General features: G+C 35.0%; 60 protein-coding genes and 1 pseudogene. 24 read left to right on the forward strand and 37 right to left on the reverse strand.

The window, feature by feature from the left end:
- Positions 1 to 79: 79 nt before the first annotated feature.
- Positions 80 to 1,209, forward strand: a protein-coding gene (locus ABE34_RS01605; protein WP_197139965.1) for an IS3 family transposase whose coding sequence is annotated in 2 segments (ribosomal slippage) — positions 80 to 326 and positions 326 to 1,209 — 1,131 coding nt in all. Because the reading frame shifts where the segments join, the coding sequence is not laid out codon by codon here.
- 315 nt (positions 1,210 to 1,524) lie between these two features.
- Here the strand turns inward: ABE34_RS01605 and ABE34_RS01610 are convergent.
- Positions 1,525 to 1,791, reverse strand: coding sequence for a hypothetical protein (locus tag ABE34_RS01610; RefSeq protein ID WP_197139967.1), 267 nt, complete (start codon positions 1,789 to 1,791; stop codon positions 1,525 to 1,527).
- A gap of 356 nt (positions 1,792 to 2,147) precedes the next feature.
- On the opposite strand from ABE34_RS01610, the gene ABE34_RS01615 reads away from it, so the two are divergent.
- Entirely contained in the window at positions 2,148 to 2,693 is a 546-nt protein-coding gene (locus ABE34_RS01615; RefSeq protein WP_197139969.1) for a BclA C-terminal domain-containing protein, read from the forward strand.
- A gap of 148 nt (positions 2,694 to 2,841) precedes the next feature.
- Here the strand turns inward: ABE34_RS01615 and ABE34_RS01620 are convergent, their stop codons facing one another.
- Both ABE34_RS01620 and ABE34_RS01625 read right to left on the reverse strand, forming a co-directional pair.
- Positions 2,842 to 3,099, reverse strand: coding sequence for a hypothetical protein (locus tag ABE34_RS01620; RefSeq protein WP_197139971.1), 258 nt, complete (start codon positions 3,097 to 3,099; stop codon positions 2,842 to 2,844).
- A gap of 482 nt (positions 3,100 to 3,581) precedes the next feature.
- Positions 3,582 to 3,971, reverse strand: a complete 390-nt coding sequence (locus ABE34_RS01625) for an NUDIX hydrolase (protein WP_197139973.1) — start codon at positions 3,969 to 3,971, stop codon at positions 3,582 to 3,584.
- 279 nt (positions 3,972 to 4,250) lie between these two features.
- On the opposite strand from ABE34_RS01625, the gene ABE34_RS01630 reads away from it, so the two are divergent.
- The 3 genes from ABE34_RS01630 to ABE34_RS01640 all read left to right on the forward strand — a co-directional run bounded on the left by ABE34_RS01630 (position 4,251) and on the right by ABE34_RS01640 (position 6,579).
- Positions 4,251 to 4,661: a DUF4183 domain-containing protein gene (locus ABE34_RS01630; RefSeq protein ID WP_197139975.1), complete on the forward strand. Its 411-nt coding sequence runs from the start codon at positions 4,251 to 4,253 to the stop codon at positions 4,659 to 4,661.
- Positions 4,662 to 4,702: 41 nt separating this feature from the next.
- Positions 4,703 to 5,032 carry a DUF4183 domain-containing protein gene (locus ABE34_RS24885; RefSeq protein ID WP_346655500.1) on the forward strand — a complete coding sequence of 110 codons (330 nt, stop codon included), beginning with the start codon at positions 4,703 to 4,705 and terminating at the stop codon, positions 5,030 to 5,032.
- Positions 5,033 to 6,069: 1,037 nt separating this feature from the next.
- On the forward strand, positions 6,070 to 6,579 hold the full coding sequence (locus ABE34_RS01640) for a DUF3231 family protein (RefSeq protein WP_197139977.1): 510 nt from the start codon (positions 6,070 to 6,072) through the stop codon (positions 6,577 to 6,579).
- Positions 6,580 to 7,014: 435 nt separating this feature from the next.
- Here the strand turns inward: ABE34_RS01640 and ABE34_RS01645 are convergent, their stop codons facing one another.
- The 4 genes from ABE34_RS01645 to ABE34_RS01660 all read right to left on the reverse strand — a co-directional run bounded on the left by ABE34_RS01645 (position 7,015) and on the right by ABE34_RS01660 (position 11,751).
- Positions 7,015 to 7,644, reverse strand: a complete 630-nt coding sequence (locus tag ABE34_RS01645; protein ID WP_197139979.1) for an NPCBM/NEW2 domain-containing protein — start codon at positions 7,642 to 7,644, stop codon at positions 7,015 to 7,017.
- Positions 7,645 to 8,129: 485 nt separating this feature from the next.
- On the reverse strand, positions 8,130 to 9,890 hold the full coding sequence (locus ABE34_RS01650; RefSeq protein ID WP_197139980.1) for a DUF2326 domain-containing protein: 1,761 nt from the start codon (positions 9,888 to 9,890) through the stop codon (positions 8,130 to 8,132).
- A 2-nt stretch (positions 9,891 to 9,892) separates the two neighbouring features.
- A complete protein-coding gene (locus tag ABE34_RS24890) occupies positions 9,893 to 10,300 on the reverse strand; it encodes an ABC-three component system middle component 6 (protein ID WP_241747058.1) in 408 nt (135 codons plus the stop codon).
- Positions 10,297 to 11,751 (reverse strand): metallophosphoesterase family protein, encoded by a 1,455-nt coding sequence (locus tag ABE34_RS01660; protein WP_197139981.1) that lies wholly within the window; start codon positions 11,749 to 11,751, stop codon positions 10,297 to 10,299. The genes ABE34_RS24890 and ABE34_RS01660 overlap by 4 nt, the downstream gene beginning before the upstream one ends.
- 660 nt (positions 11,752 to 12,411) lie before the next feature.
- Between ABE34_RS01660 and ABE34_RS24895 the strand changes: the two genes are divergently transcribed.
- The 3 genes from ABE34_RS24895 to ABE34_RS01670 all read left to right on the forward strand — a co-directional run bounded on the left by ABE34_RS24895 (position 12,412) and on the right by ABE34_RS01670 (position 13,519).
- On the forward strand, positions 12,412 to 12,621 hold the full coding sequence (locus tag ABE34_RS24895; RefSeq protein ID WP_241747059.1) for a hypothetical protein: 210 nt from the start codon (positions 12,412 to 12,414) through the stop codon (positions 12,619 to 12,621).
- 92 nt (positions 12,622 to 12,713) lie between these two features.
- Positions 12,714 to 12,950, forward strand: coding sequence for a chemotaxis protein (locus ABE34_RS24900; protein ID WP_346655507.1), 237 nt, complete (start codon positions 12,714 to 12,716; stop codon positions 12,948 to 12,950).
- A 17-nt stretch (positions 12,951 to 12,967) separates the two neighbouring features.
- Entirely contained in the window at positions 12,968 to 13,519 is a 552-nt protein-coding gene (locus ABE34_RS01670; protein WP_197139982.1) for a GNAT family N-acetyltransferase, read from the forward strand.
- Positions 13,520 to 13,571: 52 nt separating this feature from the next.
- On the opposite strand, the gene ABE34_RS01675 is transcribed toward ABE34_RS01670, so the two are convergent.
- The gene (locus tag ABE34_RS01675) at positions 13,572 to 15,137 is read right to left on the reverse strand and encodes a flotillin family protein (protein ID WP_197139983.1); all 1,566 of its coding nucleotides are present in this window, start codon (positions 15,135 to 15,137) and stop codon (positions 13,572 to 13,574) included.
- Between the two features lie 15 nt (positions 15,138 to 15,152).
- Positions 15,153 to 15,683: a hypothetical protein gene (locus ABE34_RS01680; RefSeq protein WP_197139984.1), complete on the reverse strand. Its 531-nt coding sequence runs from the start codon at positions 15,681 to 15,683 to the stop codon at positions 15,153 to 15,155.
- 362 nt (positions 15,684 to 16,045) lie between these two features.
- On the opposite strand from ABE34_RS01680, the gene ABE34_RS01685 reads away from it, so the two are divergent.
- A complete protein-coding gene (locus tag ABE34_RS01685; RefSeq protein ID WP_346655501.1) occupies positions 16,046 to 17,119 on the forward strand; it encodes a beta-propeller fold lactonase family protein in 1,074 nt (357 codons plus the stop codon).
- Between the two features lie 511 nt (positions 17,120 to 17,630).
- Here ABE34_RS01685 and ABE34_RS01690 read toward each other — a convergent pair.
- The 5 genes from ABE34_RS01690 to ABE34_RS01705 all read right to left on the reverse strand — a co-directional run bounded on the left by ABE34_RS01690 (position 17,631) and on the right by ABE34_RS01705 (position 21,527).
- Positions 17,631 to 18,365, reverse strand: a complete 735-nt coding sequence (locus tag ABE34_RS01690) for a hypothetical protein (RefSeq protein WP_197139987.1) — start codon at positions 18,363 to 18,365, stop codon at positions 17,631 to 17,633.
- A gap of 180 nt (positions 18,366 to 18,545) precedes the next feature.
- On the reverse strand, positions 18,546 to 18,677 hold the full coding sequence (locus ABE34_RS25345) for a hypothetical protein (RefSeq protein WP_276569470.1): 132 nt from the start codon (positions 18,675 to 18,677) through the stop codon (positions 18,546 to 18,548).
- An 18-nt stretch (positions 18,678 to 18,695) separates the two neighbouring features.
- The gene (locus ABE34_RS01695; protein ID WP_197139989.1) at positions 18,696 to 19,487 is read right to left on the reverse strand and encodes a GNAT family N-acetyltransferase; all 792 of its coding nucleotides are present in this window, start codon (positions 19,485 to 19,487) and stop codon (positions 18,696 to 18,698) included.
- Positions 19,480 to 21,282, reverse strand: coding sequence for a ribosomal protection-like ABC-F family protein (abc-f, locus tag ABE34_RS01700; RefSeq protein WP_197139991.1), 1,803 nt, complete (start codon positions 21,280 to 21,282; stop codon positions 19,480 to 19,482). The genes ABE34_RS01695 and abc-f overlap by 8 nt, the downstream gene beginning before the upstream one ends.
- A 104-nt stretch (positions 21,283 to 21,386) precedes the next feature.
- Positions 21,387 to 21,527 (reverse strand): RAxF-45 family protein, encoded by a 141-nt coding sequence (locus tag ABE34_RS01705; protein ID WP_197139992.1) that lies wholly within the window; start codon positions 21,525 to 21,527, stop codon positions 21,387 to 21,389.
- A 280-nt stretch (positions 21,528 to 21,807) separates the two neighbouring features.
- Between ABE34_RS01705 and ABE34_RS01710 the strand changes: the two genes are divergently transcribed.
- Both ABE34_RS01710 and ABE34_RS01715 read left to right on the forward strand, forming a co-directional pair.
- Positions 21,808 to 22,074, forward strand: a complete 267-nt coding sequence (locus ABE34_RS01710) for a hypothetical protein (RefSeq protein ID WP_197139993.1) — start codon at positions 21,808 to 21,810, stop codon at positions 22,072 to 22,074.
- 166 nt (positions 22,075 to 22,240) lie between these two features.
- A complete protein-coding gene (locus ABE34_RS01715) occupies positions 22,241 to 22,600 on the forward strand; it encodes a hypothetical protein (protein ID WP_197229823.1) in 360 nt (119 codons plus the stop codon).
- Between the two features lie 302 nt (positions 22,601 to 22,902).
- On the opposite strand, the pseudogene ABE34_RS25755 reads toward ABE34_RS01715, so the two are convergent.
- Both ABE34_RS25755 and ABE34_RS01730 read right to left on the reverse strand, forming a co-directional pair.
- Positions 22,903 to 23,375 (reverse strand): annotated as a pseudogene (locus ABE34_RS25755) (YjdJ family protein).
- Positions 23,376 to 23,722: 347 nt separating this feature from the next.
- Positions 23,723 to 24,751: an AbrB family transcriptional regulator gene (locus ABE34_RS01730; protein WP_197139996.1), complete on the reverse strand. Its 1,029-nt coding sequence runs from the start codon at positions 24,749 to 24,751 to the stop codon at positions 23,723 to 23,725.
- Positions 24,752 to 24,973: 222 nt separating this feature from the next.
- Between ABE34_RS01730 and ABE34_RS01735 the strand changes: the two genes are divergently transcribed.
- From ABE34_RS01735 to ABE34_RS01760, 6 genes are all read left to right on the forward strand, one after another.
- Positions 24,974 to 25,423: a LytTR family DNA-binding domain-containing protein gene (locus tag ABE34_RS01735; protein ID WP_197139997.1), complete on the forward strand. Its 450-nt coding sequence runs from the start codon at positions 24,974 to 24,976 to the stop codon at positions 25,421 to 25,423.
- A 1-nt stretch (position 25,424) separates the two neighbouring features.
- The gene (locus ABE34_RS01740) at positions 25,425 to 25,829 is read left to right on the forward strand and encodes a DUF3021 domain-containing protein (RefSeq protein WP_197139998.1); all 405 of its coding nucleotides are present in this window, start codon (positions 25,425 to 25,427) and stop codon (positions 25,827 to 25,829) included.
- Between the two features lie 5 nt (positions 25,830 to 25,834).
- Entirely contained in the window at positions 25,835 to 26,755 is a 921-nt protein-coding gene (locus ABE34_RS01745) for an ABC transporter ATP-binding protein (protein ID WP_197140000.1), read from the forward strand.
- Positions 26,755 to 27,630, forward strand: coding sequence for an ABC transporter permease (locus ABE34_RS01750; RefSeq protein WP_197140002.1), 876 nt, complete (start codon positions 26,755 to 26,757; stop codon positions 27,628 to 27,630). Before ABE34_RS01745 ends, ABE34_RS01750 begins: the two co-directional genes overlap by 1 nt.
- A 127-nt stretch (positions 27,631 to 27,757) precedes the next feature.
- Entirely contained in the window at positions 27,758 to 28,513 is a 756-nt protein-coding gene (locus tag ABE34_RS01755; protein WP_197140004.1) for a DUF2087 domain-containing protein, read from the forward strand.
- Positions 28,514 to 28,529: 16 nt separating this feature from the next.
- Positions 28,530 to 28,871, forward strand: coding sequence for a GIY-YIG nuclease family protein (locus ABE34_RS01760; RefSeq protein WP_079560350.1), 342 nt, complete (start codon positions 28,530 to 28,532; stop codon positions 28,869 to 28,871).
- Positions 28,872 to 29,123: 252 nt separating this feature from the next.
- Here ABE34_RS01760 and ABE34_RS01765 read toward each other — a convergent pair whose 3' ends face one another.
- The 3 genes from ABE34_RS01765 to ABE34_RS01775 all read right to left on the reverse strand — a co-directional run bounded on the left by ABE34_RS01765 (position 29,124) and on the right by ABE34_RS01775 (position 31,857).
- Complete coding sequence (locus tag ABE34_RS01765; RefSeq protein WP_197140006.1) at positions 29,124 to 29,495, reverse strand: MmcQ/YjbR family DNA-binding protein; 372 nt, start codon at positions 29,493 to 29,495, stop codon at positions 29,124 to 29,126.
- Positions 29,496 to 29,620: 125 nt separating this feature from the next.
- Positions 29,621 to 30,436 (reverse strand): YitT family protein, encoded by an 816-nt coding sequence (locus ABE34_RS01770; protein WP_197140008.1) that lies wholly within the window; start codon positions 30,434 to 30,436, stop codon positions 29,621 to 29,623.
- A gap of 95 nt (positions 30,437 to 30,531) precedes the next feature.
- On the reverse strand, positions 30,532 to 31,857 hold the full coding sequence (locus tag ABE34_RS01775) for a M48 family metallopeptidase (protein ID WP_346655508.1): 1,326 nt from the start codon (positions 31,855 to 31,857) through the stop codon (positions 30,532 to 30,534).
- A gap of 366 nt (positions 31,858 to 32,223) precedes the next feature.
- Between ABE34_RS01775 and ABE34_RS01780 the strand changes: the two genes are divergently transcribed.
- The 5 genes from ABE34_RS01780 to ABE34_RS01800 all read left to right on the forward strand — a co-directional run bounded on the left by ABE34_RS01780 (position 32,224) and on the right by ABE34_RS01800 (position 37,448).
- Positions 32,224 to 32,679: a PTS sugar transporter subunit IIA gene (locus ABE34_RS01780; RefSeq protein ID WP_241747060.1), complete on the forward strand. Its 456-nt coding sequence runs from the start codon at positions 32,224 to 32,226 to the stop codon at positions 32,677 to 32,679.
- Positions 32,679 to 32,942, forward strand: coding sequence for a PTS sugar transporter subunit IIB (locus tag ABE34_RS01785; RefSeq protein WP_197140010.1), 264 nt, complete (start codon positions 32,679 to 32,681; stop codon positions 32,940 to 32,942). The genes ABE34_RS01780 and ABE34_RS01785 overlap by 1 nt, the downstream gene beginning before the upstream one ends.
- A gap of 265 nt (positions 32,943 to 33,207) precedes the next feature.
- Positions 33,208 to 34,476, forward strand: coding sequence for a PTS ascorbate transporter subunit IIC (locus ABE34_RS01790; protein WP_197140011.1), 1,269 nt, complete (start codon positions 33,208 to 33,210; stop codon positions 34,474 to 34,476).
- A gap of 336 nt (positions 34,477 to 34,812) precedes the next feature.
- Complete coding sequence (locus tag ABE34_RS01795) at positions 34,813 to 35,790, forward strand: BMP family ABC transporter substrate-binding protein (RefSeq protein ID WP_197140163.1); 978 nt, start codon at positions 34,813 to 34,815, stop codon at positions 35,788 to 35,790.
- Positions 35,787 to 37,448 carry a methyl-accepting chemotaxis protein gene (locus ABE34_RS01800; protein WP_346655502.1) on the forward strand — a complete coding sequence of 554 codons (1,662 nt, stop codon included), beginning with the start codon at positions 35,787 to 35,789 and terminating at the stop codon, positions 37,446 to 37,448. The genes ABE34_RS01795 and ABE34_RS01800 overlap by 4 nt, the downstream gene beginning before the upstream one ends.
- Before the next feature lie 143 nt (positions 37,449 to 37,591).
- On the opposite strand, the gene ABE34_RS01805 is transcribed toward ABE34_RS01800, so the two are convergent.
- The gene (locus ABE34_RS01805) at positions 37,592 to 38,164 is read right to left on the reverse strand and encodes a helix-turn-helix domain-containing protein (RefSeq protein WP_197140012.1); all 573 of its coding nucleotides are present in this window, start codon (positions 38,162 to 38,164) and stop codon (positions 37,592 to 37,594) included.
- An 84-nt stretch (positions 38,165 to 38,248) separates the two neighbouring features.
- Between ABE34_RS01805 and ABE34_RS01810 the strand changes: the two genes are divergently transcribed.
- Positions 38,249 to 39,202 (forward strand): DMT family transporter, encoded by a 954-nt coding sequence (locus ABE34_RS01810; protein ID WP_197140013.1) that lies wholly within the window; start codon positions 38,249 to 38,251, stop codon positions 39,200 to 39,202.
- A gap of 150 nt (positions 39,203 to 39,352) precedes the next feature.
- Here the strand turns inward: ABE34_RS01810 and ABE34_RS01815 are convergent, their stop codons facing one another.
- The 11 genes from ABE34_RS01815 to ABE34_RS01865 form a co-directional block, all read right to left on the reverse strand.
- The gene (locus ABE34_RS01815; protein WP_197140014.1) at positions 39,353 to 39,793 is read right to left on the reverse strand and encodes a GNAT family N-acetyltransferase; all 441 of its coding nucleotides are present in this window, start codon (positions 39,791 to 39,793) and stop codon (positions 39,353 to 39,355) included.
- A 333-nt stretch (positions 39,794 to 40,126) separates the two neighbouring features.
- Entirely contained in the window at positions 40,127 to 40,540 is a 414-nt protein-coding gene (locus ABE34_RS01820; RefSeq protein ID WP_197140015.1) for a DUF350 domain-containing protein, read from the reverse strand.
- Between the two features lie 66 nt (positions 40,541 to 40,606).
- A complete protein-coding gene (locus ABE34_RS01825) occupies positions 40,607 to 41,872 on the reverse strand; it encodes a glutathionylspermidine synthase family protein (protein WP_197140017.1) in 1,266 nt (421 codons plus the stop codon).
- 2 nt (positions 41,873 to 41,874) lie between these two features.
- A complete protein-coding gene (locus ABE34_RS01830; protein ID WP_100544670.1) occupies positions 41,875 to 42,183 on the reverse strand; it encodes a hypothetical protein in 309 nt (102 codons plus the stop codon).
- Positions 42,184 to 42,200: 17 nt separating this feature from the next.
- Positions 42,201 to 42,662: a hypothetical protein gene (locus tag ABE34_RS01835; RefSeq protein ID WP_197140019.1), complete on the reverse strand. Its 462-nt coding sequence runs from the start codon at positions 42,660 to 42,662 to the stop codon at positions 42,201 to 42,203.
- A gap of 337 nt (positions 42,663 to 42,999) precedes the next feature.
- The gene (locus ABE34_RS01840) at positions 43,000 to 43,461 is read right to left on the reverse strand and encodes an ANTAR domain-containing response regulator (protein WP_197140167.1); all 462 of its coding nucleotides are present in this window, start codon (positions 43,459 to 43,461) and stop codon (positions 43,000 to 43,002) included.
- 30 nt (positions 43,462 to 43,491) lie between these two features.
- Complete coding sequence (gene eutC / locus ABE34_RS01845) at positions 43,492 to 44,358, reverse strand: ethanolamine ammonia-lyase subunit EutC (protein ID WP_197140021.1); 867 nt, start codon at positions 44,356 to 44,358, stop codon at positions 43,492 to 43,494.
- A 15-nt stretch (positions 44,359 to 44,373) separates the two neighbouring features.
- Positions 44,374 to 45,735: an ethanolamine ammonia-lyase subunit EutB gene (locus ABE34_RS01850; protein WP_197140169.1), complete on the reverse strand. Its 1,362-nt coding sequence runs from the start codon at positions 45,733 to 45,735 to the stop codon at positions 44,374 to 44,376.
- A 192-nt stretch (positions 45,736 to 45,927) separates the two neighbouring features.
- A complete protein-coding gene (locus ABE34_RS01855; RefSeq protein ID WP_197229825.1) occupies positions 45,928 to 47,013 on the reverse strand; it encodes a sensor histidine kinase in 1,086 nt (361 codons plus the stop codon).
- Between the two features lie 173 nt (positions 47,014 to 47,186).
- Positions 47,187 to 48,461: an NtaA/DmoA family FMN-dependent monooxygenase gene (locus ABE34_RS01860; RefSeq protein WP_197140025.1), complete on the reverse strand. Its 1,275-nt coding sequence runs from the start codon at positions 48,459 to 48,461 to the stop codon at positions 47,187 to 47,189.
- A 236-nt stretch (positions 48,462 to 48,697) separates the two neighbouring features.
- Positions 48,698 to 49,618: a DMT family transporter gene (locus ABE34_RS01865; RefSeq protein ID WP_206700631.1), complete on the reverse strand. Its 921-nt coding sequence runs from the start codon at positions 49,616 to 49,618 to the stop codon at positions 48,698 to 48,700.
- A gap of 185 nt (positions 49,619 to 49,803) precedes the next feature.
- On the opposite strand from ABE34_RS01865, the gene ABE34_RS01870 reads away from it, so the two are divergent.
- The gene (locus ABE34_RS01870) at positions 49,804 to 50,661 is read left to right on the forward strand and encodes a LysR family transcriptional regulator (protein WP_197140027.1); all 858 of its coding nucleotides are present in this window, start codon (positions 49,804 to 49,806) and stop codon (positions 50,659 to 50,661) included.
- A 154-nt stretch (positions 50,662 to 50,815) separates the two neighbouring features.
- Here the strand turns inward: ABE34_RS01870 and ABE34_RS01875 are convergent, their stop codons facing one another.
- From ABE34_RS01875 to ABE34_RS01900, 6 genes are all read right to left on the reverse strand, one after another.
- A complete protein-coding gene (locus ABE34_RS01875) occupies positions 50,816 to 51,211 on the reverse strand; it encodes a VOC family protein (protein WP_197140028.1) in 396 nt (131 codons plus the stop codon).
- Positions 51,212 to 51,382: 171 nt separating this feature from the next.
- Positions 51,383 to 51,607 carry a hypothetical protein gene (locus tag ABE34_RS01880; protein WP_197140029.1) on the reverse strand — a complete coding sequence of 75 codons (225 nt, stop codon included), beginning with the start codon at positions 51,605 to 51,607 and terminating at the stop codon, positions 51,383 to 51,385.
- Between the two features lie 237 nt (positions 51,608 to 51,844).
- A complete protein-coding gene (locus ABE34_RS01885; RefSeq protein WP_197140030.1) occupies positions 51,845 to 52,957 on the reverse strand; it encodes an HBL/NHE enterotoxin family protein in 1,113 nt (370 codons plus the stop codon).
- A 29-nt stretch (positions 52,958 to 52,986) separates the two neighbouring features.
- Entirely contained in the window at positions 52,987 to 54,219 is a 1,233-nt protein-coding gene (locus ABE34_RS01890) for an HBL/NHE enterotoxin family protein (RefSeq protein ID WP_197140031.1), read from the reverse strand.
- Between the two features lie 31 nt (positions 54,220 to 54,250).
- Positions 54,251 to 55,564 (reverse strand): HBL/NHE enterotoxin family protein, encoded by a 1,314-nt coding sequence (locus ABE34_RS01895; RefSeq protein ID WP_197140033.1) that lies wholly within the window; start codon positions 55,562 to 55,564, stop codon positions 54,251 to 54,253.
- Positions 55,565 to 56,153: 589 nt separating this feature from the next.
- Positions 56,154 to 57,200, reverse strand: coding sequence for a Fic family protein (locus tag ABE34_RS01900; protein ID WP_197140034.1), 1,047 nt, complete (start codon positions 57,198 to 57,200; stop codon positions 56,154 to 56,156).
- Between the last annotated feature and the right edge of the window lie 471 nt (positions 57,201 to 57,671).

The raw sequence follows: 57,671 nt of genomic DNA on the forward strand, positions 1-57,671 counted from the left end.
TTGGATAGGCTACACTAAGTTGGACAGATAAAATAAGGGGTTGTAAACTTAGACTAATAAAACAAGGGAGCGTGCTGCTATGACACGTCAACGTCGAACTTTTACACCCGAATTTAAACTGCAATTAGTGAAACTTTATGAAAATGGTAAATCTCGTGCAGACATTACTAGAGAATATGATATTACACCTTCTGCGTTAGATCGTTGGATAAAAAATCATAAAGAAACAGGTTCTTTTGATGCCAAAGATAATCGATCAGAAGAAGAAAATGAACTGGCTCGATTACGCAAGGAAAACCAAAGATTAATGATGGAAAATGATATTTTAAAGCAGGCGGCGCTGATCATGGGACGAAAATAGATGTGATTCGAAATAATGCTCACAAATATTCGGTATCAGCAATGTGTGACGTCCTCAATATTCCAAAAAGTACGTATTACTATCATGCCGATTTGTGTAGTAAACGTACGCTAAAAACTGAAGATAAAGAGATTTCCAAAGAGATTGCCCGTATTTTCAAAGAAAGCCGTAATAATTATGGTACGCGTAAAATCAAGAAAGAACTGAGTAAATTACCAGAGCCAAAACACGTATCACGTCGTCGAATTGGTCGTTTAATGAAAGATCTTGGACTCGTATCAAACTATACAGTAGCACAGTATAAGCCGCATAAATCAACATGTAATGAAGCGTCAGTAAAAAATGAATTACAGCGTCAGTTTGAGCAAGAAGAGCCATTGGCTGTCATCGTCAGCGATTTAACATACGTTCGTGTCGGAAAAAAGTGGCACTATGTATGCTTATTTGTCGACCTTTTTAATCGTGAGATTATTGGTCATAGTGCTGGCGCGAATAAAACTGCAGAACTTGTGTATCAAGCGATTGCGAGCATACATGCCAATTTGAATGATGTCAAAATGTTTCATACTGACCGAGGAAAAGAGTTTGATAATAAACTAATTTCAGAGAGTCTTGAAACATTCGGTATCCAACGGTCACTAAGCATGAAAGGTTGCCCTTATGACAACGCTGTGGCCGAAGCGATGTTTAAGGTATTTAAAACAGAATTCGCTAACGGAGCTCATTTCTCTTCTCTTGAACAGCTCGCCCTTGAACTTGATGATTATGTTCATTGGTTCAATAACATTCGAATTCACGGAACACTAGGCTATTTAACACCAGTAGAATTCAAGCAACAGCCCTTATAATTTTTGTCCAGTTTAGTGTTGACATACCACCTTCACAATTTTCATATTTGGAATAAAATTTACCCTCATCACACAGAATAATTAAATAAAAAGGTGGTGATAAAAATGAATTTAAAGTTGGTAATAAAACCTTCCTTTAACCAGCTAATAATTCTTTTGCTTTTAGTAAAAATTCTCTTCTTCTAATAAAAAATTAAGAAGATGACGACACTTGAAATGAGTGTTGTCACACGTTAAATAAAAAAATACATAATGATTGTTTTGCTTTATGCATAATAAAAAGCCACACCTATTGGATATGACTTGAACTATATTTTATTCAGATGCTGATGTCTCGATTGTTTCACCGTTATTACAAATAAGACACTTAGCTTTAAATTCTATACTCGTTGAGAGCTTCTGCAACATATTTAATTCATTAGCCAACTTTTCTATTTCAACCAATCCTTCACTTTGCAATTTAGTAGTGACTATCTCAAGTTGTTTTAATTTTTGTTGAATTAATTCTATATTATCCCTATATTTCCCTAAAATATTTTCAGTATCCAATATCTCACCTTGATTATTTATGTTTTTTAGCATTTGGTTGACTCTTCCTCTCTATCTTAAAGTCATCATTATGGTGCGGTCTTTGTCACATGAGATATTGATAAACATCTTAAGACAGAAAACCGTCTCATAAATTGGATTTAATTAGCACTATTGTAAAGGTGTTTAACTTATTTAGCAATTTTTAATAAGCAGTATTGTACTTTGAATCTCTTTTATTTTCATCTTGTTTCTTTGTTCATTTTTGACTCACTTCCTCAGAAAAATAATCTCAAAATGTGCAGTAACTTAACCTTCAATAATGAACGATTAAATTTAGTCTATTGTTAGCCTATTGCCCTTTACTCCATATTTCATTCGAATAAAATACTACTAATGGAGGTGAAAAAATGGATAACTGTAGTAACTGTAATAAACGTTCCTGCTTATGTGGAAGCCAAATAGGACCATTCACAGCCGTTGATCTCTGTGGAATTACTGGCGCTATTCCCCCTATAACACCAACAGCATGTAGTGGTCTTTGCGAATATGGATATATATATAATCTAGGTCCTGAAACTGTAGCTGTAGAAGCAGATATTATTTTTGATTCAACAGGTATAGTTACTCCGGGAATTACGCATGCTCCAGGAACCTCTCAAATTTTTGTTACTAGACCAGGAATCTACGAGGTTACTTTCAGCGTATCAGGTGTTGAACCTAACCAATTCACATTATTTTTAAATGGTGTACCGATTCCAGAAACAGTCTATGGTTCAGGGGCTGGTACTCAACAAAACAATGGTCAGGCAATAATTGCTATACCGTCTGGCGGTATACTTACACTTAGAAATCATTCCTCCGCTGCAGCAGTAATCCTTCAAACTTCGGCAGGAGGCACACAAACTAACGTAAATGCTTCTATTATCCTTAAAATGTTAAGTCCAATTGTCTAGAGATATAAAGACTCTCTTTGATTCAAAACTTCAAAAAAAAATAGATTTCGTAGTTAGGAGTGATTAACCTTTTGCACAGGAATTACTCCTTTTTTCTTTTCATATTTATGCACGCTTCCTTTACTGAACAATATCTTTCTAAAAAGTGTTAACAACTGTAATTAATTTGCAAAGCTTTATTTTCATTTATTGGATAAATAATTGTTCCCGAAAACCAATCATCACCATGTTGAGTTTGTTGTATATAATAATCATCGTGTTTTTTAAATGTAGAACCATCAGTTAATTCAGCGTAAACATCATCATCCTCTTTAACTTCTTTATAGTCTACAATTGCAGAAATTCCCCAACTAACGTCAGATAATTCTTCGATCAATCCATTTATATAATCACTTGTTTGTTGCATAAAGAATCATTCTTTTCTATGCATTTTCTTTCCTATGGACAGTTCACTTTGTGCAAAATGTAAACTACATATATCATATCTAGAAGAGTATAAAAGAGGAATATTGCTTCCCTCCTCGAAGGATCGCTGAAGGACCAGCAGTGATCCTTTTTTTATTTTATAGGTCAATTAACTATACAAACTTAGTTATCGAATCATATAAATAGTAGTGTTAAGCAAATACGCTTAGCAATCCCACAATTGCGATCACACCATAATTACTATTTAGTCATTTCTTTTTAAGGAGATGGCTCTTTTTTTCGTCCTTTTCTGACATTTTTATAGTGTTATAAATATTTTAAAATCCCATTACATACATTAGTTTCGGGATAGCAACCTGTTGCATGGCATCGCCCCAAGTTGTTATTGCATTAAGCTATCCCATCTTTACATAATAATTTTCTCAGATTGTTCAGTAATATTACACCGCATCCGGTAGTTTTCTACTTGAATAAGGACTGAATCTTTAAAGCAACTTCTTTCGGCTTAACATCAATCGACAACATTTTTTCGACCTCTACCCATATTGGTAAATAAGTTCCTCTATCTTTGTTATTGTCTGTGTACTCCTCACCTTGACCAGTTCCAAATTTTCCTTCAATTATTTCCGATAAGAAAAAATATTGATTGCCATTAAATTTAACTTCTGCGATACAATCCTTGACCTTTACACCTAACTCTTCTAGTGCTTCTCTTCTTGCTGCATCTTCTGGTTTTTCGTTATCCTCGATTCGACCACCAGGGAAAACATAATAAACCATACCGTCTCTTTCCCTTCGAATAAGTGCAACCATTTTATTTTCTATTATCACTACTGAACTTCTATCTCTCATTCTTGTAACCCCCTTCCTTACGTTCTATACTCAATACTTAATTTGTCTTTATTTGATAAAGAGAACAAGATAAAAATGGTATTAAAATCTAATTTCACATCAGCTATTTAAACTTCATTAAAAAATATTATTTTTTTCTCTTAATAGACATATTACCAATCACCTTCCAACATTAATTCATAGAATATTAGTGAATGAACAGTTTTCTTAATTAATAAGTAATAAGCGCCTATAACTTACGGGGTTACTAACATATTACGGAATGGAGGTGACAAAAAAATGGACCCACAAAAATTGATTTGTGACAGTTGTTGTGAAAATAACCGAGTTCTTTGGCCCCGTATAAAAGCTGTTGACATATGTTCTATTCAACCTCCTCCAGTCGTTATTCCTGGCGGAACAATTATTCCAACGATAAATAGATATTTCTATATTGTTACAGAAGATATTGATTTAACAAACGGAACAACCCTTCCTGCTAATTTATTTACAGATGATAATGGCGATCCAGTAACAGAATTCAAACTTTTTAATCCCAACGGATATGTCAATCTTTACATCAATGCTGTGATGCAAGAGGGCGGTGCTTATAAAGTAACCCCAGATTCGTTAATCCTTAACTCATTTAATGCAACTATTTTTGCCGGAACCCCAATCTTTATTGAATCATTGGGTTTCCAACAAAAATGATATGAGAATCTGCTAAATTATTCTTTTTCCCTTGAAAGGAGGTGAAAAAAATAGCACTTTCAATTATTAATATTCATGTAAACGTTAATGGTACTTCCACAAGATTTTTTGATGTGTTAGCAGCTGATTTAACAGTTGCTGATGGTACTACAATCCCTGCAACTGCCTTTCTAAATGATAGTGGAACTGCTGCGACTGCTTTTCCAGTAGTAACACACGGCTACTATAATTTCTATATCAACGGTGTATTACAAGAAGGTGGATCGTATACAATTTCTGCAACAGAGTTAACTTTTAACGGTGTTACTGGCACAATCTCAGCCGGAACCCCATTAGTAGTAGAAGCTGTAGAATTAGTTACACAAACTTAATGATTAATTTCTAACTAATCGCAAATTGAAAATGTCTAGCCTTTCTTCTACCTTTTGTACAAGGGTCACTTTTATTTCAAGTGACCCTTTATTTTTATTTACCTATCAAGCCTTCGATTTACGTAGTTTATACTTTTAACCTATCTGACCTTTTTAATGTCAGTATCCCACCTAAGGTAGAAGTACTGAGATATCATTCACTTTGTTTTTATATAAAGTACAACGCCTAACAGGATCTTTAATTAATACATAAAATAAAAGTAACCTGTTATTCCTTGAGGACCTGTAACTCCCTAGGGACCTATTTACTCCTAATGCTCCTTAAGGATAAATTATTTAGATCACTTTCTTAATTGGAAGTGATCTATTTATATCCCTCAAATGTTTTGCATTTTTCCAATTCTTTAAATTGCATTTTGCCATTTCTTCTTAAGGAAACGGCTTTTCTCTTCATTTACACACATTTTTATAGTTGTAATGTTTTCAACTTAAATTACATATATTGATTCTGGGATAGCAACCTGTTGCATGGCATCGCCCCAAGTTGTTATGCACAACGCTATCCCACTATTACATAATTAGCCTTCCAAACATTTTTCCGAGCTTTAGGTGATGATACGGCTTTTTTTATGTATAGGTAACCTTAATTTGCATACATTAAAATTGGTGTATCGCACGCACTTATAAAGGCTGTGGCGTTGGTTGACCGTCACGGCTTTTCGTCATATTGGCATAAACACACGCTGTAGCTTTTTTTAATGAATAAATTCCCTTAAATCTGTACATTCTAAGAATGTCTTAGATGTCTCACACTAACTAAAGACTGTGGCGTTGGCGAGTGCCGCAGTTTTTTTGCATTTATAAATGTAATATGTACAAATACTTCTTTTTCATCTCAAAACATAAATCTTTTATTGATTTATAGTTGGTCACACTCTAAGTGACCCTTTTTTATTTCTTAAAAAACGAATTATTTTTCTTTTTATACCCATACTATCCATGTTTAAAAATGTTCAAAAAAGAGAGGAAGTGCAAGTATGGGAATACTTAGTGGAAACCCTAAAGACGAACCATTACACTACGGTGAAGTATTTAGTATCTGGACACACCTTACAGTGAATTATGGCTTAATAGCTGGGTATCAAACATTTTACAACCATTCTGGTGATGAAGATTTAAGAAAAATTATAGAAGATATCATCGACACTTGTAGAGAAGAAGCAAAACAGTTAGAAAAAATATTAAAAACTAACGGCGTTGCTCTGCCACCTGCACCACCAGAAAGACCTGTTGCACGAATCGAGGATATTCCTCCTGGTGCAAAATTTAATGATCCAGAAATTAGCGCTGCTATAACAGGTGACATTGCTGCTGGACTAGTTACATGTAGCCAAGTTATGGGTATGTCAACTAGAGAAGATATTGGACTAATGTATGGTCAATTCCATACTGCAAAAGCCCAACTCGGCGCTAAACTACTACGTCTTAATAAAACTAAAGGTTGGTTAGTGCCACCACCATTACATGTAGATTATCCAGAAAAGTAAAAAATGATTTACCTGACAAACCGTTTCCCCAGTATTACACTGGGGCTTTTTTGTTTTGAAGTAGTCTTTTTCAAAACAACTTTCTAATTTGTAAATAAATTATTTAAAGACGCCAACAAAGGAATCCTTTTGATACATAATTCAAATGCTATATTCATAAATTTTCTTACATTGAAAACCCCCAAAGAGGCTGGGACAAAGGTGTTTTTTCAGCCAACAAAAATACCGAACTATTCAATGAAACACTTATGAAATGTTTCGGAATAGTTCGGTTTTCTATTTATCGTGTTTTGTTAATATAGAAATTATTCGACTTTTCATATGTCCCAGTCTAAAGTCTAACTTTTGGGTTCATACATTCTAGGTGTCTTTTTCGGATAATGGATGCTCAATCTTACCCAAGACCTCAAAATTTTATTAATGTAGTCGATTTTTTTATTTAAACAATTTTGCATTTGCCCAGTTGGCATGATCATTGTCAATATTATCATTAGCATTAAACGCAACTAACTCAAGTGTACTTTTCCCCGCAATATCTACTTCGACATGTTCGGCTGGTTCATGAGATTTTTTAACCGGACTTATATATATAATTTTACCATCAGCAATTATTACAAAATTCACAGAACCATGACCCGACGCTACTTGATCATCTATCCCTACATCTACTGTAAATTTAGTATACTGTCCATTCAAATTATACTTAATTGTACTATTTGCATCCGAGCCAATCCCTTTGTCATATTTCACACCATTAATAGATAACTGTGTTTTATAAAACGATTTGTCTTTATTATACGAAAAATAATTAGATGTTATTTGCTCTATATCTCCTGTAACTGAAGTTGGCGTTAACTCATCACTTAAATACACAGATACAGGTGCAGCTAAAGTAGTTGTATTACCACTTACAAAAACTGTACAAATAGTAACCATTAACACCACAGCTAAACTTAATACATTAAATCGAAAACCTTTTGAATTAAAAACGTGCTTCTTTTTGTTTTCCATAACAAATCCCCTTTCGATTTTGAATGGAAATACTTGTTGGGTATTACTTTTCAAATGTCCTTCAACCTCTAGTTAGATCATACATCTCTGCTCTAAAACTAGTAGATGTAATTATGTTATTTTCCCCTTTTTTCACTTAAATAGATTTCAGCTACTTTTGCTGCTTCATCAATTGTTTGGTAGATATCAATAGGTAACGTTAAAAAACATTATAAAAACCACACCTTTACTTTGAGAACATATAGTTAAAGTAGAGTGTTCATAAAATAATAAATCCTTGGAATATATCCAAGGATTTAAAACTAAAAACGTATACAGACATATACCTATAATGGAGAATAACATGGCTGAAACAGAAAAGGCAAAATAGCTGAATATATAAAAAGATTAAATACTAGAAAAAAGATAATTACCACCCAATTAAGTCAAGCAGAATTCGTCTGTATGAGAGATAATCTACTTGGACAAGTTCAATCATTGGATATAACAATAAAAGAACTTATGGAAGAATTCGATATTACAGAAGTTTAATGTATACTTTAGAATCTAAACCCAAAGAGCCTGTTCTTATCATCGTTTAATCTGTCTAATTTTGCTACTACCATACCCTTATTTTCAAAAAATTCCAAATCAACTGCTAATAATTCTGTTTTATTCAAAGTTACAAAATACTGTCCTATTGAATTTTCTTTCAACTTATTATCTAAATACTTTAATAGTACTCCTTTTACATACGGGTCAGGATTTGAATAAGAGCCATCATGGATTAAAAAGTTTATATCAGAATTATTTAATACTCTGTGCAAAAACCACGTTAAGTCAAACATGTTAATTTTCATATGCAAACGACCATGAGATCTCTCATCAGGGATTGAACAACTTATTTTCACTCTTCCAGTGGTAGAATTCTTGCTGTAGCTAATTCGATTATCGTATTCAAAATCAAGGAAGCCATGTTGTTTATATGTAACATCAACCAGCACGTTAAATAAAGTTTGGAGTTTCTTTTTTGTTTCATTAAAGGACTGAAATTCATCATATTGTAATGAATTAATTCTCAAGACCTTATGTTGAATTTCATTTATATTTTCAACTATTTCATTCTTTTTATTATAATCATTTATCCTAACCCTAATTTCAGCAAGTTCAACTTCTTTATTTCTTTTTTTATCCATTACTAGTGATATATCTTCAATATATTTCTCGCTTTTAAATATTTTTGAAGTTTCTTCTAATTCTTTCTCTAAAACCTCTTTTTCTCTATAAAACTTTTTAAGCTTGCTATCTAAAGTGATTATTTTATCATTAAAATAATTTCCTCTGCTATCAACCATAAAATCATAAAATTCTTTTACTTTTTTGTAATTTTCCCTTACATCATTAGGGAAAAAACCTACTAAATCGTTATAAAATTGTTCAACGTCTTCAAGTTGTTTTATTTCATCTACTTTTTCTTTTAGGTTCTCAATGTTTTTTTGATACTGATTCTTAATATGTTCATATTCAAAAATTTTATTTTGAATATCGTTAAGTTCTTTTTTTACTACAGTATAATTTTCAGTGCTATTTTGAAAATGAGTAACTGTTTTAGCTTGTTTTATCGCTTTGTCAAGTTCATCTATCTTACTAATAACTTCTTCTTCTCTTACCTTTAAATCTGTTATGTTTACACTCATTGATTCAATGATTTTAATTTCATTATTCATCTTTTCAATGATATCTCGTAATTTTTTTATCTCAGATTCTGTTTGATAAGGTAGAGTAAACAAGTAATTTAATAATATATATTGCTTCAACCCATTCCTATTAGGTAACAAAATATCATTAAAACCAGTTTTTTCATCCCTTATGATATATTCCCTTAAACCAGCAAAGGTAATGTTCTCTCTTTTTTCTGTCAATATTAAATTTTCAACGTAATTCTTGTAGGACGTAAGATTTACCTTTTTCCATTCAGAAACATTCATCGAAAGCATTTCAGAGTTTTCTAACAAGAATCCATTTTGAGGATCATTAAACGATCTCGCTAGAAAATGTGTGGCGTCCTTAAGACTTACCTTTAAAGCAATATAGATATTCTTCTCTAATAAATCCCCATTATTTTGATAGTAATTTGGAATTGCTTTTCCAAGTAAAAATGATAAACAATCAACCATAGTTGATTTACCAACACCATTAGTCTCATTGTTAGCTTCTTTTTTTTCACCTAAAATTATATTTACACCCTTTTTATTAAATGGATACTCTTTTAAAATTTGACCATCATTCGGAGTGAATATATATAAGCTATCTAAAATCATGGCTAATCTCCATTCTCTAATTTTTCAATCATGTTCTCATTAATTGTTATCTTTCCTAATGAGAATAAAAAAGTTAAAGCTAAATATAAGATTCTCTCAACATTCATATTGATTGTAATTCCTTGTTTATTAGAAAACTCAAGAAATAACTGATCTACATGTTTATTTTTTGTTTCTAAAAGCTCATATAGAACCTTTGCCGTAAACAAAACATTTTCTTCAACAGAACGGTACTTTGTTAGTAGAAAGTAATTCATTGTGGTTTTACTCACCTCAATCTTTTTTGATTCCCTATATTTATCCAAAGAAATACATTCCTTTCCCAAAGAAAGGGTGCGATTTTTTTTTATGAAATTCGCAATAGAAAACTTAAGAATCTCACTGGAGTCTCTATAATGTAAACTATTCATTGCTCTACACACCTTTTGTCTTCATTAAAAATATCGCAGTCAAATATACTCCATGCAGTAAGTATCTTTACATACTTCTGTGTCATTAATTTAGAATACGGTAATGAATTTCCATTATCTAATATTATTTGATCAACGATTCGGGTGAAAATCTCATCTCCATTGTTATAGTGATTATGAATTTCTAAATATTTATCAATGATAATGTCAGCTATAAGATCTTTCTTATCCGAACTAACATATGATGTGGTATCCATAATGCTATAAATCGTTCCGAAACACTGAGAAAATCTATCAAATCGTTTTTTAAACGTAGGACTACACTTCATATTATAGAATTTTTTCTCTAATTCAATTTTGTTGTCTAGACTGCTTCGAGTTGGACCTTCAAAATGTAATTTTTCATGAAAATCAATTATAAATTGTTTGAATTCATTTTCATCAATATCATCGCTATCATCCTGCAAATAGCTCTCTTTTATTTCAGACTCTTTTTTTTTTGAAAGTCTTTCTAATTTAAAATCCAATTTCCCAGCTCTAGTTCTTCTGCTCACTTGATTATTAACTGACCAATAGTCATCTGAGGTATTCCAAATGTGATAACAGGCCTCAGCATTACCATCCTCCAAATTAATATCCACTACTACGAAGCCAGGTACTGCATATGAATCAGAAAATATTGCTCCACTAACCAATTCAACAAATGGGTTATCACTAGTGTTTAAAGTTATATTATGAGATGGATCATGAACATGACCCGATATATATAAATCAATTTCAGCATCATCAAAATTTGATTGCATGGTTCTTCTCTCACTAGGTTCAATACATCCTAATGTATGATGGCCAATTGCAATGTTCAATTTACTTTGATCTTTATTAGAAGACAATTCTCGTATAGAATCATAGAACCTTCTTTTTCCTATTAATAAATGCCCTTCTTCCCCTTGTTTATCCGAAATCAGACATGTATTAATTGAAAATACATTATAGTTATTGGAGCTTTTGACAAAGTGCAATTTTTCTTTTGGATATTCTTCCCCAAAAAATTCATTATAGAAAGCGAAAAAATTTGATTGTGCATTTATTAATGTTTGATATGTTTCTGCTCCAATGCTGTCAAGCTTTTCTGATGGTGAGGGATCTCTTAAAATACTGTCGATAAGCATGGTTCTCATTTCACCTCTTGTAATATCATGGTTCCCGGGTATAAGATGCACATCTGCTTTTGTAATATTCATTGTCTCCACAATACTATGTAGAAATGTTTTCACCAGATCATTATAAGAGCCACCCTTATTGGCTATATCACCAGTTACCAATAAAAAATCAAAATCTTTTTCTTTTTTTAGTTCATCAATATATTTGATTAACTCATCTCTCATTTTCACTGTATTATAGTTGCTATGATGGAAGTGTATATCAGTTAAGTGTAAAAAACGTAAATTCAAATTTCTCTCTCCCTTTAATCATATTCTCAAATTGATAAGCAGAATTGCATTATGAACTTTGGTATAGCTCACCATATAATTTTTACAATTGTTTTTTCAATATTCTTTTTTCTTCTCTGAGGTCTTCTATTCTATCTTTTAACGTTCTTATTAATATTTCTTCAGAACGTTTATTTACCGGTATTATCCAGGTACTTAATAAACCTCATTACTGGTTCAATTATCTCATATTTTTCATTTAGTAATAAATAAAGTGGATCTTTATTATCTACAATTATCTTCTGTACTTTCAATTTCACACCCCACATAGAATACTTTATAGACTTTGTATTTGAACTATAAATAACAAGTATTCAAAGTAAAATATAACATAATATCACGCTCTTTAAATACTAAAGAACACGATACTACGTTTAAGGTCAGTAGGACTTGGTATAGATGAGGCTACAAAGATTACTAATGCAGCATATGTGATACCTATACCACCATTAAATTACCGCAACATTAGATTGATATAATTGTTGTAGTAAATAGAGTCATCATTCTACTCAGGTAACGCTATCTAACGGTATTATCAATTTAAAATCGCTTTTGAAAATCATGATTACTTTATTTAAATTGCTAATGAATCCCAGGAATTATATGATAAAAAGAGATTCTTTGGTTACTTCTTTCGGGCTGCCAATCGACAATGATCTTAAACTCGAGGATTATATGGGAACAATGGATAGCATCGTTAACAGCCTACAGGACAAAGTACATACGATCGCCTCACATTCAGAGGAATTGGCAGCAGCAAGTGAGGAAATTAACATACAAGCACAGCACGCCCTTGAGGATTCAGAGAAAACAAATGAAGTCACAGATTAAATAAAAAGCATTTCTCGCCAAACCAATTTACTCGGCTTAAATGCTTCTATTGAGGCGGCTCGTACTGGAGTCAGCATGGCGCTGGCTTTAACATCGTAGCGCAGGAAGTTAGAAAGCTATCTTCCGAAACATCAAGCGCGACTGAAAACATTGAAGCATCCCTAAGAAATATAAATAGAAACCTTGATAACCTGAAGAAAAATATGGGGCAAATCAATGACGCTACAAACGAACAGGCTCAACTCGTTCAAGATTTCAGTGAAATTATCGAGGAGTTAACAGTTCTTAGTCGTGAAATGAAGGGCTTTATGCACGATGCTTTAAAATAATGAAGGGGGGAATAACATTGCAAATTACTATTAATCCAGAACTATCTTTACGTACTATCGAATTAGAAGATGCTAAAGCTGTTTTTGCCTTAACAGATGCATCACGAGCATATTTACGTGAATGGTTGCCATGGTTAGATTTCACAAAAGAAATTGCCGATACAACAGCATATATAGAGGGCTGTATTAAAGGACATGAAGCAAAAAGCAGCCTCTCTCTTGTTATCATTTTTCGAAGTGAAATTGTTGGCGTCGCTGGCTTCAACACGATAAATCATAGCAATAAAATCGCTGCTATTGGCTATTGGCTCAGTGAAGGAGCTCAAGGGCATGGTATTATGTCGCAGACCGTACTGGCATTATTACAATATGCTTTTGAGGATTTACAGCTCAATAAGGTCGAAATCCGTGCTGCTGTAGGCAACACAAAAAGCCGTGCCATCCCTGAGCGCCTAGGTTTTACAAAAGAGGGAACGATTCGAGAGGCAGAATGGCTTTATGATCATTATGTCGACCATGTTGCTTACGGTATGCTCGCTGGTGAATGGAAACAAATGAAAGAAAAATAATAGCCTCTCAAAAATAGCCGCCCGATATTACAAATATCAGGCGGCTAACATTTTATTTTTGTTCAACTGTTTCTTTAACTTCTTCTTGCGTTTCGTGATCTGTAGTTTGAGCTTGCTTTCCTAAGCTTACTGCTATTTGCTCTAATTCAGGACGTAATGTGTGCTTCCCTGCGTAGCTTTCAATTAGTTCTTTAACGTCAATCCCTGAAGTTTCCTTCAACGATTCTTGTAATGTTGACATTAAATTAGTTGCGTAGGCAGTTACTTTATTGGCACCGCCGCTTCCTTCCCCACCGCCAGTATCAACAACAGTAATCTTATCAATATTGCCAAGTGGACTCGCAAGCTCTTTCGCATATTCTGGCATCATACGTACAATCATATCAAGAACAGCTGCTTGACCATAGTATTCGAAGGCTTCCGCAATTTTACGTTTTGCCTCGGCTTCTGCTAGACCACGAAGACGAATAATATCCGCATCTGTTTCCCCTTTTGCACGCTCAGCATCCGCTTTTGCAAGACCATCCAAACGAATTTTCTCAGCTTCGGCTTGTGCTAATGATTCAATACGGTATTTCTCCGCATCTGCCTGTGCTAGTTCACGCATTTTAGCCGCAACTGCATTTTGTTCGACAGCATAACGATCAGCGTCAGCCTTTTTCTTAACTTCTGAATCATATTGCTTCTCACGACGTAAAATCTCTTTTTCCTCTAATTCAATTTGCTTTTGACGTTCAATAATGCGAATTTGCATTTCTTGTTCTGTTACTTCCTGTTTTGCACGAGCCGTTTCAAGTTCATATGCTTGGTCAGCACGTGCTTTAGCGATATCTTGCTCACGACGGAATTCTGCTACTTTTAATTGATTTTCTTTTTCCGCTTCTGCAATTTCAGTCGCACGTTCAAGCTCTGCCTTTTGTGCTTCTTTCGATGCTTCAGCACGCTTAATACGTGTTTCCTTTTCAGCATCTGCAGTAGCAATATCCGCATCACGTTTAACCTGTGCAATACGTGGCTTACCAAGCGAGTCTAAGTAGCCATTTTTATCACGAACATCTTTAATCGTAAACGAAACGATAATCAGACCCATCTTCGCCAAGTCCTGAGACGCAACACGCTGTACTTCCTGAGAGAATTTATCACGGTTTTTATATATTTCCTCAACCGTCATTGAACCTAAGATTGAACGTAAATGGCCTTCTAACACTTCACGTGCCTCATTTTCACGCTCATCCTTTTGCTTCCCTAAAAATTGTTCTGCAGCCGTAGCAATTTCAGAAATAGAACCACCAATTTTAATGATTGCTGTTCCATCTGCCATAACCGGTACGCCTTGTTCCGTATACACTTCAGGTGTAGTCACATCAAGTTTACTAGATAATAAGCTTAACGGCTGTGCTTGCTGGAAAATTGGGAATACAAATGTACCGCCACCACGAATAATTTTTATACGATTTCCTGACTCATCTTTATGTACATTTTTTGAGCCAAGATAGCTACCTGTCACAATTAGTGCTTCATCAGGACCCGCTGTACGATACTTTGTCACATACAGTGCAACTAGTGCGATTAAAACAAAGGCTACAATCCCTAATACAATTAAAATCTCCATTGACATATACATATCACTCCTTTATAAAAATTTCTTATCATAAGATCTCACAAAAAGTGTTCCTTCCTTTACTTCTACAACAAGTACTGTCGTATCGTAATCGATAGCCTCATTGTCAAAACCTGTTGCTCGCTTCGAAATCATACCGCTAGTCGTTTCAATAACTACTTCTCCAAAACCGTCTGTCGGAATTGGGACAATGACCTTTCCTAACTGGCCACCAAGCGATTCTTCCGTATAAGCTAAAGAAACATCGGCTGATCGTAGCGGAACAAGAACGAATAAATAAAATAGTGCACTTAAAATAGCTCCGATGATACAAGCAGCAACAATGTTCCAAACGCTAGGGAAGAAGGCTAATTTTTCTAAAATAAACCCTGTTGCTGACATCAACGTAATGAAAGATAGAATGACACTTGGATTAAAAATCGGTAGCCCCTCTCCAATGCCCTCGACAGCATCACCAAAAAACAGTATTAAAAGAGTTGCAAGACCCCCGAAAATTAATACCACTAAAAAGATCTGCTCGAGTGAATAGCCAAATAGCGTCAAGTTGTTCACCCCTTTTCATTGTATTACCTACTATACGGATGCAGCTCGTGAAAGGTTTCGTAATTTTTAATATTTTCTTAATTTTGAATGATAAATTAAGAAACAGGTAATCTCTTATAGTATTAATGCTCTTTACAAAAATAAAAAGCATGTCACTGATTGGGCTTTATTTAGAAGCTCCATTCGGCAGACATGCTTTTCTAATATTCTAGTACATTTAATGTGGTTAAAGAACCCTTCGAAGAATGCTCTGCAACTCATATGACCAACCATTCGACACAGAAAAATTTGTAAGTAAAACACACAAGCAACATAAATCTGTTTGCATATAGTGTAAATATATGATAGAAAGGGTGTGTATCGTGAAAAACGAACATAAAAATAATAAAACGTTCAGATTCAAGTTTAGATCAAATCCAAGTTGTCATTGTCGTTGTTGTGGTTTTTGTTGTCCTTGTCGTTGTAAGCCACCATTTATACCTGAACCACCACCCCCTCCAGCTTGTCATTTTTTAGTGTACGTTACAGACGCCGGTCAGTTAGCTACTCCTGATAATAGAGTTTCAGTAATTGATACAGCGACAAATACGATAGTCGCTGACATTCCAGTAGGAACGGCTCCACTTGAAATAGCGATTACACCAAATGGAGCATTTGGTTATGTCCCAGCTCTCTTCTCTAATAATGTTACGGTTTTTAATACTGCAACAAACGCTGTAGTCGCTACCATTCCAGTAGGTTTTCAACCTCTCGGTGTAGCGGTTTCACCAGATGGAACACTTGTTTATGTATCAAATCATGGAGCTGGAGCTAACTCAGTATCTGTCATTAGTACAGCTACAAATACCGTAATTGCTACTATTCCAGTAGGGCTCCAACCTCAAGGTATAGCTTTTACTCCAGATAGTGCGTTTGCTTACGTTGCAAACGAAAACTCAAGTTCAGTATCCGTTATTAATACAGCTACAAACACTGTAGTTGCTACTATTACTGTGGGAATTGGTATTCGCCCAAGATCAATCGTTATTACACCGAACGGACAATTTGCTTACCTTACAAATGAAAATAGTAACACAGTATCTGTCATTAGTACTGCAACAAATACGGTAGTTGATATAATTCCTGTTGGAACAGGACCTGTTGGAACAGCAGTTACACCTGATGGAGCATTTGTTTACATTGTAAATAAAGGTAATAATACTGTATCTGTCATAGATACATCAACAAATTTGGTAATTGCTACAATCCCTGTAGGAGTATCTCCTGACCAAGTAACTATCTTGCCGGATGGTACACTTGCTTATGTCACAAATCAACTTGACAATACTGTATCTGTCATAGATATTGAAACAAATACAGTAATCGATACAATTCCAGGGTTTAATGGTCCAACCGGCATAGATACAGGGACAATCTGCCTAGTTTCGGAGCTCTAGAGTTAAATCGGCATAATTGAATCCGGAATCGACTTTAACTTCTTTCAGCGGGTGTTTGAACACCCGCTGAAAAAATGACTTAAATCCACATTCATCTCACCACTTATAGCGATGGTAGACTTCTTTACCTGTAGCTTAACTATCGGTACAAAAGACATTTGTTGCTTACGCTACCTAAGACACTTGCTGAAAGAAGTTAAAACTAGCATCCCTAGTTCATCTGCTTAAAAGCAGACATACTTTCTATTGCCATTTGCGCAATTGAAGTATGTCTTTTCGATGTGTTATAAAGTTTATCGACCTTGAAATGTTTGACATAAAAGTCGTGACCATACTACTTGTTTCACCTAGCGATTATCAGTTCCTTGCTGTTACTGCCTTCTAAAAATATAGGTATTTCTTCCGAGTCAATCCGACATATTTGACCTCACTTTTGAAACTGGGGCTAAAAGTGGGGCTAGCTCATAGCTAACCCCACTCAAAACACATTATATAGACATTAACAAAGCCTTTAAGATTCTAATACATTTAAAATAGCATCGAGATCATTGACAGCAATATCTAGGCGTTCCTTTGCCTCGATATTTTGCTGTTTTATTTGATTAAACTCTAGCAAATTTTTCTCATGCTTTAATTTAATAGAAGACAAGCGTTCAATTCGTGATTCAACCTTTTCTATAGCTTGCTCACAAACTGTTGTCCATAGTTTTTCTGATTGCTGCATTTCAGTCGTTGATGGGTTGTGTTGACGCATAATTCGTGCATATACAGCTTCAATTTGTTCTATTAATTCTGAATAAAAATGTCGCTCAACACGAGTTGTTTGGAATGTTGGATGCTCTACCTCTTTTGCATATGGGGTAATTTGACGTAGTAGCTTCCCAGCATTTTCTCCAAAACCATGTGATAAATTTAATACATTCATTAACTGTAAAAGTAAACGAATTTCTTCTAGATTAATAAGCTGTGAATCGATGCTTTCCTTTAGCTTTAAGGATTCTATATAGCGTCGATCAAAGTGCTCAATTTCACCGTTGCGTTGCTCTACTAAATGATCACTTGCATTGTCTTTTAAGCTTTTAATATAGCGAATGGCGTGGCTTTTAAGCTCTTCCATCGACAGCAAGTTGTCATTTTCTTGTTGTGGCTTTCCTCGTTGAACATACGCAAATGCATCCATTTTTTTGGGCCATTGTGCTGCTGAGGTTTCTTCTGAGACATTATAGCGTATATAAATTCCGTGCATTCCATATCCTCCAAGTCCATTAAACAAGTATCTCTAAAGACAATAAATCGAATACGCTATTTTTTCAAGTAAAAAACTTTTAAAGATTAAAAATCCTTCTTTTGAACAATTATTAGAAAATTCCGAGTAGTCGTTACTATTCAGGATTGCAATATTTATTAAACGGGCGATTTTACCACTTTATCCTTTACAAGCTATTCTTACACGGTATGAAACATATTCTACGACTAAAATAAGCACAACTAAAAGTGGCTCTTGCCTTGCACCACAAATAGACATTCCTAATTGATCTCCCAAGATAGATTCTAGCATTTTTATTTTTCATCCTAATTAAGCATCTTGTCGTATTTGATGAATGCTTTTTCCTTCAGTAAAGGCATGAATCGAGTTTATTTTACCTATTGATTTGAAATTTGCCTTGTCATAGACCTTTGCAACCTGCTCATTGATTGGCAAGATCCAGAGATATGCTAACCCCTGTTTTACCGACTCTTGCTGAATGTGTTGTAAAATATATCCAATCAATCCTCGTCCTCGGTAACTTTCAATCGTCGCTACACTCTCAATTCTTCCTTGATTCCCTGAGATGAAAATATTGGCAGTACAGCAAGCTTTGCCATCCACTCTTAATAAATAATACGTAAAATGCGGAGAATGATAGGTTTTCTCAAAAGCTTGCCTGATTAATGCAGGCTCCCCAAATGTAGAAATACTCATTTCTACGGCTAATGCTTCCTCCATATTGGCATCTGTTACACGTTCAATCTGTATGGCTGGATTTGGTGGTATTTGCGTGTATTCACCATTCCAACACTGTACATCATCTGTAAAACTTTCATATTGAAAGCCATGATTCTCTAATGCCTCTATACATGACTGATTTTCCTCCACGTTGTATAAATACAATCTAGGGATAAGAGATTTCGACTGATAGAAATTTTTGATTTCCTTTAAAAACATATCTGGTTCGGTTATCTTCTTCCAAATGTGTGCATGATTGGCGTCGTAATAGGTTGGCATTTCCTTATTATAAAATAATACTCCTTCATTACATGTTTCTATCTCACTAAAACTTTTAATATAATCAATATCTAACTGCATGATATGTTCAATTTTATGCATGCTCTGTTCCTCCCTCAATCCATCTTTCATATAAATCCTCTAACTGCTGTTCAAGCTTTTGACGTTGCTCCTTAGCAAGTGTCGGCTCCTTTAATTTCATTTCGAGCTTTTCAATTTGTTCTTCAATAGGTATCTCTTTTTTAGTCGCGTAGTTCTTTTCAGGAGCTTCTTTTATAACTGGTTCTTTTACTATTTCTAAGCGGCGTTTTTGTCTTGCCCATTCATAATCCCCTTCAAACACTTGAATCGTTTCATGCTCAATCCATGCAACTTTTGTAAAAATCTTTTGTAAAAAGTAGCGGTCATGCGAAACACCAATAATAGTCCCTTCAAAGGATTCCAGTGTATCCTCCAATACCTCTCTTGCTTCAATATCTAAATGGTTAGTCGGCTCATCCAGTATCAATAAATTAATATCCTCATGCATTAACTGCGCTAGACGTAAGCGCATTTTTTCTCCGCCACTTAAATCCTTCACCTTTTTAAAGACGTCATAACCATAAAATAAAAACTGAGCAAGAATGTGACGTGCTTCAGCCTCTGACACAGAGACGCTCTCACGGAAGGCATCTATTAAACGAATGGCAGGATTTTTATGCTCAAACTGTTGCGATAAGTAGCCAATTTTCACACTACTGCCAACATGGCAAACACCTTCATTGGGTTCTACTTCACCTAGCATCATTTTTAATAACGTTGATTTTCCACTGCCATTGCTACCCACAATCGCCAGTCGTTCTTCGAAGTAAACCGCTAAGTCACTTTCCTTAAATAATGGTTTTTCAAACGCATGGCTAATGCCCTTCATTTGTACAACCTCTTTACCACTACGCTCAGCCATTGTTAAAGCTAAATTCATTTTCTTTTTCGTAGTAGGCTTCTTCACACGCTCTATACGGGCTAGTGCTTTTTCCATACTTTTGGCGCGTCGATGCAGCCCTGCATTTGGCGGATTCGCTTCATTTGCCCATTGCTTTAAACGCTTTATTGTTTCCTTCATCTTTTTAATTTTCTTTTGTTGTTCTTCGTATTCAGCAAACTGCTGTTCAACCTTTGCTTCTTTTTGCGCCATAAATGCATCGTAATTACCGATATACGTAAATGCCTCTCCATCCTCAATCTCTATTATTTTGTGAGCCATCTGATTCATAAATTGACGATCATGTGATACTACAATAACCATTCCAACAAAGTTACGGACATAATTTTCTAGCCATTCAATTGCCTGCATATCTAAATGGTTAGTCGGTTCATCTAATAGCAAAATAGCAGGATTACTTAACAGGATTTGTCCAAGCATCACCTTTGTTTTCTCCCCACCGCTTAAGCTACTAAAAGGCTGCTCAAGTAATGGTGTAATACCTAGGCCATTTGCAATCATGGCTAATTGGGCATCCATTTCATAGCCCCCCTGCAGCATAAACTGTTCCTGCACATGACCATATTGCTGGAGTACCTTATCTGTTACCGCTGACAGCATCTCTTGCTCCAATTTTGTCATGTGTGCCTTCAATGCGTATATTTCCGCAAATGACTCCTCCAGTACTGCTCTTACTGAGTACGTAGGATAATGTGGAATTTGATATAAATACCCAACTGTTGCTTCCTTGCTTTTTATGATTCGACCCTTATCAGGTGTATCCAAACCAGCTAGTAACTGTAATAAAGTCGTTTTTCCACTGCCATTCACGCCAACAATGGCAACATGCTCCCCAGTATTAACTTCTAATTGAAGTCCTTCAAATAAAACATTTCCACCAATAATTTTTTGTATTTGTTCAGCTTTAATTTGCATCGTTTTCTCCTCCAAAGAAACGTGCGAAAAACATCTCTAGACACAAAAAAAGACTGCTCGATTAACAAGCAGTCTTTTCCTCATTAGTTTGTGAAAAAGAATGGTTAATTCGCTACGTTTGATATTTGATTTTGCTTAAAAATGGACAGACCTATCCCGTTGTTCGCAAAATCGAAAGTAATCACACGTGCAAAATACATAGCTGTATCCACGTTTACACATGTCTTCGTAGCGTTTTTATTCATTCCTTTTCACCTCCGTTCATAATAGTTAACTTTATAATACCATAATTCTGATAAATTGGAAAGTTTTTTTCAGAGGTTAAGATAATATTGTGTTTTTAGATAAAGAATCAACATTTAATAAGGATGAAATTATTATCATTTTTATAACAATGAAAACAAAAAAAGATAGTAATTTTTTTACAAAATAATAGATAAATAATATATAATGAAAAATACTTTGAATTAAATAATTAAAGGAAAGAGGTGTTTAGTTATTATTTATTTTCTCTCAGGAGGAGTATTGGCATCTTTTTTCATTGTATTAGGATGTATCAAACCGGTTAGAAAAAAGGGTTATTTAGTTCTCTTCATCGGTTTAGCAATTAATGCATTTATTGCTCCAATTTCATTCGCTTTTGGCGTTATGGCAACAGATGACCCCAGAGCAGGATTACTTGATTTTATTCTAGGCTTTTTATTTATTCAATCCATTCCATTACTAATACTTTTTATATGTGTTGTAGTAACTTTTATAATGACAGGTGTCAATCAAACCATTTATAAATGAGTTTGAAATAAAAGCGATTTCACTGCTACTATGCAAGATTTAGCGAGTAGCGCAAGCATACGAAACATATTACCAGCAAAAAACGCGGAAGCTATGCCAGGATAATATTCATACTGTTATAAAACATTGCCTTATAGTAGTAACTTTTTTAACATAATGATATTTAATGAAAAATACTTTGAATTATTTATTCAGATATACATATTTTAACGGCAAGAGGTGTTTAGATATATCAGAACTTTTCTTATTAGTATTGGCATTTTTAATTGTGGTAGTAATTATCATATCGGTTGGAAAGAAAAGTTTCTCATTTTTCTTCATCGGTATCGCTTTAGCAATTAATGTAGTTGTTGCTCCACTTTCATTCTTTATTGGCCTTATGGCAACAGATGACCCCAGTGGAGGGCCGCTTACTTTTATTAAAGGCTTTTTATTTATTCAATCCAAACCATTACTAATACTTTTTGGAAGTGTTTTAGTAAGTTTTATAATAAAACGATGTGTAAAACAAAAAATTTCTAAATGAGTTTTGATGAATAGCGATTATTACAGCTACTATGCAAGAATTAGCGAGTAGCGCAAACACACAAAAACATAGTGCTAGAGAGATGGTAAGGGCTTTGAGGCTCGAAAGATTGCTCATTAGGTAATATCTAATGGGCAATCTTTTTTTCGTCATACCCCTAAAACGGTATATCTTTTAAGGCTATCGGTACAGCTATATCTCATTACTACACAAAGTGCTTTTAACATGACCATATCCTCATTGGGTTCAATATTAAAATGATAGCTACAAGATTGAAAAAGTGCGAGCTCTAGTACAAAGGTTTAAGTACTAGAGCTCGCACGCAAACATTGTATTCTTTTCTTGTACCATAAACTTATTGTAATACATATAAAAATTAATGCACCGAAAGCTGTAATCCAAAAGAATATATTCCCTCCACTGGTTGTAGAGTTAAGAAATATACCACTACTAACAATACCTACACAACTTATTATTCCCGACAAGATAATGGCTAATTGACGATTTAGTTGGTAAATGGAAAAAATAAGAACTGCAAAAATATAAATAACACTTACGATCATAATAGTCGGGAAAAATGGTTGAAATTTAGCCGCATAGGCAAAGTAATCAAGCGGCTAATATCCCGACCATTGTTAATCTCAATATTAAATAACTGAGAAAATGGTGTTGAATACTTCCATTCCAGTGAATCGTCTATGATTTCACTTCCCTCATACCAAGAAATAGCTGTTGACATTATTAAAGTCACGAAACCAATAACTAGATGTATCATATACTTAAACAATGTTTTTCTCCCTTCACCCTTTGAAGTAAAGACGTTAGAATAAGTTTTTAGTTTCCAAAACCAACAAACCTTTATAATACTAGAATCGATATCATAACGTGTGGTTGATTTCCGTTCCAGCCGGGCGCTTTCCTGGGGGCGTCCGATGAGCCGCTTGGGCCAACAAGATGTTGGTCACGAAGGCGTTATCACAGGATGTGATGCTCTTAGCCTTCGTTCCCCTATCGCTGATCCCAAGGAGTCGCCCAGCCGGAACGAAGATCAACTTATATACATGACCGTGTTTACATTTTACAAATTTCCCATACAATAAACTGGTAATATCCAACAGTACTCTACGTTTTCACTTTTTTCACAAACATTTTCACAAACGGTACGAGGAAAACGGATACGACCAGCACTCGGAACAACTGAAATGCGGTGACGATCGTGACATTTGCATGCACGGAAGCCGCGATTATCCCCATTTGATCAAGTCCGCCTGGTACGATACTTAAAAAGCCTGTTCGAAAATCTAGGCTGTAAAAGCTCTTCATAACAAATGTTAAACTATAAGCTGCACCAATAAAGATACCTGCCGATACAAATGCGTAAAATACATGCTTCTTTGATAAATGTAAGTCCTCTTTTCTCAATAAAAGACCGATGTAAATGCCAAGCATTAGCTGTGCAATATGAAGTAGTGACAATGGCAATTTCGGTACGTCAATCCCTGCTATATTTATGCCCATCAATAAAAATACTGGGCCAAGCATATAGCCTGTTGGTATTTTTACTTTTTGTGCCAACCAACCCGCTACTCCACACACAGCAAGTAATCCAATTAAGCTCCATATATAAGCTCCGTTAGTAACTACACCAGTTCCTCCAGAGCCTGACACCAATAATGGCACAAAGCCGACGATTAATAGAACCCTTAATATTTGGAAGAACGTAATCACGACCATATCCATGTCCCCTTGCTCCTCGGCAAAGGCAACAACTTGGGACATGCCACCAGGTACACAGCAAGTCAACGCGGTCGCAAAATCTAAATCCGCACGTTTTGCAACTAAATAACTAACACAAAAAAACAATACAATAAATAATACGTTTAAAACAATCATACTTCCTATAAATTGTTTAATATCCTGCACCGCTTCTGGCGTAAACGCAAAACCAATGGAATAGCCCGCAACAATTAAACCAAAATTACGAAAATATTTATGCCATTTCAATTGTACTTTCGTTGATAACTGAACAATAAGCACCGCTGCTATAGCTCCAAGTAACCACGGCATTGGAATATGTAATAAATTAAATAACATCGCACCTGTTAAGCCAATACATAATGTAATAAACATGTGCTTGTCAAAAATAAACATAGAAGCAACCCCTCGTGACTGTATCATTCTATTATGCCGTGAACTTGCCTATTTTTCTACTTCATCACTTTTTTGCAAAGTCATATATCGTTCAAATTGAACCTGTTATCTACAAAATTTAACCTCTTATCCAAGATTTTCTCCAAGCCAAAATTTTCTATGCTACATTATTATTACCTGATTCAGTGTTTCTCCATAGGAGATATGTATAGGAGGCCTCCAATGAAAATTCATTTAACAATCAATAGTGAGCTAGAAGAAACTGAAATTCATATACATGCAAAGGAATACACCGAGCAAATTGAACGCCTAATGAAGCAGCTACAAACTTCACAAACAACGATGCTAGATGGCTACTTTCAACAGGAAATTCATATGCTAAAAATTTCGGATATTTACTCCATTTACGCAGAGGGTGCAAAAGTTTTTTTGCAGACGGAGGAACAAGAATTCGAAACGAAGCGGAAATTATATGAGCTAGAAGCACAATTGGCGAAAGACTTTGCCCGAGTTAGTAAATCGACACTCGTCAATATTAATAAAATTGCCTCTATTCAAATGGGTAAAATCGGTACAACAGAACTAATTTTAGAAAACGATGTGTCCGTCCATGTCAGCCGGAAATATTTAAAAGAACTAAAACATCACTTAGGTATTGGGAGGGACTCATAATATGAAATTTATTCGCATGATGATTATTGGAATACTCATATCACTTAGCTCTTCCTACGTCTTAGTAACATTAAGTGTCATATCTAATAACTCTATGATTTCAGGGCCGGAATTACTTGAGCAAATTATCATTGCAGCTATCCTTGGAGCTGTAATAGGTCTGCTGTCGACCATCTTTGATATAGAGCGTTTACCATTTATTGCTCAGTTTATTTTACATGTAATTGCAGTTACGCTGTGTGTGTTGATTGCAGGCTATTTCGGGGGTTGGTTTGAACATTCCGGCATTCCGTATATTTTTATAAGTGAAGCTATTATTTTCTTTATCGCTTGGTGCATTATTTATGTGCTTCAAAAAAGTGATATTGCAAAAATCAATCAGGTAATTCAAAAAAGAAAGGAATAATCAATATGACCTTTGCTATACAAGTTGAAAATCTATGTAAGCAATATGGCAATCATCAGGCGGTAAAAGGTATTTCATTTACGGTTCAGCAAGGCTCCCTCTTTGCCTTTTTAGGTGCAAATGGTGCCGGGAAATCAACAACCATTGAAATACTCTGTACATTATTAAAAAAATCAAACGGTACAGTAAAAATTAATGGCTACACACTTGATGCAAGCAATGACAATGCGGAAATTCGAAAATCCATCGGTGTCGTATTCCAGCAAAGTTTACTAGATGAACGATTAACAGTGCGGGAAAATATACTTCACCGTGGTAAAACATATGGCTTATCAAAAAATCAATTAACCGAAAACTATCAATTCGTTTCAACATATTTGCATTTAGCTGATATAGAAAAGCGTAAATATGGAACGTTATCAGGTGGTCAAAAGAGGCGTGCTGATATTGCTCGTGCCCTTATCCATAGACCAAATATATTGTTTTTAGATGAACCGACAACTGGGCTTGATCCTCAAACGCGTCAATTCGTTTGGCAAGCGATTAAGCAGCTTCAGCTCGAAACAAATATGACTGTTTTTTTAACAACACATTACATGGAAGAAGCGGCTGTCGCTCATCAAGTCATCGTCTTAAAAGAAGGAGAAATTGTTGCTGAAGGGACACCTGATGAACTTAAAACAAAATACGCCTATGATTCAATGGCACTTGTTTTTCATCATAATTCTGAAGGGGTACAGTGGCTCGAAGAAAATGCCATCTCCTATACAGAAAATCTAGGTATTTTCTCCATCCAAGTCGACTCGACACTACATGCTTTAACGCTATTAAAAAAAGCGGAGCCGCTCATTGCTTCGTTTGAAGTAATCAAAGGTACGATGGATGATGTCTTTCTTCATATTATGGCAGAGGGTGGTGCAGCTTAATGGAAGCATTATTTAGTTTAGTACAACGAAATAACAAGGTTTTCAGACGTGATAAAACACAAGTCTTCTACTCGCTGCTTTCTGTCATTATTGTCATTATCCTTTACGCAGTGTTTCTTCAAAAAATGCAGGTAAATGCCATTGAAGAAGTGGCAAAGGCTACTCCAGCTTTGGTAACGATGGTTAATGAATGGATTGTCGCTGGTTTACTATCTATGACGGCTGTTTCTACTACTCTTGCCGCGTATGGCATTGCTGTAAGGGATCTTGAAACAAAAGCGCAAGCTGATTTTCTCACAGCCCCTATATCACGAGCAACTATTCAATTTAGCTATGTATTAAATGCGTTTATCATTGGCTGTATATTTTCCTTTATCGCCCTTATTGGTTGTGAAATTTTTATCGTATCAACAGGCGGTGAACTACTAAACTTTGGGGATTTCTTAAAAGTAATAGGCTTACTATTTTTATCTGTGTTACTGGCTAGTGTTTTTAACCTCTTTCTTGTGTTACTTGCTAAAAGCCAACATTCATTTTCAACGCTTAGTACAATCGTCGGTACAGCACTCGGTTTCTTTTGTGGTGTTTATGTACCTGTTGGTGCACTTCCAAGCTTTGCTCAAAATGTTATTATGTATTTCCCTATCAGTCATACAACGCTACTACTACGCAATGCCTTTATGGAGAGCTCCATTTCCAAGGTTTTCGAAGGTGCGCCTGCTTCACAGGTAGAGGATTATAAAAAAATGTATGGGATTGTCTATGACCTTCACGGAAATATATTAAGTACCTCAACAAGCATTATTGTTATTTTCGTCACTATTATTGTGCTAGCTATTTTATCTATTATTATTTTTAAAAAGAAAAACAAATAAACATTTTCGCACATCGTTTATAAAACGATGTGTTTTTTATTGATTTTATTCAAACGATTTGTTATTTTAATAATAAATAAGCAAACAAAATTATAAATCGTTTGTTTTTTAAAAAGGAGGGTTCCCAATGGATGTAAATGAATTATTTTGGCAAGCTTCAATCCATGATATAAAAAAAGGCTACCATGATGAAGCAATACACTTCACTTGTTTACTTTGCGGAGAAAAAATTGAAAAGGGTATTATTTATCCACATGAAGGCGTTCTCTTCGAGGCAGAAAAATTTATGCAACATCATATTACTGCTGCACATCGATCTGTATTTCATTATTTAAATGGCCTTCATAAAAAAATGACAGGTCTAACTGATCATCAAAGTCATATTTTACGCTTATTTTATGAAAGAAAAACCGATCAAGAAATTAAAGAAGAGCTGGAAATTGGTAGTGCAACAACGATACGTCACCATCGCTTTACTCTTAAAGAAAAGGAACGTCAAGCGAAAACCTTTCTTGCAATGATGGAGCTATTAAAAGAACAGAATGAAAAGGAAGACAGTTTTGTACCTATTCACAAAACGGCAACGATGGTCGACGATCGCTATAACATTACAATTTCTGAAGAACAGCAATTACTTGAAAAGTACTTTCCAAACGGCATCGGCAAGGAGCTTGTCCGCTTCCCAAAACGTGAAAAGCATAAAATTGTAATACTCCGTGCAATCACAAAGATTTTCGATGAAGCAACACAGTATTCAGAAAAAGAATTAAACGAAATGATTCAGCCCATATATGAGGACTATGTACAAATACGTCGCTATTTAATCGAATACGGCTTCATGGATCGAAAAGAGGATGGCAGTGCTTACTGGATTAAAAAATAAGAAAGCAGGGTTACTAATGGACCATAAAAAAGAATTAAAGGAACTGTATAAAGAAATAAAAATCGAAGCTGGTGTTTTCACAATGACCAATAAACAAAATGGTAAAGTGTTTGTAGGTAGCTTCAATAATTTAAAACGCTTAAACGGCTTTCAGTTTATGCTAAAAACAAATACACATACTAATAAAGAGCTACAAGCCGATTACAACACTTTCGGCAACGATGCTTTTGATATTGAAGTTGTGGAATATTTGAAGAAAAAAGAAGAAGGTTATTTCGATGCCAAAAAAGAGCTAGAAAAACTAGAACAAAAATGGCTCGACAAGCTGCAGCCATTTGGTGAACTAGGGTATAACTAGGTATGCATGGAAGCTACAAAAAAGAATCCGCTTTCTCCGCGGTTAAGCTGGATGAACTTGCAGATTCTTTTTTAATTTCATATATTGTGTTGTTTCGCGCGGTCATTCACTGCTTCTAGTTATTCCTTTTCGCAGGTAGAGCATATATCAGTTGGTTACGAGCAGTTCTTCGAAAACTGAGTATTTCTTCACCCGATCTGCTCCCACTACTTTACGCTGGGCTTTACTTTGACAGACTATTGTTATATTACTCTAAGTATTCTCTGCGCAGTTAATTTCCTGTTGAGCTTTTTTTGTTAACTTTCCGAAAACTAGCTCATAAGAATGTTGGATTAAATTTTCAACTAAATCTATAGGTACATCATCTACATCCATATATATTGAATTCCAATGTGTCTTATTCATATAGTAGCCTGTAATAATACCTTCATAGGCTTCTCTCAACTCTTCAGCTCGAATCGGTTCACATTTCAACGTAAGTACCGGTCTACCAGTAGCATCGCCGCCCATCATCCCATACATTTTACCCCCAATATGATAGCGATCCGCCTGCCATTCTTCTTTGTAATCATATGTTGATCCGTGAAGCTTTAAACAATATGCGTGAATTGTTTCTTTGTTCATGATTTACCCCCCTCCAAAGTATAAAAACACACGTTCGATTATATTAATTATAATCCACAACGTGTGTAGAAGGAATACATATTTATTTGCTTCTAGTATGACAAACGTATATTCCAGAATACCCTTTACTTTATACCCCTATCAAACATGCCGATGACCTCGGTAGTTTGCAATATATTGACAAAGGATTTGGCGTCTGCTTCTTTTATCAACCCTTTTACTTCAGCAAGCTGATATCGCGTAATAACGGTAATTAAAACTTTTCGCCCTTCCCCTGAATAAGCACCTTTCGCATCCATAATAGTTACACCTCGATGAAGCTTTTCCAGTAGCTGCTGTTTGACTTCCTCACCCTTGCTCGTAATAATCATCAGTGTCAATTTAATATGACTCGTATGAATCGTGTCGACAACCTTCCCTGTGGCATAAATCGATACGAGCGTCAGTAATGCTGCATCCCAGCTAAAAACAAATCCGGAGATAGCTACAACGATGCCGTTCATCGCAGAGATTAATGTACCTAGTGGAAAATCCCGCTTGCGACTTAGCAGCATCGCTATAATATCAAAACCTCCCGAGGAACCTGCCGCACGAAAAATCATGCCCATCCCTAAGCCCACAATAACACCACCGAATAATGAAGCGAGAATTGGGTCTTGGGTAGCTTTATGGATTGGAATAATATACAAACTTGCTGACAAAACAACTACTGAAAGAATGGTATATCCTATAAATCGTTTCCCTAGCTTTAAGACCCCTATAATAAGTAAAGGCAAGTTCAATAGTAAATTTATTACCCCTGTATTTAAAGGTGTAATAATACCAAGCATGATAGCAATCCCGCTTAATCCCCCACTTAAAATCTCATGTGGAATTAACAAAAAATTATAGGCAAAGGCGACTAATATCGATGAAAGTGTAATTACGACAATATTACGCATAACAATTCCCCTATCATTAACGAACAGTTTTAATCTTAGAATACCCAACTTATTCGTTCAAAAAACCTGGAGTATCGCAGTTAAAAAAACGACATTTATTTCTTCTGATATTCTTTATTCTGCTCCTCTTTTATCGGCACTTCTTTTAAAGGCTCCTCTTTATTCTTTTCCACATTCTCTGCTACCTTATTAATACGTTCAAGCATTGGCGGATGTGTATAACGGAACCACTTCACGAGTAACTGTGGATTTACTTCACTTAAACCAGATATCGTTAGCTTCTGGAATGCAGTAACTGCAGACTCTCGATCACCCGTTAATGAAATCGCATATTGATCAGCTCTCGTTTCCTGATACCGCGAAATATAATTCGACAGAGGGCTTGAAGCAAATAATAAAACGGATGTTATGAGTAAAAACAATGGATAAGAGCTTATATCACTGATTTTTTTAATTTTTAATACCTGTCCGTAACGTCCAATCATCCACCTTAAACATTTCGCTGATAGCCATAACCCTAGCAATGTTAGTAAAAGATATCCTGCAATACCAAAATAAATATGCTTCTCAACGTAGTGTCCCATTTCATGAGCCATTATATATAATATTTCATTATCTGTTAAACGATTTAACGTTGTATCCCAAAGGACAATTCTCGAATTACTGCCAATACCCGTTACATAAGCATTTAAGGCATTTGTTTTTTCTGCCATATTGACTTCATACACATGTTCTGCTGGTATATTTGCCTGTTCAGCAATAGACAAAATTTTCGCCTCTAGCTCTTTATTTTTGAGCGGATAAAAATCGTTATATAAAGGATCAATAACTACAGGTTGAATAAACATTACAAAAATTGTAAACGGAATTGTTAGAAACCATGCATAGAGCCACCATCTTTTGGCACTTTTTTTGATGAGCCAATAAAGGACAGACACGATAATTAAACTCATGCCAAAGTTGACCCAAAAGTCAATAATGCCATCTCGCATCCATGACGAAAACCCCTGTGTACTAATTCCGTAGGCTTTACTTAAATTGTACCGATAATAATCGAGTGGAAATAGTACAACATATAGTAAAAGTGATAATAAAAATAAGTAACTTGCATTTTGTAACAGCTTCCATTTTGCTTGTGACGTCGCTACCTTTTCGAAATAACGTGATACGCCCATTATTAATATCATGAAAAAGACTAACCATTCCAAAGGTGTAGCAACAAAGAATAGGAAGTTCCGTATTTTCGAATATTCACCACTTAAATATAATTCTTTTTCAGACATAAACATCACTGGATCTGCGGCTGTCCCCTGCATTGCTCGTGGTATAGTACCACCACCGCTATGGAATATATACCAATACATACACAGCACATAAACACCGAATATAAGTAGCGCGACAATTCCCATTTTTTTCGCTATGTCATTTCCTCCCTTGTTCAACACTAAGTTCGTCCTATAGTAAGTGTAAGCTAAATTGAAAAAGTTAGAACAAATTTTCTTTGTTTTTATTTACCTTCTATTATAATTCACACCAAAGGAATCCTCTTTGCGTAAGGATTTGCTTTACTTCCGCGGGTATTTACCTTGCTTCCGCGGGTATTTACTAAAATAGAAAGATTCGACTTATTGATCCTAAATATTGCCTATACAGCTAAACGAAATTGAATGTAAAAGATTCACTTTATGTTTTACCAAATAAAAATATATCCTCTTAAACATAATTCCGTAACCAACAATAATAACATGGAATGGGGATTGTTTATCCCTATGAAGGGAGGGTTGTACTTGCTAACTGAGTTACTGACAAAAGATACTATACAACTCGCAAATTTTGTAAATACTTGGAAAGAGGCTATTCATTTAGCTGCTAGTCCACTATTAAAGCAGAATAAAATCGAAGAACGCTATATTGAGGCAATGATTCATTCCATTGAAAAACACGGTCCTTATGTAGTCATTACACCAAAAGTAGCGATTCCACATGCACGGCCCACGGAAGGAGTTAACGCGCTAGCCATGAGCCTATTAAGCTTACAAAAACCTGTCTTGTTTGGACCAAAAAAACCTGTTTTCTTAATTATTGTCTTAGCTGCGACCGATCATGCATCACATCTACAAGCATTAGTTGACTTAACAAAGATTTTGCAAGAACCAAATCAAATCGATAGCATCATCGCCTGCCAGCATAAAGAAGATATTATTAAAGAAATTCAACAAATTGTGGCAAAGGAGTCATCTTGATGAGAATTTTAGTAGTGTGCGGGAATGGCTTAGGCAGTAGCTTTATTATGGAGCTGAATGTAAAAAAAGCATTAACCGAACTTGGAAAAGTTGCAGAAGTAACTCATACAGATTTAGCATCTGCCAAGGCAGAGAAAGCGGATATTTATATTGGTGCGGACGATATTGTCAATCAATTGCCTGAAGAAAGAGGTCACATCGTTAGTATTGTTAATATGATGAGTATTTCAGAAATTAAATTAAAGCTGAAACCGCTGTTATGAAGTATTGATTTTTTTGAAAAAACTAAATCAATTATGCCCGGCATAATTGCGTCCTGAATCGGCTTTGTGCTTAGGCCTGCTGAGGGCCGACACGATGTCGGTCATTTCGGTAATGCCAAAGGACGTGGCGTTTTTACCGATGCAGGTCAGTTAGCCTTTATCGCATCGATGCGATGATCTTAGGCTAACATCCCCTAAGAACTCCATTCCGATTCCGTGACATCCGCTGAAAGAAGTTAAAAATTGGATAGGATGAGGTGTTAATATGTTAGATGTTATGATGAATGACATTTTAGGAACACCAGCTATATTAGTCGGCCTATTCGCTTTTGTCGGTTTATTAATCCAAAAAAAGTCAGCTTCAACCGTTCTTTCTGGTTCGTTAAAAACGATTATGGGCTTTGTTATACTTGGCGCGGGTGCAACCGTTTTAATTGGTTCTTTAAATCACTTTAGTAATATGTTTGATCATGCATTTAATGTCCAAGGGGTCATCCCAAATAATGAAGCGATTGTAGCAGCCGCTCAAACTAATTTCGGAACAGCCACTGCCATGATCATGGTTTTCGGTATGATTATGAACATTTTATTTGCTCGATTTACGCCTTTAAAATATATCTTTTTAACTGGTCATCATACATTATTTATGGCGTGTTTAATTGCAGCATCGCTTTCAGTCGGAGGTATGAGTGGCACACCGCTTATTATCGTTGGCTCTATTCTACTTGGTATTTGCATGGTCGTATTTCCTGCCATTTTACAACCAACTGTTCGTCAAATAACAGGTAGTGATGATTTTGCTGTCGGTCATTTTGGAAGTATTGGCTATTATGTATCCGCTAAAATAGGAAAGTTCTTAGGAAACAAAGCTAAATCAACAGAAGATATAAAAGTCCCAAAATCTCTAGGTTTTTTAAGAGATACATCTGTCGCTGTTTCCTTGACTATGAGTCTATTTTTCATTATCGTTGCCCTATTCGCAGGTAAATCCTATATTGAGACACAATTATCTGGCGGTTCGAACTTTATCGTCTTTGCCATTATTCAAGCTATTACCTTTGCCGCTGGTGTCTATATTATCTTGGCTGGCGTACGGATGCTAATTGCCGAAATAATTCCTGCTTTTAAAGGGATTGCAGATAAACTTGTGCCAAACACAAAGCCTGCATTAGACTGCCCTACTATTTTCCCGTTCGCACCAAATGCTGTTATTATCGGCTTTCTGTTTAGCTTTTTAGCAGGCCTAGTGTCTATGTTTATACTCCCCCTCATAGGGCTAAAAGTGATTGTACCTGGCCTTGTACCACATTTCTTCACAGGTGCGGCTGCAGGAGTATTCGGTAATGCAACTGGTGGTAGAGTCGGTTCTATGGTAGGAGCATTTGCGAACGGATTAATTATTAGCTTTATCCCTGCGGTTCTACTGATCTTTATGGGTGATATCGGCTACGAAGGCACTACATTTGGCGATTCAGACTTTGGCATTGTGGGAATCATAATTATAAATGTATTAAAATTATTTGGTGCAGTTTAATATAAACAATTGGCCTCGCAAACACTTTAAATGTTTGCGAGGCTAATTTAATTACAAAGAAAAGGGTTGTTTTTGCAAAATATATAAATATTTCACAAAATCCCCCTACCTTTTTCACTATACACATAGAGAAAATCCATTAAAAAACGAACTAAATACTCAGTGCTTTGAAAATATCGAGAATGATTTAAACCCAAATCCCTGTAGTAAATTACAAAAAATCTGATAGTATTTAATGGTAAAATAAAAAAACCATTGTCTGACATCTGACTTAGAATTACTTTTTGCCGATATAAATCATACATACAATTGGAGGTACTCATTTTGAAAAAAATAATGATTGGCTTTTGTTTAATAGTTATGTTACTAGTAGCAGGCTGTTCAACAACTCCGTCTGAAAAAACGCAAGATGACTATAAAATTGGAATCTTACTCTCAGATGCAGGGCTTGGAGACGAATCGTTTAATGATTCGGCTTTTAAAGGGCTTGAGAAAGCACGAGATGAGTTAGGTATTTTGTTCGATTATAAAGAAGCGCCTGATGGCAATTACGAACAGAAGCTAGAAGAACTAGTAACAGAAAAGTATAACGTCATTATTGGTCTTGGCTTTTCTGTACAGGAAGCTTTAGAAAAGACTGCGAAGAAATATCCTGATCAGCAATTTATCCTTATTGACGGACAATCAGATGTTGCAAATATCACTTCCATAACCTTTAAAGAGCAGGAGGGCAGCTTTTTACTTGGAATGGTTGCCGCAATGACGAGTAAAACTGGAAAAATAGGATTTATTGGTGGTGCAAGTGTTCCAGTTATCCATCATTTTGAAAACGGCTTTATTGAGGGAGCTCGATATTTTAATCCAAATATCGAAATTATAAGTGAGTATGCTGGCACATTTGATGATACCGAGGCAGGTGCCGCAATCGCAGAACGTTACATAAAGAACGGTATAGATTTTATTTATCATGCAGCGGGCTTCACAGGTTTTGGCTCTATAAAAAAAGCTGAAGAAATGGGCATATATGCGGCGGGAGTTGATACTGATCAATTTTACATAGCCGAAAAGACGGTCGTAACATCGATGTTAAAAAATGTCGACCAAGCTGTTTTTAAAATGGCCAAAACATTAGTTGAGGACGGAAAAATTTCCGAAAAATCGTTTTCATTTGGTTTAGCTGATAATGGAGTGGGCCTAGCGGATATACGTGTTATTAAACTTACATCTGAGCAACAGGCTGCCATTGAAAAAGCAAAAGAAGATATTGTTTCGGGTCAAATAAAAGTTACTGCGGAAAAGGGGAACAGCCAGTGACACTTCGAAAAAAGTTATTTATGAACATACTTATACCTATTGTCCTCGCAATGGCTATGATTTGCTTTATTATCGTTCAAACATTCGATATACAAACAACTGCAGAAGATGATACAGAACTATTACTCGCAGTGAAAGAACTAGAGCAAAGTTTAGTTGTAGCGAGCCAATCTCTAAATAATTACACTTATTTAGATAGTGAGGCCAATAAAAATGAAGCTCTTTCCATTTTAAAAGAAACGAAAGTAAATTTAGAAAAACTCTCAACGATTTCTAAAGTCGCTGAGCATAAGGCGATCATCAAAAAAATCGAGAATAAATACGACGAGTTAGCGAAGGCTTCAGAAGAAGGGTTTCTTGCTCACAATCGTCCTGAAATAAAAAAACAAGCAATAAGAATATCTGGTATTTTGAATGATATGTATCTACTAAAAAAAGAAACAAATGAATGGTATAAAGATACAAATGATTTGGCAAAGCAAAAAATTTCGTTCATTACTACAACAACAATTATCGGAAGTATCCTTTTAATCATTGCTACTATCATTTTTTCGTATGTCGCAACGAAAAAAATTACAAATCCTATTAACCGAATTGTAGATTATGCACAATCGGTGGCTGCAGGGAATTTGACCATTGACACCTCTTCCCTATCCTTTAAGAAAGGCAGTCGAAATGAAGTTGATCAACTGACTGAGAACTTTTCCACAATGATTGTTAACTTAAAAAGCACCGTACAATCCATTGATACTGTAGGAAAAAATGTTGGTCTCTTCACAAAGGATGTCACAAGCTATATTGAAACGATTAATGAAGGCAGTCTACAAATTGCTACATCAACGGACGAATTGGCGAAGGGAAGCCTCACTATTTCAGAAGATATCCAGTCAACTGCGATCCTTATGAATACGATGGCTGATCAATTTACTACTGTTCAGCAGACAAGTGAACATTCAGCAATAAACGGCAACCAGGCACTTACCGCTGTCCAAAATGGTCGTAGTTCACTTGAAAAGCAATCCTCTATTGCGAAGGATATTTCATCAACTTCGATCAACATCAAAGAGGCAGTTACTCAATTCTCTCAATTTACAACAGAAATTGAAGGTGCCGCTAATGCAGTCCACGCTATTGCTGATCAAACAAATCTTTTAGCATTAAATGCTGCAATCGAAGCTGCACGTGCTGGAGAAGCCGGAAAAGGATTCGCAATTGTAGCTGAGGAAGTCAAAAAACTATCTCATGAAACCGAAAAAGCAACGGCTTTCATCTCTTCTATGGTGACACAAATACAAGATGGTATTACGCTCATTCTTTCTACGGCAGAGCAGGGACATCAGCTGTCAAAAGAACAATTACAATCGATGACGGATACAGAGAAGTCATTTGAAGCAATTTCAACTCATGTGCTAGACATTAATGATCAGTTACAGCATCTTACCGAGGATATGAAACAAACAAGCGAAATGAGCCAGCAAATGAACAGTGCCATTGAAAACATTTCAGCTATTACAGAAGAAACTGCTGCAGGAACAGAAGAAATATCTGCTTCTACCCAAGAGCAGCTACACTCCTTCCAGAAAATTAGTGAAAAGGTATCAGAACTTCAAGACATGACAAATACATTGTCTGTAGAGCTTAAAAAATTCACATTATAATAATGAATGCAGCTTTATGATAAATGAAAGACACATAATAAGAAAAGCAAAATCCCGAATAACGTTCAATATTCGGGATTTTGCTTATTAAATAAAACCATCATCGACTACAATTATTGATTCTATTTCTTCCAGCTCTTATTTTAAGATAAATATTTCATTGTTAAATGGAGAACTGCAACTTCATCTCCAGTGTTTTCATAGCTATGCTTTCTATTTGCTTCAAATTGAATCGAATCAAACTCGTTTAATGCATATATTTCTTGTCCAACTTGAATCGAAATTTCCCCTTTCATTACTGTTACATATTCAATAGCTCCTTCATGATGAGGTTCTGCCTCATACACGCTATTCGGTTGCAAACAAGCACGATGCATTTCCAATCCTGTTTCTTTTTTGTAACGAAATATAGTCTCTAATCGCCACGTTTGATTTTCTTCTATAATAAATCCTTCTCCGCAGCGTGCGACATTTACTATATCTTCTATAACCATAAGCCGTGATAACGGAATAGATAATCCTTTTGTAATTTTCCAAATGACGCCTAATGTAGGATTCGTTTCTCCTCTCTCAATTTTCCCCAATGTTAATTTACTAACACCCGTTTTTTTCGCTAACTCTTCTAAACTTAATTTCTGTTCATTTCTTATTTGTCGTAACAGTTGACCAACTTGCAGAATTACTTCTTTTGTTTGCATATCCTCTTGTTCTTTCATGTGAACCCCACTTTCGGTATATTATAATTTACTTTTTATCTAAATAATTATATTATAATATATATTTAGAAAGGAGCGAACGAAATGCATGCTATCTTATTAGGTATTTTATCATCTGCGTTTTTTTCAGCTACATTTATTATAAATCGAGTTATGAACGTATCAGGAACAAGCTGGGCTTGGACTGCTTCCTTCCGATTTTTATTCGCTTTACCCATTTTATTCTTTATCGTCCTATTTCGCAAAAACCTTCGTCCACTATGGGTAGAAATGCGTAAACATCCTTTGGCATGGATTGGCTATGGCACAATAGCAGGGGTTGGATTTTATTCATTATTAAGCTATGCTGCTGTATTTAGTCCTGCATGGCTCGTAGCAGGTACATGGCAAATAACCATTTTAGCTGGTTTGTTACTATCTCCGTTATTTTTTATTACATTGGAGACGAAATCAGGGGTTAAACGAGTTCGCGGTAAAATCCCTATGCGAAGCTTACTCGTTTCCTTATTTATTTTGTCAGGTGTCATTTGTATGCAATTAACAGAAGCTGGGGATATTACTGTTTCTCAATTTTTATCTGGCTTCCTCCCTGTAGTTATAGCTGCATTTTTATACCCTTTCGGTAATCGAAAAATGATGGAAGTCGTTGCGGGTCGCTTAGATACATTTCAACGCGTGTTAGGCATGGCAATAGGTAGCCTTCCTATTAGTATTATATTAGCGATTTATGGTTGGACTACAACTGGCATACCCACATCTGGACAAATTATGCAAGGATTCTTATTAGCTTTGTGTTCGGGTGTTATCGCCACAATGACATTTTTCTTCGCTACTGACTTAGCAAAAAACAACCTTTCTTTGTTAGGGGCAGTAGAGGCAACACAAGCTGGAACAATGATATTCACTGTTGTTGGTGAAATCCTTTTTTTAAACGGTTCTTGGCCTGTTGGGGTATCTCTAATCGGTATGATCATTATTATGATTGGAATGATAGCTAACAGTATTTTAAATCGTTCTGTTTCTGTAAAAACAGCATAATTTTCCTTTCTCCAAGTAGCACTTTACATTGTGTAAAATGCTACTTTTTTATGTTGACATAGATTTATAATTGTAACTCAAGCTATTGCAACATGGGAGCGATTAGTTGTACACATTAGTTACGCAACATTTATTATTCATTCAAACATTCTATTGAAAACTATATTTTGCTAGCATTTCTCCCCAAGGAGCCTTTCCTGACTCTTTAAAACCCAAACTGGCATATAGTTTTCTTGCTTGCTCATTGTCCGGCTGATACCCAAGCCAGATGACATCAGTGTGATCATCACTACTCCGGATGTCTTCAATAATCAATTTCATTGCGCTCTTGCCATGTCCACGCCCTTGAAATTGCTCATCAATCATGAATCTATATACCCAATAGTTTCCATCATCCGAATCGATCCCGTACATTGCAAAACCGATAAGTATTTCTTCACAATAGATTGCCTTTATCTTCATGTGTGGTAAAAATTTACTTTCTGCAATTGAATACAGATTTGAGGCAATAAAGTCTTCCTGTTCCTGCTTAGGCTTCAGTCGAATACAAGCTTCCCAATTACTTTGATCTATTGATCTTAAACTAATCAAACTACCGATTCCTCCTCTAGTAGTAGAGAAATCCTTGATCACGAACTCTCTACTAAATAAGTATTCCCCTACCGATAAAACAACCTGTTATTTTTATATACATACTACATCACTCCTCATAAGATGGTAGTCATCGTTAAACTGTACAATTATATAGAAGTATTGCTCTCTATTTGTACTCTTGTTTATTTCGGTATACGGGGAAATATCCCTTCTATATTTCTACTCATCACCATAACGTGTGAACATTAAAAATAAAGAGAGCATGTTTTTTCATCATAAAAAAACATACTCCCTTTAATGTATTATTATAGTTTTATCAAATATACTTTATTAATACGATAAACTTCCTGCTATAATTAATCCTACCGTAATGCCCACTGCAAATAAGCTGAAGCCTACTGCAGTATTTCCTTCTTCCACTTTTTTCTCCAAGCTTGTTTTTGGTGTTAACACGTATTCAATAATCAAATACACAACTACTTGTGTAGCAATTCCGATTAACCCCCAAATAAATGCATCAATTATATGAACACTTGAAGACCATACTGTATATAATGTGATGCCTAATCCAATTACTTTTCCCCATAGCTTTAATGCAACGGCCATATTGCCTTCTTTAATTAAGTTCCACTCTGAAAATTTTGTTGTAAAAGCAAATGCAACAATCCCAATCAAAATAAGAATTAACCCTGTCCCTGTATATAATAAAAAATTAAAAAAACTATCTAATGAGAAATATCCCATTCCAATACACACTCCTTTTATCGTGCTTCAGTTTGTTTCATTTTACTTTTAAATTCTTACAATTTTCTAATAGCCTATTGGTAGAAAATAAGATCCGTTATCTGTAATTTGTCCCCCTGCGCGAATACCTATTGCACTTGCCTTACCATTAATATAAAAGCAACCAAACATATAATGCGCTCGTTTTGGACCTTGTTCTGTCTGAATCATAGTTTGTGGTAGCTCTATAAATTGTTGATAAACAGGAAGTTCTTCTTTATATGTTTTATGAATATCCTCCGCAATTTTTTTACCTGTATTTGAAAAAATCTCAACAGTGTCCCCTTCGCGACCAAATGAAGGCTTTTTCACAAAACTTTGTCCTTGTTGTAAAAAAACATCTGGATCTAGATAAGTTGGTAAAAAATATTTATGTATTGCGTTATGTTCTTCAGGTGTATAAAAAGAATGTCGTTCCTCATGTAGCCCCCAAATGAGCGCCATTATTGCCTTAGATTGTAGTAAAAAAGCAGAAGGAGGATTCACAATGGCTAAGTCTTGTTGTTCCACTAGCTTCATTAACGATTGACCTACTTTTTCCTTCGTTATAGGATCTTCATCATATATCAAATGTTCAATAGGATACGTCTGTCGATATAAAACATCGATTTTTTCTCCGCTTCTATCATAAAGACCTTGTGATAGGACAACTTCTTCATTTTCTAAAATTGGCTCATCGACAAGTTGTAGGTGATTAAAGTCCATATACTGACTTTTTAATCCAGAGAGTTCCTTTAAATACATTGTTGTCAATTTATCTTCTTCATGTTCCGAGTGTGCTGCGAAAACAATATTGCTAGCTGCATATTTTCTCCTCGTACGAAACGACGACGTTACAGCTTTCAAAATTGCTTGTTTTAACTGGTCTTCGCATCCTTCGTTTGGATTTTGCATCTCAAACTGTTCACAAACTTTTCCATTCACAAAAAAAGTTTCTTTTATAAATGTAGGTGTATCTGCGTTTATTTCAAGCAATTTTACTTGTTCATCGGTCACTACTAAATCTAAACGAGCAATGACACTTTCTACTGGAAGTGTTTGCAAACGGATGAAAGAGTGAGTTTCAGTGGGAAATCCAAGGCGCAAAAGTGTCTCATCATCTACCATACGCAACAAAGCAGCCGACTTATAAAAAATATGGCCTATCTGGTCAGTTGCTTGGCGAATCCTATTAATCGTTTCTGCACTTTCTCTCTTTATATCAAATAGAGCATATTCCATCCCATATATGTCATGCCAAAAATCCTTTATTTGGCTAAAAAATTGTTGTCGATTCTCTCGAAATCGGTTCATCTTTACCCTCCAAAACCGCCTTTTGAACCACTGCCTATTCCTGATTTATAATTCGATACATATGTTTTATAGTCAGCACTTTTTTGTAATGATGTTTTTGTTCCATAATATTTCCCACCATGGTAGTAACTACGCGCATAAGTTGAATCATTATCATCGCAATAATACGTACCCGTCTCCTTATCCCAATCCCAATCATCGCAATCCGTTCCTGTTGGCTCTGCATATCCCCTTTCTTCTCCACAAGCAGTTAACGTTACCAAAGCCGCAGCAGCTAATGCTCCTGTCATCATCTTCTTGGTTTTCTTCATACTAAAAATCCACCTTCCTATGTTGCAAGCGTATATCCTGTTGGCGTAACATATAAAATATACACACCTCGGTCTTCATCAATTTCAGCTGAGTCCCGCTCCCATTCCTTGTCTTCGATATATGTATATATACTGCCGATCATGCTTAAAATATCTAAATGATTTTCCATATATTCAAATGTTATTAGCGGATGATTTTTATTGGCATTTACTTCACGAATTTCAAGTTTAATACCTTCACATAAGAGCTCTTGCATTTCAATTGGTGTTTCTTCATACAATTCTACATAAATCACGAATAACTCATCTTCAATAGCAGAAGACAATTGTTTATAAGTCTTACCTTCTTTAATAAAAAATTCACATTCTCTTCTTGTTAGAATTTGCGGCAAGTCAATATTAGTATAATAATAGATTGGTTCAAACTTGTCTTTACCTTTTTGCAAACGATATTCTAACATTGCACCTTCGAATTGCATAACACACTTCCCTTTATAAATATTGTTCTTGTATTCATCGTAGATTTTTCTATCCAGAAGCTCCTTATTTTTTTTATACGACTGAGAATTATAAATAGTTTCATATTATTCTACTAAACTTCACCTTATGTATCAGCAGGGTTTAAACCTATCTGCATTATTAGTTCACATAAGGTTAAGTAGAGAGAAACTTTTATACATTCAAGTACTCCACCACAACGACCTGTATTATTTTTGAATATAAAAATCTCACCTAAATTAGAAAGATTTAACCTTTCTAGTTTAAGTGAGATTAAGTTTTTTACTACTTACTTTCTTTAGCGTTTTATTAAAAACTTCATCCTTCAAGTTGCCCTTTTGTTCGTTCAATCATCTTTCGCTTTTGAATTTTTGCTTGTGTTAGTTGTAAAGATTGTTTTAATGCTTGTGTTCTCTTAGCTTGTTGTAATGCAATCATCATTGCGGGAATTAAGCTACCTTCAGAAACGGGTTTAACTAAATAGCCCATAATATGATCTTGCCTAGACTTCTCTATAAATTCTTTTTGACTAAATGCAGTAATCAACAACACTGGTATATCTAACTGCCGCCCAATAACTTCGCTTGCTTTTAACCCATTTAATTTTGGCATTTCTATATCCATTAACACAAGATCTGGCTTTAATTTAAAAGCGAGCTCGATCGCTCGATCACCATTTCCTGCTTCCCCGACTACCTCATAACCGTTTTTCCGAAGCAACATTTTTAAGTCCAGCCTGATAATTGGTTCGTCCTCAGCAATTAGAATCCGTTTTTTCATCACACCACAACCTTTCTTGCAGGAAGTTTTCTATATGTTGATATTCCTTTGTTGCGCAAATGAAACGCCTGTGCACTTTGCTAAAAGCATTTGTTCGATTAAATCAGATAAATAAGCACCCGCTTCAAGTGAAGTCAACCCATCTTTATGAATATTTGAAATGACCGTCCGATCAGCTTCAACTGTTTTTTCGGTCGGCCGATAAATCATGTAAGCACTCAAGCTTTCATCTGTATTTAAACCTGGCCTTTCGCCAATCAACGAAATAACAAGGTCACAATTAACAATAGCAGCCACTTCGTCTTGCACCCACACACGACCTCGCTTAATAAAAAACGGTTTTGCGACGCTTATATTTTTTAATTTTAGCCCTTGTATTAAAGCAGGTAGTAAATCAACAACATTGGCTTCTACTGCAGAGGAACTCAATCCATCACAAATAATAATTTGAACCGCTTTGCCCTTATCTCCGTTTTTTTCAAGATACTTAATAGATTCATCTGATAACTTTCGTCCAGCATCTAAATCCATTAAGTAAGTTTTCATATCACTAGCTTTTGTTTCTAGCTTGTGTAAACTCATCTTTTGAAGAAAATCATCACTGACATCTCTTAATACAGCATCCTGTGCGGCTGCATGGTCAATTAAAAATTGCAAATAACTTGTCGTCAACATTCGAGTGCCAGTTCGACCAATACCTATACGCGCAGGTGTAATACTTTGTGCTCGTTCAATGGATTCGGCGTTATTCGGCTTGTCTACCCCTTTTATACGTACTTCTGGAAAATGTATGACTTCTTCTTTATTTTGAGCGGTATCGTTTTTTGGCGAATTCATGTTTTTCTGTACTTCTTCTACTACTCTTTGAACAATATCTTGAATTTCTTGAATATCCATTTTGATTTCCCCTCCTCAATCAAAAATTGATAAGTCTCCTGCTCGTTTTGTCAACTTTCCATTTTCCATTAGGCCCATATTCTCCAACCATTTTTCAAATTCTCGAAGTGGTCGTAATCCTAGAATCTCACGCAAACTAGCATCATCGTGATAGCTTGTATCTTGATAATTCAGCATGACATCATCTCCACCCGGTACTCCCATATAAAAATTGGCACCTGCAACTGCCGTTATGATACCTGCAACTTCCTGATCATTTTGGTCGGCATCCATATGATTTGTGTAAGTTGGAGCAATACCCATTGGTAAGCCATGTAATTTCCCCATAAATCCATCTTCGAGATCCGCTCTAATTAATTGGCGTCCATCATAAAGTGTCTCTGGTCCAATAAAGCCTGAAACCGTATTCACCATGAAAGGCTTCCAGTGACGTGCATAACCGTAACTTCTTGATTCAAGCGTTTGCATATCTACCCCAAAATCAGCATTTAACGATACTTCCGAACCTTGTCCTGTTTCAAAATACATAAAGTTTGGGCCAGCAGATGTACCATATCGAGCCATCATCTCATAACCTTCATCAAGAATGTTTGTAGATATACCGAACGCTTCATTCCCTTTTTGTGTACCTGCTAAACTTTGAAACATTAGTGCGATAGGCGCACCCTGTTTTAAAGCCCCCATTTGTGTTGTTATATGGGCTAATACACAATTTTGTGTTGGAATCTGCCAGTTCTCAATAAATTCATGCGAAAGTGTCAAAAGTTTTTTCACGGATTCAATTGTATCCACATTCGGATTGATACCAATAACTGCATCACCTGCTCCATAGGATAATCCTTCTTTTATTGAATACAAAATACCTTCTGGGACATCATTTGGATGGTTAGGCTGACAACGAAAAGCTAAACGACCAGGCTCTCCAATTGTCGTATTACAATGTGCTTGATATTTCATTTTCTGTGAAGCAAGAACAAGATCAATGCTTGACATTAGTTTAGCAACTGCTGAAATCATTTCACTTGTTAGTCCTCTTGAAAGTTTCAATAACTGATCTGTACCTGTATCAGATGACAGAATATAGTTTCTTAGTTCACCGACTGTCCAATTTTGAATATCTTTATAAATCGTGTTGCTAATATCATCATAAATTAAGCGTGTTACTTCATCGATCTCATAAGGAATAACCGGATTCTCGTAAATTTCTTTCAGCTGCATCTCGCTAAGTACTACTTTTGCTGCCATACGCTCAAGTGATGATTCTGCTGCTACACGAGCCATCACATCCCCGGATTTTGCTTCACTGGCTTTTGCAAGTACCTCCTTTACCGACGAAAACGTATAATAAGTTCCCTTTACTACGCAAGACAATTTCATCATTTAACACCCCTTTTTATTATGTTAAAGATTGCAATTAAACAAAAAAAAAGCGCTTCCACATATCCCTGAAGAAAATTTTCTTCGGGCGTGAAAGGCGCCTTTGCCTTAGCTATTATTTTAGTTCATTCTACACTACTAGCAAATATTTTGTAAATAGTTCGAAAACAATATCAGCTTCACTGATTAGTATTATTTAACCTCGGTAGATACAATCGGAAAGGTTATTGAAACTTTTGTCCCTTCCTCAAAAATAGGGAATGACAAAACGCCTTGTAGTTTCTCTTCAACTAACATTTCTACAAGTTGTAATCCTAAAGATGACAGATCGCCTATCGAAAAAGGATTACCAATTCCACATCCATCATCCGTTACTGTAATCGTAACCATTTGCTTTCGTTGTCTCAAATTAATAGCAATTTCCCCGTAATTTCTTGAAGGAAAAGCATGCTTAATGCTATTTTGAACTAACTCATTAACAATCAGTGCTACAGCTGCTGCTTTATCTGAAGGACAGAATATCGACTCTCCTTCTACAGACACAGCAATATGTTGATCTGGAATAATAGACGAGGAAACTAACAAAGTAGAAATTTGTTGTATTAAAAGTTTAATATCAGCTTCCTCAATTCCACGCTGGGCCAAGTAATCATGAACTAAAGCCATACTAGATATTCGAGATATACTGTCATTAAATACCTCAGCCACTTCTTCCGAGTGAGTACGTTGCATTTGTAATCTCAATAAACTAGAAATAACTTGTAAATTATTTTTAACACGATGATGAATTTCCTGAACGACAATGGCTTGAAAGACCCCTTGCTTGTCTCCGCTAGTAGTCGCTTTCATAAGTTGCTCTATATTTCTTTCGTTCTGCACTACCTGTGAAATATCTCTTTCTTTTATTAATACCGCAATGGTCTCCCCATACGGGTCTTTTATAGGAACAATATCTTGTTGCATGATTCCACGCTCTTCCGTAATTCCTCTTGATCCAAAAACTGGTTTCCCGGTTTTCAAACTAAATAATACACCTGGTTCCATTTCATCAAATACTATTTTCCCTAGCAAACTTTTTTTATATAAAGATGCTATAGTAGTAGGCTTTGCCTCAGCTACAATTAAAGAAGCGTTATCTTCTTCTAAAAGACAGTTGATAAAAATATCCGCTTGAGAAAGGTCAGCTATTATTTGAAGGTTTTGGGCTACACCTAAAATAATTTCACACTGTTCATTTGATAAATTTGATAATCGTTCTAAATCTAACATTCCCATCATATTAACGCACTTCCCCTTTCTCTAGTTTTTCAAACACTATAACAAAAATTGTGTTCAATGCGATACATCTATTAGAGAGTATTAAACAAAATTTAGTAAAAATAATAGAAAAGGACAAACGTGTTTATTCACACCGCCTTGTCCTTTTCTATTTCAGTTTTTTCGATTGTTCATTATACATCTAATCCTAAGTGTGAACGCAATGTGCTACCTTCATAATCAGCTCGGAATAAACCACGTTCTACTAAATTCGGAATAACATCGCTAAAGAATAAATCTAAAGATTTTGCAGGTCCACCTGGCACAGCTATAAAGCCATCCATTGCTCCTTTATCATAAAAATTCACAATTTGATTCACAATATTTTGTGGCGTACCAATTGCTACAAGATGTGCAGAGCCAATTACCTCTGGGCGTTCTAACAATTCTTCAACAGTCGGCTCATTTTCTATAATATATCGGCGCACGAGATGAGCATGCGTTTTACTACGTACTTTTTGATTTTCTGGCGGCAACATATTTGCTGTTACGCAATCCATCAGAGCTAAATGACGAATATCCATTCCAATTACGGATTCTAGGGCATTATAGCGACGCTCAATAGTTAAATGCTCGTGTGCTTTACGATGCATTTCTAATGCCTCCTCATATGTATCACCAATAAAGAAATACAATCCTGGTAATAAACGTATGTCATCTACCGAACGCCCTAACTCAACAGCTCGCTTGCGCAAGTCATTACGTAATTCAATACCTACTTCTATATCTGGAGTAGCAGCAAAAATAGCATTTGAAACTGCTGCTGCAAATTGACGGCCTGTATCCGATGCTCCCGCTTGGAATAGAGGAATATCACCCGCTGGATGCATAGGTATATTTAATGGTCCCTTTACATGAAAATACTCTCCATCATGGTTAATTGGCTTCACAAGCTCTTTAATTTTCTCTATATTTCCATCTACCTCTAATATTTCATAAGGGTTGCTATGCCATAGTCGCTGTACAACATCCTTACATTCTGTTGCCTTTGCATAACGCTCCTCTGACGAAGGCATCAACTCGTTGCTAAAATTAGATGCTCCATCAATTGATGTTACTAGGTTCCAACCTATACGCCCTTCACTAATCCAATTCAAGGATTGTAATTGGCGCGCAATAATATAAGGTGGATTAAATGATGTTGATACTGTTGTTACCAAACCAATTTGTTTAGTTTCTCTTGCCACCGTCGCCATTAAAAGACTTGGATCTAGCCCTACTGTTCCTTTCATTTTAGCTATTAATTCAGGATGCGCTATTAAATAATCTGCCTTAAATACAAAATCTAACTTCGCTGCCTCAGCACGCTTTGCAAATGCAATATGTTCATCAATTAACGCACCCTTTTTGCCTTGCTCACCATTCACCGCTAAATGCATCCCAATTATAAGATGTCTTTTTGTTGTCAATTTACACTCTCCTTTTCTAATTGAAAATGATTATCAATACCATCATAAAGTTTATTTTCTAATAAGGCAATGAAATAAAGAGTGTATCAATATATTAAACAATGAAAATAATCTATTACAGATCCAATAAAGAGAGAGCATGTTTTTTCAATTAATAAAAACATGCTCTCTTATATAAATTTTTTACTAAAAATGTGCAAAAATACAAGTTAGAAAAAAATCCTTCACAGTGAATATTAAACTGCCTGCCGCAATTCTTCTTCCTCATGCATAACCTGCAAAATCGTATTTTCTTCTCTCCGCTGACAGATGTTATTCCAAATAAGAGCAGAAATAACAAGCAAGGTCCCTACTATATCAAAAATTGTTATGTTGTATCCTTGTATCATCATAATGACCAATGTAGTGATTGGAACGAAATTAATAAATAAAATCCCGTTAATGGATGATAGGATTTTCACACCGTAATTCCAACTAAGCAATGCTACAATACCCGGTAGTGTCATCATAAACAATAAATCATATTTAATAGCAAAAATTGTTTCCGTACTTGGGACTGATACAACCCCTTGTAACGTCATGATCATTGTGATGATACCTGTTACAGCTGTGCCAAATACACATGTTAATGTAGAATAGCGTAGCGTAGACCAATCATTAAATGTTTGACCGCCCATTGTATAGATGACCCAACCTACAACACCAATTAAAATGAATGATAGCGAAACTAGATTATGTTTTAGTGTAAGAAAGAAACCCATATCGCCTTTTGTAATAACAAAAATAGCCCCAACAAAAGCAATGCTCATGCTGCTAATCATATACTTCTTCGGTTTCACATGTTTATAGCCCCAAAGAATAGCAATCGAAATCATCGGCATAAGTGCTTCCATAATCGACGCTACCATAACACCGGATTTCCCCATTAACATTTGGCCTAAGAAAACAAGCACGTTGTAAACTGTAAATGCCATCGTCCCAAAAAAGACGAGCAATTTACCTTTCCCTTCTAACCGAAATGCTTTTTTCCCTTCTTTCATCCATAATAAAATGACTAATACAATCGATACCGCTCCATATCGAATAGTTGAAAAATAGAGTGGATTTATATATTCAAGTGCATGATCTGCAACTGGAAACATGGCTCCCCATGACATACTTGCAATTAAACATGCGATCACGCCTACTACTATTTGATTTCTTCTCACTGTTTTTCCTCGTTTCTTTAAAACTACTATGAAATGCACAATGAGAATTATAAAAAAGAAAATACATCACGTAAAATGATTGAAAGTGATATTAACTATCATTTATAATGATAGTTTTTAAGGGGGAAAGCTCGATGGAACTACGAGATTTACAAATTTTCAAAAGCGTCGCAAATAACGGGAGCATTAGCCATGCTGCAAAAGAATTAAATTATGTACAATCCAATGTAACTGCACGTATTAAGCTATTAGAAAAGGAGCTCAAAACGCCGCTATTTTACCGCCATAAAAAAGGGATGACATTAAATCCTGAAGGGCGAAAAATGCTCGCTTACGTTACTAAAATTTTGCAAGATGTCGAGGAAATGAAACAAGTATTTTTAGATAGTGATACACCGACTGGTACTTTAAAAATTGGTACAGTTGAAACAGTAAGTATATTACCTACCATCCTAGCGTCGTACTATAAAGGATATCCGAATGTCGACTTAACACTACAAGCTGGTTTAACGGAGGAACTTATTAAAGAAGTAGCGGATCACCAATTAGATGGTGCATTTATAACTGGACCGATTAAACATCCAGTTTTAGAACAATATGATGTATTTACCGAGAATCTTGTTCTCATCTCACAAAACAAATCCTTTCGTATAGAAGAATTTATGACTACACCTATCCTTGTTTCTAATCAAGGTTGCGGCTATCGTTCCAAGCTAGAACTATGGCTCAAAGATGAGGGTTTACTACCAAAAAGAATTATGGAATTTAATATATTAGAGACAATTTTAAACAGTGTTGCCATCGGTCTTGGGGTTACACTTGTACCACAATCAGCCGCTGAGCATCTTTCTACTACAGGTAAGGTGTATTGTCATCCAATTCCAAAAAAATACGGTACTATTTCAACCGTCTTTATTCGACGAAAAGATGCATATATGACAAATTCGATGGAATGTTTTTTAAAAACAATTGCTGAGCATCAACATAAATAAGGTTACTTCTATCATTCATACGTCTTTTTTTCTGCCAATAATATCTTTGAATGGACAAAAAAACGCTTGGTTTCTATTACCAAGCGTCCTGTGTTAATTATATTTGGCTAAAAAAGATGCAGAGAACCTATATTAAAAAATAATTATTATGGTGCTATTTTGCATTTTTGTCAGGCTGATGAATACCGAATATATTGCCCTCGGTATCCATATAGTATCCTTGCCACGCCATTCCAGGAAGAGCATATTTCGGCATTGCAACTGTGCCACCATTCTCAATAATTTTAGCTTCCGTTACATCGTAATTTTCCACACCCATTGTACAAGCAAATCCATTTAAAGCTTGATTTGGTTCCGGAGAAGCACTTTGACGTTGCATTAAAGCACCATCGATTCCTGGCTCGTCCGCATTACCAGTTACCGCTCCAAAGTAAGGCATTCCTGCATAATCACTCCAATCTTGAAATGACCATCCGAATACCTCTCCATAAAATTTCTTTGCTCGTTCCATATCACTTACATGAATTTCAAAATGAACTAATCTCCCCATGTTATCCTCCTTATTAGTAAAGAATTAATTTACTCACTGTGTTTGAGTACAATTACTATATATTATTATGACAAGGAATGGAAATAATAAAGAAGAGAAATTCTATGAAAAAAATCGGGAATAGGCATTCTAATACTAGTCTCTACTTTGGTTCTTTTTCTTTTAAATTAGTTAATTAATAGCCTTTAAATGATCTTTTAAATACTGAATAAATGGATGCTCTTCTATATCTGATTTGCGTGTACATATAAATAAACTTTGCTGAATATTTGCATGATCTACATACACCCTAGCCAGTTTTCCATTTGATATACTTTCAGTTACACTGTAGGACGGTGCTAAAGTCATACCGTACCCTGCTTCCACTACTTTAATCGATTCATGTAAGCCTTGCATTTGAAGTCCTAATTTAGGTAATTGGCTCTATCGTTGGCTCGTTCTTAGGTTTAAAGGTCATCCCTTATATCAAAACAAAATGGATTCAAATTTTATTACCAATCATTTTTTTCTTGCTAATTGTTCAGGTCGTATCAGATTTATTAATCTAGAGTCAAAGCAAAACAAGCGAGAAGTGACTAACTTCTCGCTCTTTTGTTTCCTCTTATTTTATTATTTAGCAGGAGTAACAACGGGTTATATTTTCAACTCTTTTATCCCTGCTTTTAATGTATCTGCATCTATTTTTAATGTTTTCCAGCTGTCTTTAGCTGATTTCAAGTTAGGTAGTAAAAATTTATATTTATTTTGTTCCGCTTTATCAGACGCTTTCTCGATATGTCTTAGTACTCCTGAATATTGAGAATCTAAGTCATTCCATTGCGTAGACATAAAAGTAAGGGCATTAATAGCATCATCAAGTGAATTGTACATCTCACTAATATTACTATGTGCAACGCCAACTACACGATTTAATGTTGTTTTATAATCAACTGTCTGTCTTAATTGTGCTAATAACGGTTCTAATTGACCTAATTGTTCTCTTGCTATCCCCAACATAACACCACCAGCAATCCACGTAGGAATAGAAGGCACAGATACTGTTATTATGCCATCAGACTCTAATTTCTTATAATAGTTTACTGATTCTAAAACTTCATTTAGACGCTTTTGATCATCCTCCACTGCAACCCCTTGGTTTTTTAAAATCGACTGTAAAAGCTCTTTGTTACTTCCAAACTCTCTAATATCTTGTCCAATATCCTTTTTTAATTTAGTTAATTCTTCTATTAATTGTTGTGCATACTTTTGATTTTGTTGAATCTCTTCTCGTAAATCTGTAATTCCTTCTATTAACGTCTCTCCATCTCCTGTATTTATTGCATCTACAATTATGTCATAATAATTTTCAAACTTGTTATCGAATTCAATAATACCTGTTAATGTATCTATAAGCTGTTTTTTAATCTTTGTATCCCATGTAAGAGCGTGTGCTCTAGCATCCTTTTGATCTTGTACAATTTTACCTGGTAAATCCGGATATCCATTAATATTAATTCCTTCAAAGTTCACATCTGGATTCTTAATTAACATATAAGAATAGGCATTCATAGATTTTGCAAAAAGTCCTGCCTTTTGCAAAGTTTCTTTCATCTTCACTTCATTTGCTGAAAGAGACGTATCACTATTGCTTGTTTGCTCAATTTTATTTGTCTCTGCAAATGCTGCTACTGGAGAGACTATCGAAGTTGTTGTCAAAGTTAAAAACGTCGATACAGCGAGTACTTTGTAAAGTGATTTTTTATTCATTTAATATTCCTCCTATAAGTATTTTATTTTCAATTTTTATCTTCTTGTTTAAAAGCAATGTCTTTTGCAATAAACTCCGCATCTTTATGAATATCATTCCAACTTTGTTTAGCCGCTTTTAAATCATCAGGTATTAAAGAGAGCTTATGATCTTGCATTTGATCGATATTATCATATAAGTCTTTATAATTTGCCCCCATTGTATTCCATTGTTGTTGAATATTCGTTAGAGACATGATTGCTTGATCCACTGTTTGATATAAGTATGTCAAAGTGTCTTTTGCGTTAGTAAGAGAAATAATCGCTTGGTTAGCAAAATCGGCTTTCATCGTTAATTCTCCGATTTTATTCGATATTTCGTTGTAAGAGTTCATATGATTAGATGCCGTAACACCAGCTGCTGTTCCTAAACCAATACCAGCTGCACCGAGAGCTGTAAGGCCGCCGACAACAAGCGGAGTTGCTGTACCACCAGTTACAACAATTACTACTCCTCCTGCAATAGTTCCAATAACTAAAATGGCTGCTCCTAATCCACCACCAATTGACCAGGCTAGTACATTGTCAAAATGTGCTTTTTGAGTGGAACGTAGATTCTCAATTTCAGCTTGAAGTTGCGGAACTAATGCCTGTTTGCCCGCTAATATTGCCGTTAATCCACCCTTCCCATCTGGACCACCAATATTATTTTTAAAATCTATAGTATTTGTATATAGCTTTGTTTTGAAGGTTTCTAACATTTTTATGACGGCTGTAACTTCTTCTGAATTTGTATCAATCGTACTGATTAAATCACCAATACCTTCTTTTAGCCCTTCCTTATCTTTCTTTTTTACAGTGTCTATTAAAGTGTCGTAATAATTATTAAATTGTTCATCGTAATTTACAATATTACGTGCTGTCTTTTGAATTTTTGGCTTCGCTGTATCTAACCAATAATTCGCATTGATTCGAGACAGTTCCTGATTAAGGTGAATATTTTTGATTAACTCTCCCCCTTCAGAACCTAAATCAATAGTTGATAGATTTACATTTGGTTGTTTAATCATTGTTTTTGCGTACAAATCCATTACAAGAATATGAGAACCTGTTTCAGCCAACGCTTTCTTCAGTCCTTCAGGTCCTAATGTATAATAATTGCCAATTTTTTGTTCTTGAGTGACCTGTTCTTGCGCAAGCGCCTGAATAGTGCCACTGTTAGTTGCGGTTATAACCGTTGCCAAAGTAGCCACGGTTAACACTTTATATGAAAATTTCTTCAAATCTAATCCCTCCTAATTTTTCGATAAACTATCAAAATTTATGAACTTGTTCTTCAAGTTGACCAATTACACTTTTTAATCGTCTTAATGTATCTTTTTGTGATAGATTGTTATCAGCATCAGTACTTAATTTTGCGATACTATTTTTTATTAAATTCAAATCTTCTTTATAGCGTTTCAATAGGTCAAGTTCTACATCCACTTGGCTAGCAAATGTATGCAAATCATGTTGCATAAAAAGAAGCATTGATTTTTGTAAGTCTGCTATCGATAGTTTCGTTGTTAAATCATATAATTTTTGGTTTTTTTGCTCCAAACCATCCAAATATTCTCGTTGTTCAGCCTTTAATTTATTTACTTCAGCGAAGGTACTATATGTTTTCTTGATTCTTTCTGAGTCAATTACTTTCATAAGGTCATACTCTTTCGCTTTTGTAGCTGCTGCTGCTGCAATTTCACCTTTATTATTTTTCTCAATTGCTTCACGCGCTTCTTTTTTGGCAGCTTCAATCTCTAAAGCAGATTTACCATTTTCATTTGCTTCTTGCTCTGCTTTTTTCTCTGCTTCTAAAATAGCGTTGTTAATTTCTCTTCCTTTGTTATACGCTACCGCCGCTGTTTGAGCAGCTGGTTCAATGATATCTTTTGAAAGACTATAGATCTCTTGGAATATTTTTAGTCCTTGCTCATTTAAAGCTCCTGGTAGAAAGGCAATTTTTTGCAAATCATCTTGAATTGATTTTTTAGTATCAAGCAATTCGCCTTTTAGCTTGTCTATCTTCCCTGTTCCTTCTAAACTAAGTACTTCCTGAGCTTTTGCCACATCAGTATCGAGATTTTTAAGTTTTTTATCAAGCTGTAATTGAAGATCTGTTAATTCATTAATTTGATATTGAATATTTTCTTGGTTTGTCATAACCATTTCTTGAAGGACTTCCAGCCTATCCAGGAAACCTTCCTTATCTTCCTTATTATCTACATATTCTTTTAATGTTGGATAATAGCTATTAAATTTAGTGGCGAATCCTTTACTTTTTGAATTAATTAGAATTAACTTTGGATAGAGTTCCGATGTCCATTCTTTCATATCTTGTTTTATTAGAAATTGATCTGTATGTAAAGCTGGTACTTCATCTAGCTGCACATTCGGGTTCATTAAAGATTGGTCTATATACATTTGGATTAATTTAGATTGTGCACCTAATTTTCTTAAAGATGAAGAAAGAGTCATGTTCTCTTCTTGAATTTCTGCTTGAGCAATAGGTGTTGCAAAAGTGTGTACAGGAATAACTCCTGTTGCAACAATGGATGTTATCATTAATCCTTTAATTAATTTCCTTTTCATTCTATTTACCTCCCTATTTAATATTTTTCATAATAATTCATACGTTTTTATATATATTTTGAGCACCCCCCAATTTACTTGAGTTTAGGAAAAATTCTTTCTATTTCCTATGATGTAAATTTTAGACATGTACACATTTTTTGGCAAATAACTACGAAATTAACCCATTTCAAGCTAAAATAGGCTATTTCACTGTAATTTTGAGTCTAAAAATTGATTAATATTAACAATAACCATCTGAATGTGTCAAAATACAGCGAAGTTCAGTCGTCTGACGTCTGAATAATGACATATTTTTGTTAATAATGGGGGAATTAGATGAATTGGAATAATTCTATCAATTTATTCCTTGGTATAATTACTTCCGGAATAGGCTTTGTGCTTACGCATGGGCTAGCACGATGTCGGTCATTTCAGTAATGCCATAGGGCGTTGAGGGATATCCTTGACTTTATAGTTACAAGGATCTTTTGAGATTTTGCATGTTTCTAGATTGAAATGTAAAGAACCAACTGCTTATTGAAGATTAGCAATTGGTTCTTTAATTAGACGTTTATTGTGTTTTGTAAAACTTATTAGCTCACCTAAACTAAGATTGGACTGTCATCCAGCGCGCATTTCTACCTTTTGAAATAAGTTTAATCTCACCTAATAATTGTAAATCAGTTAAAGCTTTACTAATTGTACTTTCGGCTATATCTGGATAAATGCTTCGGATACACTCTTTTGTAAAAGGTTGTTGTTGATTGTGAATGAAATTTTGAATTCGCTCTACCTTAGTATGTTTACATATAGAATCCAGTACTCTGCTATGTAAATCTTTATAAGCCTCTAAAATAATCATCAAGAACTCTTTTAACCAAAAGTTCATATTATGTCCATTACAATACCAATTAACCGATGATTTAAATATAGCTTCATAGTATTCAGATTCTCTTTTCTTTATATATTCATCTAAACAAACATATTTCACAAATGTATGTCCGCTTTTTACTAATAGTAATTGCATGAACATTAGTGTCAATCTACCATTACCTTGACTAAAAGGGATTATGCAATAAAAATTCAATATAAAACGAGCGATCAATATAAGTGTAGGCATCTCTTTTTTGCGGTTTAATAAATTGTACTGGTTGCATAATTGTTCTACAGCCTGTGGAATATTTTCAGGTGGAAGAGGACGATAACAAATCGTGTGCATTCCTTTTTCAGGAATAATTCCTGGGATAGAAAATGGCTTTTGGCGCCATTTCGCACTGTCAGAGGTATTATAATGAATTAATTGAAAATGCAATTCTTGTATAGTATCTGGACTTATAGAAAAAGTACGAGATTTTTTTTGTACAAGATTCAAAGTTTCATAAAAACAAAAAATCGCATCTTCTGAAATTGATTGGGGTATCATATCATCTAAAATAAGTTCTTTTAATCGCTTATTTGAAACTTTTATGTCCTCATAAACTGAAATAAAGTTTTTTATGTATTGAAGGGGTATAGCTTTTTCAAGGCTTGTGAATATATCAGGTCTTTGCTCTTTATAAGCGGTCAACATACCTTTATATTCACTAATTTCACTGACTAAAGTTATTAGTTGCTGATCAATATTTATGTACGGATCTTCGAAAAAATTTCTCATTTTTTTCCTCCTGCCACTATCTCTCCATGCTCTATTACACGAATATTTTTTGTTTTATAGGAGTTCCTAATGTTATTCTAGTATTACTTTTCAACTAACATCCGGTTTAATAGAGCTTTTACTTTTTAAAGAAAGAGGATTAATTTATCATTCCAAATTTTTGTATAAAGTTACTCTTGATTTTGAAATTTCTTTTTATGAATGCTTCATGAATATAGACGTTAGATATTATTAAATATCGGAATATTATCTTTTAAATGTACTGATATCTTTATTATTTTTGTGACATTTCTGTGTAATTTTCCGACATTTTTATTACGCTTATTAATTGAATGACCATTTTGTGTCCTTTTACTGTGTATATCAATTGCTAGCTAAACTTTTATTTATGTGTACTAACCATTTTGTTCGTCCTTTTTTAGCATTAATAATGAAAGAAATAAGCGGATATCATATCTTAATTAGACATGG

Source organism: Lysinibacillus sphaericus, assembly GCF_015844675.1.
Classification (GTDB): Bacteria; Bacillota; Bacilli; order Bacillales_A; family Planococcaceae; genus Lysinibacillus; species Lysinibacillus sphaericus_E.

Bases quoted from the DNA above. Each gene is read 5' to 3' on its own strand.
- ABE34_RS01610 (WP_197139967.1), bottom strand. From the start codon at position 1,791: ATGCTAAAAAACATAAATAATCAAGGTGAGATATTGGATACTGAAAAT.
- ABE34_RS01615 (WP_197139969.1), top strand. From the start codon at position 2,148: ATGGATAACTGTAGTAACTGTAATAAACGTTCCTGCTTATGTGGAAGC.
- ABE34_RS01620 (WP_197139971.1), bottom strand. From the start codon at position 3,099: ATGCAACAAACAAGTGATTATATAAATGGATTGATCGAAGAATTATCT.
- ABE34_RS01625 (WP_197139973.1), bottom strand. From the start codon at position 3,971: ATGAGAGATAGAAGTTCAGTAGTGATAATAGAAAATAAAATGGTTGCA.
- ABE34_RS01630 (WP_197139975.1), top strand. From the start codon at position 4,251: ATGGACCCACAAAAATTGATTTGTGACAGTTGTTGTGAAAATAACCGA.
- ABE34_RS01640 (WP_197139977.1), top strand. From the start codon at position 6,070: ATGGGAATACTTAGTGGAAACCCTAAAGACGAACCATTACACTACGGT.
- ABE34_RS01650 (WP_197139980.1), bottom strand. From the start codon at position 9,890: ATGATTTTAGATAGCTTATATATATTCACTCCGAATGATGGTCAAATT.
- ABE34_RS24890 (WP_241747058.1), bottom strand. From the start codon at position 10,300: ATGAATAGTTTACATTATAGAGACTCCAGTGAGATTCTTAAGTTTTCT.
- ABE34_RS01675 (WP_197139983.1), bottom strand. From the start codon at position 15,137: ATGTCAATGGAGATTTTAATTGTATTAGGGATTGTAGCCTTTGTTTTA.
- ABE34_RS01690 (WP_197139987.1), bottom strand. From the start codon at position 18,365: ATGCACGGAATTTATATACGCTATAATGTCTCAGAAGAAACCTCAGCA.
- ABE34_RS25345 (WP_276569470.1), bottom strand. From the start codon at position 18,677: ATGCTAGAATCTATCTTGGGAGATCAATTAGGAATGTCTATTTGTGGT.
- ABE34_RS01695 (WP_197139989.1), bottom strand. From the start codon at position 19,487: ATGCATAAAATTGAACATATCATGCAGTTAGATATTGATTATATTAAA.
- abc-f (WP_197139991.1), bottom strand. From the start codon at position 21,282: ATGCAAATTAAAGCTGAACAAATACAAAAAATTATTGGTGGAAATGTT.
- ABE34_RS01705 (WP_197139992.1), bottom strand. From the start codon at position 21,527: ATGAATAAAAACGCTACGAAGACATGTGTAAACGTGGATACAGCTATG.
- ABE34_RS01715 (WP_197229823.1), top strand. From the start codon at position 22,241: ATGAAAAATACTTTGAATTATTTATTCAGATATACATATTTTAACGGC.
- ABE34_RS01730 (WP_197139996.1), bottom strand. From the start codon at position 24,751: ATGTTTATTTTTGACAAGCACATGTTTATTACATTATGTATTGGCTTA.
- ABE34_RS01735 (WP_197139997.1), top strand. From the start codon at position 24,974: ATGAAAATTCATTTAACAATCAATAGTGAGCTAGAAGAAACTGAAATT.
- ABE34_RS01740 (WP_197139998.1), top strand. From the start codon at position 25,425: ATGAAATTTATTCGCATGATGATTATTGGAATACTCATATCACTTAGC.
- ABE34_RS01745 (WP_197140000.1), top strand. From the start codon at position 25,835: ATGACCTTTGCTATACAAGTTGAAAATCTATGTAAGCAATATGGCAAT.
- ABE34_RS01750 (WP_197140002.1), top strand. From the start codon at position 26,755: ATGGAAGCATTATTTAGTTTAGTACAACGAAATAACAAGGTTTTCAGA.
- ABE34_RS01755 (WP_197140004.1), top strand. From the start codon at position 27,758: ATGGATGTAAATGAATTATTTTGGCAAGCTTCAATCCATGATATAAAA.
- ABE34_RS01760 (WP_079560350.1), top strand. From the start codon at position 28,530: ATGGACCATAAAAAAGAATTAAAGGAACTGTATAAAGAAATAAAAATC.
- ABE34_RS01765 (WP_197140006.1), bottom strand. From the start codon at position 29,495: ATGAACAAAGAAACAATTCACGCATATTGTTTAAAGCTTCACGGATCA.
- ABE34_RS01770 (WP_197140008.1), bottom strand. From the start codon at position 30,436: ATGCGTAATATTGTCGTAATTACACTTTCATCGATATTAGTCGCCTTT.
- ABE34_RS01785 (WP_197140010.1), top strand. From the start codon at position 32,679: ATGAGAATTTTAGTAGTGTGCGGGAATGGCTTAGGCAGTAGCTTTATT.
- ABE34_RS01790 (WP_197140011.1), top strand. From the start codon at position 33,208: ATGTTAGATGTTATGATGAATGACATTTTAGGAACACCAGCTATATTA.
- ABE34_RS01795 (WP_197140163.1), top strand. From the start codon at position 34,813: ATGATTGGCTTTTGTTTAATAGTTATGTTACTAGTAGCAGGCTGTTCA.
- ABE34_RS01805 (WP_197140012.1), bottom strand. From the start codon at position 38,164: ATGAAAGAACAAGAGGATATGCAAACAAAAGAAGTAATTCTGCAAGTT.
- ABE34_RS01810 (WP_197140013.1), top strand. From the start codon at position 38,249: ATGCATGCTATCTTATTAGGTATTTTATCATCTGCGTTTTTTTCAGCT.
- ABE34_RS01820 (WP_197140015.1), bottom strand. From the start codon at position 40,540: ATGGGATATTTCTCATTAGATAGTTTTTTTAATTTTTTATTATATACA.
- ABE34_RS01825 (WP_197140017.1), bottom strand. From the start codon at position 41,872: ATGAACCGATTTCGAGAGAATCGACAACAATTTTTTAGCCAAATAAAG.
- ABE34_RS01830 (WP_100544670.1), bottom strand. From the start codon at position 42,183: ATGAAGAAAACCAAGAAGATGATGACAGGAGCATTAGCTGCTGCGGCT.
- ABE34_RS01835 (WP_197140019.1), bottom strand. From the start codon at position 42,662: ATGCAATTCGAAGGTGCAATGTTAGAATATCGTTTGCAAAAAGGTAAA.
- ABE34_RS01840 (WP_197140167.1), bottom strand. From the start codon at position 43,461: ATGAAAAAACGGATTCTAATTGCTGAGGACGAACCAATTATCAGGCTG.
- eutC (WP_197140021.1), bottom strand. From the start codon at position 44,358: ATGGATATTCAAGAAATTCAAGATATTGTTCAAAGAGTAGTAGAAGAA.
- ABE34_RS01850 (WP_197140169.1), bottom strand. From the start codon at position 45,735: ATGAAATTGTCTTGCGTAGTAAAGGGAACTTATTATACGTTTTCGTCG.
- ABE34_RS01855 (WP_197229825.1), bottom strand. From the start codon at position 47,013: ATGATGGGAATGTTAGATTTAGAACGATTATCAAATTTATCAAATGAA.
- ABE34_RS01865 (WP_206700631.1), bottom strand. From the start codon at position 49,618: ATGTCATGGGGAGCCATGTTTCCAGTTGCAGATCATGCACTTGAATAT.
- ABE34_RS01870 (WP_197140027.1), top strand. From the start codon at position 49,804: ATGGAACTACGAGATTTACAAATTTTCAAAAGCGTCGCAAATAACGGG.
- ABE34_RS01875 (WP_197140028.1), bottom strand. From the start codon at position 51,211: ATGGGGAGATTAGTTCATTTTGAAATTCATGTAAGTGATATGGAACGA.
- ABE34_RS01880 (WP_197140029.1), bottom strand. From the start codon at position 51,607: ATGCAAGGCTTACATGAATCGATTAAAGTAGTGGAAGCAGGGTACGGT.
- ABE34_RS01885 (WP_197140030.1), bottom strand. From the start codon at position 52,957: ATGAATAAAAAATCACTTTACAAAGTACTCGCTGTATCGACGTTTTTA.
- ABE34_RS01895 (WP_197140033.1), bottom strand. From the start codon at position 55,564: ATGAAAAGGAAATTAATTAAAGGATTAATGATAACATCCATTGTTGCA.
- ABE34_RS01900 (WP_197140034.1), bottom strand. From the start codon at position 57,200: ATGAGAAATTTTTTCGAAGATCCGTACATAAATATTGATCAGCAACTA.